At 58.1% G+C, this 57,671-nt stretch carries 47 protein-coding genes (2 of these 47 only partly in view); 13 read left to right on the forward strand and 34 right to left on the reverse strand.

From position 1 onward, the window contains the following. Together BLV81_RS03930 and ppsA are read right to left on the reverse strand one after the other, a co-directional pair. On the reverse strand, positions 1 to 610 hold the 5' portion of the coding sequence (locus BLV81_RS03930) for a hypothetical protein (protein ID WP_092352630.1). 278 nt of this gene lie to the left of the window's left edge; 610 of the gene's 888 nt are visible here — the first part of the coding sequence; its start codon is at positions 608 to 610; its stop codon lies beyond the left edge, outside the window. A gap of 192 nt (positions 611 to 802) precedes the next feature. After that, a complete protein-coding gene (ppsA, locus tag BLV81_RS03935) occupies positions 803 to 3,160 on the reverse strand; it encodes a phosphoenolpyruvate synthase (protein WP_255364953.1) in 2,358 nt (785 codons plus the stop codon). 370 nt (positions 3,161 to 3,530) lie between these two features. Here ppsA and BLV81_RS03940 point away from each other — a divergent pair, with 370 nt between their 5' ends. Continuing rightward, complete coding sequence (locus tag BLV81_RS03940; protein WP_092352634.1) at positions 3,531 to 4,379, forward strand: posphoenolpyruvate synthetase regulatory kinase/phosphorylase PpsR; 849 nt, start codon at positions 3,531 to 3,533, stop codon at positions 4,377 to 4,379. Between the two features lie 100 nt (positions 4,380 to 4,479). Here the strand turns inward: BLV81_RS03940 and BLV81_RS03945 are convergent, their stop codons facing one another. The 16 genes from BLV81_RS03945 to rpsB all read right to left on the reverse strand — a co-directional run bounded on the left by BLV81_RS03945 (position 4,480) and on the right by rpsB (position 20,289). Further along, positions 4,480 to 5,268, reverse strand: coding sequence for a TrmH family RNA methyltransferase (locus BLV81_RS03945; protein ID WP_092352636.1), 789 nt, complete (start codon positions 5,266 to 5,268; stop codon positions 4,480 to 4,482). Continuing rightward, positions 5,265 to 5,888 (reverse strand): ribonuclease HII, encoded by a 624-nt coding sequence (gene rnhB, locus BLV81_RS03950; RefSeq protein WP_092352638.1) that lies wholly within the window; start codon positions 5,886 to 5,888, stop codon positions 5,265 to 5,267. Before rnhB ends, BLV81_RS03945 begins: the two co-directional genes overlap by 4 nt. 43 nt (positions 5,889 to 5,931) lie before the next feature. Next, the gene (lpxB, locus tag BLV81_RS03955; RefSeq protein WP_092352640.1) at positions 5,932 to 7,110 is read right to left on the reverse strand and encodes a lipid-A-disaccharide synthase; all 1,179 of its coding nucleotides are present in this window, start codon (positions 7,108 to 7,110) and stop codon (positions 5,932 to 5,934) included. Between the two features lies 1 nt (position 7,111). Continuing rightward, the gene (gene lpxA / locus BLV81_RS03960; protein ID WP_092352901.1) at positions 7,112 to 7,900 is read right to left on the reverse strand and encodes an acyl-ACP--UDP-N-acetylglucosamine O-acyltransferase; all 789 of its coding nucleotides are present in this window, start codon (positions 7,898 to 7,900) and stop codon (positions 7,112 to 7,114) included. Positions 7,901 to 7,904: 4 nt separating this feature from the next. After that, the gene (fabZ, locus tag BLV81_RS03965) at positions 7,905 to 8,408 is read right to left on the reverse strand and encodes a 3-hydroxyacyl-ACP dehydratase FabZ (RefSeq protein ID WP_092352642.1); all 504 of its coding nucleotides are present in this window, start codon (positions 8,406 to 8,408) and stop codon (positions 7,905 to 7,907) included. Further along, on the reverse strand, positions 8,401 to 9,468 hold the full coding sequence (gene lpxD / locus BLV81_RS03970) for a UDP-3-O-(3-hydroxymyristoyl)glucosamine N-acyltransferase (protein ID WP_092352644.1): 1,068 nt from the start codon (positions 9,466 to 9,468) through the stop codon (positions 8,401 to 8,403). The genes fabZ and lpxD overlap by 8 nt, the downstream gene beginning before the upstream one ends. A gap of 52 nt (positions 9,469 to 9,520) precedes the next feature. Then, positions 9,521 to 9,991 carry an OmpH/Skp family outer membrane protein gene (locus BLV81_RS03975; RefSeq protein WP_092352903.1) on the reverse strand — a complete coding sequence of 157 codons (471 nt, stop codon included), beginning with the start codon at positions 9,989 to 9,991 and terminating at the stop codon, positions 9,521 to 9,523. A 138-nt stretch (positions 9,992 to 10,129) separates the two neighbouring features. Then, a complete protein-coding gene (bamA, locus tag BLV81_RS03980; protein WP_092352646.1) occupies positions 10,130 to 12,508 on the reverse strand; it encodes an outer membrane protein assembly factor BamA in 2,379 nt (792 codons plus the stop codon). A gap of 60 nt (positions 12,509 to 12,568) precedes the next feature. Beyond that, complete coding sequence (rseP, locus tag BLV81_RS03985) at positions 12,569 to 13,951, reverse strand: RIP metalloprotease RseP (RefSeq protein ID WP_092352648.1); 1,383 nt, start codon at positions 13,949 to 13,951, stop codon at positions 12,569 to 12,571. Between the two features lie 13 nt (positions 13,952 to 13,964). After that, on the reverse strand, positions 13,965 to 15,134 hold the full coding sequence (ispC, locus tag BLV81_RS03990; RefSeq protein WP_092352650.1) for a 1-deoxy-D-xylulose-5-phosphate reductoisomerase: 1,170 nt from the start codon (positions 15,132 to 15,134) through the stop codon (positions 13,965 to 13,967). Positions 15,135 to 15,140: 6 nt separating this feature from the next. Further along, on the reverse strand, positions 15,141 to 15,965 hold the full coding sequence (locus tag BLV81_RS03995; protein WP_092352652.1) for a phosphatidate cytidylyltransferase: 825 nt from the start codon (positions 15,963 to 15,965) through the stop codon (positions 15,141 to 15,143). Further along, positions 15,965 to 16,747 carry a polyprenyl diphosphate synthase gene (gene uppS, locus BLV81_RS04000; RefSeq protein ID WP_092352654.1) on the reverse strand — a complete coding sequence of 261 codons (783 nt, stop codon included), beginning with the start codon at positions 16,745 to 16,747 and terminating at the stop codon, positions 15,965 to 15,967. Before uppS ends, BLV81_RS03995 begins: the two co-directional genes overlap by 1 nt. A 56-nt stretch (positions 16,748 to 16,803) precedes the next feature. Then, positions 16,804 to 17,364, reverse strand: coding sequence for a ribosome recycling factor (gene frr / locus BLV81_RS04005; protein WP_092352656.1), 561 nt, complete (start codon positions 17,362 to 17,364; stop codon positions 16,804 to 16,806). Positions 17,365 to 17,489: 125 nt separating this feature from the next. Continuing rightward, complete coding sequence (pyrH, locus tag BLV81_RS04010) at positions 17,490 to 18,206, reverse strand: UMP kinase (RefSeq protein ID WP_092352658.1); 717 nt, start codon at positions 18,204 to 18,206, stop codon at positions 17,490 to 17,492. 251 nt (positions 18,207 to 18,457) lie between these two features. Beyond that, positions 18,458 to 19,339 carry a translation elongation factor Ts gene (tsf, locus tag BLV81_RS04015; RefSeq protein ID WP_092352660.1) on the reverse strand — a complete coding sequence of 294 codons (882 nt, stop codon included), beginning with the start codon at positions 19,337 to 19,339 and terminating at the stop codon, positions 18,458 to 18,460. Between the two features lie 194 nt (positions 19,340 to 19,533). Continuing rightward, positions 19,534 to 20,289, reverse strand: coding sequence for a 30S ribosomal protein S2 (rpsB, locus tag BLV81_RS04020; RefSeq protein ID WP_092352662.1), 756 nt, complete (start codon positions 20,287 to 20,289; stop codon positions 19,534 to 19,536). 330 nt (positions 20,290 to 20,619) lie between these two features. On the opposite strand from rpsB, the gene map reads away from it, so the two are divergent. The 3 genes from map to BLV81_RS04035 are packed head-to-tail and all read left to right on the forward strand — an operon-like array spanning position 20,620 to position 24,802. Beyond that, entirely contained in the window at positions 20,620 to 21,438 is an 819-nt protein-coding gene (gene map / locus BLV81_RS04025) for a type I methionyl aminopeptidase (protein WP_092352664.1), read from the forward strand. A 12-nt stretch (positions 21,439 to 21,450) separates the two neighbouring features. After that, the gene (locus BLV81_RS04030; protein ID WP_092352666.1) at positions 21,451 to 24,003 is read left to right on the forward strand and encodes a [protein-PII] uridylyltransferase; all 2,553 of its coding nucleotides are present in this window, start codon (positions 21,451 to 21,453) and stop codon (positions 24,001 to 24,003) included. Positions 24,004 to 24,055: 52 nt separating this feature from the next. After that, the gene (locus BLV81_RS04035) at positions 24,056 to 24,802 is read left to right on the forward strand and encodes a pseudouridine synthase (protein WP_092352667.1); all 747 of its coding nucleotides are present in this window, start codon (positions 24,056 to 24,058) and stop codon (positions 24,800 to 24,802) included. Between the two features lie 41 nt (positions 24,803 to 24,843). On the opposite strand, the gene BLV81_RS04040 is transcribed toward BLV81_RS04035, so the two are convergent. Further along, entirely contained in the window at positions 24,844 to 25,314 is a 471-nt protein-coding gene (locus BLV81_RS04040) for a cyanophycin metabolism-associated DUF1854 family protein (protein ID WP_092352669.1), read from the reverse strand. After that, positions 25,311 to 27,623: a cyanophycin metabolism-associated ABC transporter gene (locus tag BLV81_RS04045; protein WP_092352671.1), complete on the reverse strand. Its 2,313-nt coding sequence runs from the start codon at positions 27,621 to 27,623 to the stop codon at positions 25,311 to 25,313. Before BLV81_RS04045 ends, BLV81_RS04040 begins: the two co-directional genes overlap by 4 nt. 337 nt (positions 27,624 to 27,960) lie before the next feature. Between BLV81_RS04045 and cphA (BLV81_RS04050) the strand changes: the two genes are divergently transcribed. Together cphA (BLV81_RS04050) and cphA (BLV81_RS04055) are read left to right on the forward strand one after the other, a co-directional pair. Further along, positions 27,961 to 30,117, forward strand: coding sequence for a cyanophycin synthetase (gene cphA / locus BLV81_RS04050; RefSeq protein ID WP_092352673.1), 2,157 nt, complete (start codon positions 27,961 to 27,963; stop codon positions 30,115 to 30,117). Positions 30,118 to 30,196: 79 nt separating this feature from the next. Next, positions 30,197 to 32,767, forward strand: a complete 2,571-nt coding sequence (gene cphA, locus BLV81_RS04055; protein WP_092352675.1) for a cyanophycin synthetase — start codon at positions 30,197 to 30,199, stop codon at positions 32,765 to 32,767. A 48-nt stretch (positions 32,768 to 32,815) separates the two neighbouring features. On the opposite strand, the gene BLV81_RS04060 is transcribed toward cphA (BLV81_RS04055), so the two are convergent. Then, positions 32,816 to 34,489: an extracellular solute-binding protein gene (locus BLV81_RS04060; RefSeq protein WP_092352677.1), complete on the reverse strand. Its 1,674-nt coding sequence runs from the start codon at positions 34,487 to 34,489 to the stop codon at positions 32,816 to 32,818. Between the two features lie 199 nt (positions 34,490 to 34,688). Here BLV81_RS04060 and BLV81_RS04065 point away from each other — a divergent pair, with 199 nt between their 5' ends. From BLV81_RS04065 to BLV81_RS04075, 3 genes are all read left to right on the forward strand, one after another. Further along, complete coding sequence (locus BLV81_RS04065; RefSeq protein ID WP_092352679.1) at positions 34,689 to 35,708, forward strand: sugar ABC transporter substrate-binding protein; 1,020 nt, start codon at positions 34,689 to 34,691, stop codon at positions 35,706 to 35,708. A gap of 103 nt (positions 35,709 to 35,811) precedes the next feature. Continuing rightward, positions 35,812 to 36,609, forward strand: a complete 798-nt coding sequence (locus BLV81_RS04070; protein WP_092352681.1) for a TIM barrel protein — start codon at positions 35,812 to 35,814, stop codon at positions 36,607 to 36,609. A 58-nt stretch (positions 36,610 to 36,667) separates the two neighbouring features. Beyond that, entirely contained in the window at positions 36,668 to 37,693 is a 1,026-nt protein-coding gene (locus BLV81_RS04075) for a Gfo/Idh/MocA family oxidoreductase (protein ID WP_092352683.1), read from the forward strand. A 46-nt stretch (positions 37,694 to 37,739) separates the two neighbouring features. Here BLV81_RS04075 and BLV81_RS04080 read toward each other — a convergent pair whose 3' ends face one another. The 10 genes from BLV81_RS04080 to kdpF form a co-directional block, all read right to left on the reverse strand. Further along, positions 37,740 to 39,128, reverse strand: coding sequence for an MFS transporter (locus BLV81_RS04080; RefSeq protein WP_176992738.1), 1,389 nt, complete (start codon positions 39,126 to 39,128; stop codon positions 37,740 to 37,742). A gap of 136 nt (positions 39,129 to 39,264) precedes the next feature. Further along, a complete protein-coding gene (locus tag BLV81_RS04085) occupies positions 39,265 to 39,633 on the reverse strand; it encodes a nuclear transport factor 2 family protein (protein ID WP_143036271.1) in 369 nt (122 codons plus the stop codon). A 62-nt stretch (positions 39,634 to 39,695) separates the two neighbouring features. After that, positions 39,696 to 40,208, reverse strand: coding sequence for a cupin domain-containing protein (locus BLV81_RS04090; protein ID WP_092352689.1), 513 nt, complete (start codon positions 40,206 to 40,208; stop codon positions 39,696 to 39,698). Positions 40,209 to 40,232: 24 nt separating this feature from the next. Further along, on the reverse strand, positions 40,233 to 40,928 hold the full coding sequence (gene kdpE / locus BLV81_RS04095; RefSeq protein WP_092352905.1) for a two-component system response regulator KdpE: 696 nt from the start codon (positions 40,926 to 40,928) through the stop codon (positions 40,233 to 40,235). Between the two features lie 2 nt (positions 40,929 to 40,930). Then, positions 40,931 to 43,693: a two-component system sensor histidine kinase KdpD gene (gene kdpD, locus BLV81_RS04100; protein WP_092352691.1), complete on the reverse strand. Its 2,763-nt coding sequence runs from the start codon at positions 43,691 to 43,693 to the stop codon at positions 40,931 to 40,933. Positions 43,694 to 43,894: 201 nt separating this feature from the next. Continuing rightward, positions 43,895 to 44,641, reverse strand: coding sequence for a TorF family putative porin (locus tag BLV81_RS04105; RefSeq protein WP_092352693.1), 747 nt, complete (start codon positions 44,639 to 44,641; stop codon positions 43,895 to 43,897). A 148-nt stretch (positions 44,642 to 44,789) separates the two neighbouring features. Beyond that, positions 44,790 to 45,437 (reverse strand): potassium-transporting ATPase subunit KdpC, encoded by a 648-nt coding sequence (kdpC, locus tag BLV81_RS04110; protein ID WP_092352695.1) that lies wholly within the window; start codon positions 45,435 to 45,437, stop codon positions 44,790 to 44,792. 14 nt (positions 45,438 to 45,451) lie between these two features. Beyond that, positions 45,452 to 47,530: a potassium-transporting ATPase subunit KdpB gene (kdpB, locus tag BLV81_RS04115; RefSeq protein ID WP_092352697.1), complete on the reverse strand. Its 2,079-nt coding sequence runs from the start codon at positions 47,528 to 47,530 to the stop codon at positions 45,452 to 45,454. A 78-nt stretch (positions 47,531 to 47,608) separates the two neighbouring features. Further along, positions 47,609 to 49,426, reverse strand: a complete 1,818-nt coding sequence (gene kdpA / locus BLV81_RS04120; RefSeq protein ID WP_092352699.1) for a potassium-transporting ATPase subunit KdpA — start codon at positions 49,424 to 49,426, stop codon at positions 47,609 to 47,611. Position 49,427: 1 nt separating this feature from the next. Continuing rightward, positions 49,428 to 49,517, reverse strand: a complete 90-nt coding sequence (gene kdpF, locus BLV81_RS04125; RefSeq protein WP_061534000.1) for a K(+)-transporting ATPase subunit F — start codon at positions 49,515 to 49,517, stop codon at positions 49,428 to 49,430. 339 nt (positions 49,518 to 49,856) lie between these two features. Between kdpF and BLV81_RS04130 the strand changes: the two genes are divergently transcribed. Both BLV81_RS04130 and BLV81_RS04135 read left to right on the forward strand, forming a co-directional pair. Next, entirely contained in the window at positions 49,857 to 52,028 is a 2,172-nt protein-coding gene (locus tag BLV81_RS04130) for an FUSC family membrane protein (RefSeq protein ID WP_092352703.1), read from the forward strand. A 167-nt stretch (positions 52,029 to 52,195) separates the two neighbouring features. Continuing rightward, positions 52,196 to 52,585 carry a type 1 fimbrial protein gene (locus tag BLV81_RS04135; protein WP_092352705.1) on the forward strand — a complete coding sequence of 130 codons (390 nt, stop codon included), beginning with the start codon at positions 52,196 to 52,198 and terminating at the stop codon, positions 52,583 to 52,585. A gap of 71 nt (positions 52,586 to 52,656) precedes the next feature. On the opposite strand, the gene BLV81_RS04140 is transcribed toward BLV81_RS04135, so the two are convergent. Together BLV81_RS04140 and BLV81_RS04145 are read right to left on the reverse strand one after the other, a co-directional pair. Next, positions 52,657 to 53,559, reverse strand: coding sequence for an SMP-30/gluconolactonase/LRE family protein (locus tag BLV81_RS04140; RefSeq protein WP_092352707.1), 903 nt, complete (start codon positions 53,557 to 53,559; stop codon positions 52,657 to 52,659). A 99-nt stretch (positions 53,560 to 53,658) separates the two neighbouring features. Further along, positions 53,659 to 54,750: a porin gene (locus BLV81_RS04145; RefSeq protein WP_092352709.1), complete on the reverse strand. Its 1,092-nt coding sequence runs from the start codon at positions 54,748 to 54,750 to the stop codon at positions 53,659 to 53,661. Between the two features lie 292 nt (positions 54,751 to 55,042). Between BLV81_RS04145 and BLV81_RS04150 the strand changes: the two genes are divergently transcribed. Together BLV81_RS04150 and BLV81_RS04155 are read left to right on the forward strand one after the other, a co-directional pair. Continuing rightward, positions 55,043 to 55,984 carry a LysR family transcriptional regulator gene (locus BLV81_RS04150; RefSeq protein WP_092352711.1) on the forward strand — a complete coding sequence of 314 codons (942 nt, stop codon included), beginning with the start codon at positions 55,043 to 55,045 and terminating at the stop codon, positions 55,982 to 55,984. Between the two features lie 248 nt (positions 55,985 to 56,232). Then, positions 56,233 to 56,895, forward strand: coding sequence for a c-type cytochrome (locus tag BLV81_RS04155; RefSeq protein ID WP_255364936.1), 663 nt, complete (start codon positions 56,233 to 56,235; stop codon positions 56,893 to 56,895). A 14-nt stretch (positions 56,896 to 56,909) separates the two neighbouring features. Here BLV81_RS04155 and BLV81_RS04160 read toward each other — a convergent pair whose 3' ends face one another. After that, a protein-coding gene (locus BLV81_RS04160) for an SDR family NAD(P)-dependent oxidoreductase (protein WP_255364937.1) crosses the window boundary here: on the reverse strand, positions 56,910 to 57,671 show its 3' portion. 30 nt of this gene lie beyond the right edge of the window; the window shows 762 of its 792 coding nt (coding positions 31-792); its start codon lies beyond the right edge, outside the window — the gene reads right to left on this strand; the stop codon is at positions 56,910 to 56,912.

A 57,671-nucleotide genomic window follows, 5' to 3' on the forward strand; every position in this document is an offset into this window, starting at 1 on the left:
GCAAGTACGACAGGCTGTATTGCAGCGTCATGCCCCAGTTCATGGCATTCGAAACGCTGCTGTCGCTCGCGTATTGCTGGCCAACCGTGCCGGTAACCGCGAACGGCTTGAGCCAGCCCAACGCATCTGGCAGATCGCCAAAGCCTTTGCCTGCGTAGACCGTCGGTGCATAGGTCGAATAGCTGCTGCCGATGGCCTTGCTGCCGCTGCCGCCGATGGCGCCGTTGACGCCGACCGATAGCATGAATTCGTGTATGGGATTAACGTACACCAGATACTTGACGCCGAGTCCGACATTATCGAGGCCCTTGACAGCGGGACTACCGCTGACGCGCTGGGTGGCGTAATTGTCGCCGACGCTGAACGCCAGGTTCGGCGTGATGGTTTTGGAATAGTTGGCCGACCAGGTATTCACATGGGCAATGCTGCCGTCGTCGTTGGCTGTCCTGATGTGGCCGAACTGAACATCCAGTTCGTCGCCGACGCCAGGATCGTCGACTGCCAGAGTGGCAGGAAAGATACGATTGCCTGCTATGGCATGTGTGTGGCCAAGCGGGGTCACGCTTGCAATTGCAAGTCCGAACGCCGCGCGAACGAGTACGTTTCGCATATTTCAGATTCCAATCTGGTACTGGGTGATGCCGGGCATGCGCTTGAGCTTGAGCTTGAGCTTGAGCTTGAGCTTAAGCTGCCACACATAAAATAATAAATTCGCGGCGAGCAGGTCCTACGCCTCAAATAAAAAATCCTCCCCCTGGCGACAAGCGGGGGGAGGATTTTTGAGTACCGTAGAAGCGGCAGATTATTGCGCAGCCGCCAGCTTCTGCCAGGTATCGATCACCGAATCAGGATTCAGTGAAATCGACTCGATGCCTTGCTTCATCAGCCATTCGGCAAAGTCAGGATGGTCCGATGGCCCCTGGCCGCAAATACCGACATACTTGCCCTTGGCGATACAAGTTGCAATGACCTTCTCCAGCAGGGCCAGGATCGCCGGATCGCGCTCGTCGAAATCGGCGGCCAGCAACTCCATGCCGGAGTCGCGGTCCAGGCCCAGGGTCAGCTGGGTCAGATCGTTGGAGCCGATCGAGAAGCCGTCGAAGTGTTCCAGGAACTGCTCGGCCAGGATGGCGTTCGATGGCACTTCGCACATCATGATGACGCGCAAATCGTTCTCGCCGCGTACCAGGCCGTTCTTGCCGAGCAGGCCGATGACCTTCTCTGCCTGGCCCAGGGTCCGCACGAAAGGCACCATGATCTCGACGTTGGTCAAGCCCATGTCGTTACGCACGCGCTTCATCGCCTGGCATTCCATTTCGAATGCTTCGGCAAAGTCGCTCGCCAGATAACGGGCAGCGCCACGGAAGCCCAGCATCGGATTTTCTTCATCCGGCTCGTAGCGCGAACCGCCGATCAGCTTCTTGTACTCGTTCGACTTGAAGTCGGACAAGCGCACGATCACCTTTTTCGGCCAGAATGCGGCGGCGATGGTGGCGATCCCTTCGGCCAGCTTGTCGACATAGAAAGCCTTTGGCGACGCATGGCCACGGGCCACCGACTCCACCGCCTTCTTCAGGTCGGCATCGATGTTCGGGTATTCCAGAATCGCGCGCGGGTGCACGCCGATGTTGTTGTTGATGATGAATTCCAGGCGCGCCAGACCGACGCCGCTATTTGGAATCGACTGGAAATCGAATGCCAGTTGCGGATTGCCGACGTTCATCATGATCTTCAACGGCAGCTTAGGCAGTTCGCCGCGCGCCACTTCGGTGACTTCGGTTTCCAGCAGTCCGTCGTAAATCTTGCCTTCGTCGCCTTCGGCGCAGGATACAGTCACCAGCGTGCCGTCTTTCAGCACATCGGTAGCATCGCCGCAACCGACCACCGCCGGCACCCCAAGTTCACGCGCAATGATCGCGGCGTGGCAGGTACGGCCGCCACGGTTGGTAACGATCGCCGAAGCACGCTTCATCACCGGCTCCCAGTTAGGATCGGTCATGTCGGCTACCAGCACGTCGCCCGGCTGCACTCTTTCCATTTCGGACGCGTCATGAATCACGCGTACCCGGCCGGCGCCGATTTTCTGGCCGATGGCGCGGCCCTGGGTCAACACATTGCCGATGCCCTTGAGTTTGAAACGCTGCTGAGCGTCAGTCAATTTTTCCTGCGACTTAACCGTTTCCGGACGCGCTTGCAAAATATATAACTTACCGTCGCGGCCGTCTTTACCCCACTCGATATCCATCGGGCGCTCGTAGTGCTTCTCGATGATGGTGGCGTATTTGGCCAGTTCGACGATTTCGGCATCGTTGAGCGAATAGCGATTGCGCAGCTCGATAGGGACGTCGACAGTCCTGACCGAACGGCCAGCCTTGGCTTCGCCGGTGAATTCCATCTTGATCAGCTTGGAGCCGATATTGCGGCGGATGATAGGCAGCTTGCCTTGTTCCAGCATCGGCTTGTGGACATAGAATTCGTCAGGATTGACCGCGCCCTGCACCACCGTTTCGCCCAGGCCGTAGCTGGACGTGATGAAGACCACATCCTTGAAGCCGGATTCGGTATCCAGGGTGAACATGACGCCGGCGGCGCCGACATCGGAACGGACCATGCGCTGGACGCCGGCCGACAATGCCACTTCGGCGTGCGTAAAGCCCTTGTGCACGCGATAAGAGATGGCGCGATCGTTATACAGCGACGCGAACACGTGCTTCATGGCTTCCAGCACGTTGTCGATGCCGACCACGTTGAGGAAGGTTTCCTGCTGGCCGGCGAATGACGCATCCGGCAAATCTTCAGCCGTCGCCGAGGAACGCACGGCGAACGACATCTCGCTGGAAGAATCTTCCACCAGGCGTTTGTAGAAGGCGTGGATTTCCTGCTCCAGACGCGGCTGGAACGGCGTTTCCACTATCCATTGACGGATCTCGGCGCCGGCTTGCGCCAATGCCCGTACATCTTCAACGTTCAGGGTTGCCAGACGTTCGGCAATCCGGTCGGCCAGGGCCGGGCCGCCATCGGTGCTGTGCGACAGGAAATCGCGAAACGCCTGCGCAGTGGTAGCAAAGCCACCCGGCACCCGTACTCCGGCGCCGGCCAGCTGGCTGATCATTTCACCCAGTGATGCATTTTTGCCGCCGACGGACTCGACATCCGTCATCCGCAGATTTTCAAAGGAGATGACGTAAGCCGCCCCCTGGGTAGCACCCATCTGTATTGCATTGGACATAACAACCTCTAGTTTGATGATAAGAAATCTTCACAATTGCCTTCGCCGCCCTTGGCTTTTTGTTATTCTTCGTCAGGTAGCTTTAAATATTCAGTTGGCTGCCATTTTATGCCAATTTGGCGTCAAAAGGCGTATAAGGCAACAAGCGGGCAGCAAGCGATATTCTTTGCTAGAGTCGGCACACTGTTAAAAGTTTCTGCCCTGCTATCGGCGCCTGCGTGCTTCTTGTGGAGTGCCACGAGGCCTGTACGCATTTTTGCTCCTATTTTTTGCTTCTATTATTTTATTTTTTAACAACACTATGCTAGATGCTGCTCCTACCCCGCTGGTCCCTGCCAATCGCACGGTATTCTTTGTTTCCGACGGCACCGGCATTACCGCCGAGACTTTCGGCCACTCGGTGCTGACCCAGTTCGAGTTGCGCTTCAAGCAGGTGCGCCTGCCCTTTGTCGATACCCTGGACAAGGCGTACGACGCAACCCGCAAGATCAACGAAGCTTTTGCGGCGGACGGCAAATTGCCCATCGTTTTTTCGACGCTGGTTAAAGCCGACTTGTCAAAAGTCATCCAGCACGCCAAGGCGATGCACATGGATCTGATCCAGACGTTTGTCGAACCGCTGGAAAATGAACTGGGGGTGAAATCCACCCACACCATCGGCCGCAGCCATAACACCGCCAACACCGACGAATACAAGAACCGGATCGAAGCCATCAATTTTTCACTGGCGCATGACGATGGCCAGTCGCACAAGAACCTGGCCGATGCCGACGTCATCCTGGTTGGCGTGTCGCGTTCGGGCAAGACCCCGACCAGTCTTTACCTGGCGATGCAGTTCGGGGTCAAAGCCGCCAACTACCCCCTGATTCCGGAGGATTTCGAGCGCGACAAATTGCCAAGCGGCCTGTTGCCGTTCAAGCAAAAGATTTTCGGGCTGACGATCGCTGCCGACCGCCTGTCGGAAATCCGCAATGAACGTCGTCCGGGCAGTAAATATGCGGCGCTGGCAAATTGCCGTTATGAAGTGAATGAAGCGGAAAAGATCATGCGGCGCGAAGGGATACGCTGGATGTCGTCGACTACCAAATCGATTGAAGAAATCGCTGCAACGATTTTGCAGGACATCAAGCCGGATATGCGGACTTTCTGAAGCATTGCGGGACAGAGTTTAAGAGTCGCCAAGGCTAACCTTGCGACGAATTCCACTCCCCGTGCGGCTCTGTCCCCAACTGACTAAGACACGCGTGAACTTATTTAGCCAGCGACTGGCGCAGCTGCTCAAAAATACATACAGCCGCCGCAGCGGCAGCATTCAATGACTCCATCTGTCCGCGATGCGGAATCACGACTTGCTGGCTAGCCAGCCGCAGCAAGTCTTCCGCCACGCCTTGCCCCTCATGGCCGAACAGCCACGCCAGCGATCCGCTCAAGTCGGCCTGATAGATGCTCTGCGTTGCATAGGAACTGGTGGCTAGCACCGGGATCTGTGTCGTCGCCATCAGCGCAGCCAGATCGACACCTTCAAAAATATCCAGTATGAAATGGGCGCCCATCCCTGCCCGCAGTACTTTAGGCGACCACGCCGATGCGCTACCTTCCGAGCAATAGATCTGCTTGATGCCGGCAGCGGCGGCGCTGCGCAAGATGGAACCGAGATTTCCAGGATCCTGCAAGTTGTCGAGCAGCACGGCGGACTGCGTCAACGCCGACGGCGCCGCCGTTTTCGGCGTTTCAATCACAAACATCAGACCGACACCATGTTCAACCTGGCTCAGCGCGTGATATTGGCCATCCGGCAGCACGATGCATTGCACCGCATCGGCCTGGCATTGACGGATCACTATGGCAGCCTCGGCATGCGTCAGCGCAGTTTCGCTGGCGACGCACAACGCCGGCTTGCCGCCATGCTGCAAATACGCTTCGGTCAGATGAATCCCGTCCAGCAAGGTGCGGCCGGCCTTGCGCCGCGCATGCGCGCTGGTCGCAAGATGCTTCAATTCCTTGTACAAAGGATTGGCTGACGAGGTGATGCTTTTCATGTTGCGGCTCCGTCGCCGCTCGCCGCCAGCAAAGCCCGCACCGGCGCATACGACTTGCGGTGCACCGGCGACACGCCATGCAGGCGCAGCCGTTCCATGTGCAATGCGGTCGGATAGCCTTTGTGCTGATCGAATGCGTAATGAGGATATTGTGCGTGCAGTACTTGCAGCGCAGCGTCACGCGCCGTCTTGGCGAGAATCGACGCCGCCGAAATGGCTTGCACCTTGTCGTCGCCCTTGATGATGGCTTCGGAACGGATGCTGAGCTGCGGACAACGGTTGCCGTCAATCAGCGCCAGCGTCGGCAACATGGCCAAGCCTTCCACCGCGCGCCGCATCGCCAGCATGGTTGCCTGCAAAATATTCAGTGTGTCGATTTCTGCTTCGGAACATTCGGCGATGGCCCATGCCAGCGCATTGGCTTTAATTTGCTCGGCCAGCGCTTCGCGCCGTTCGGCCGTCAGCTTCTTGGAATCGCGCAAGCCGCTGACCGGTTTTTCCGGATCGAGTATCACGGCTGCCGCAAATACCGGGCCCGCCAATGGACCGCGGCCGGCTTCATCGACGCCGCAGATAATTTCGCCGTCGTAGTTGAAAAGAGAAAAATTGGAATCAGACATGGTCACGGCTGCTGGGAAAATGGGAGGCACGATAAGCTGGCAATCAGCGCTGATGTTGTGAGCGATGTTGTTCGATGACTTGCAATACCGCTTGCGCGCTTTCGCCGGCGGTGTCGCGCAGCAAAGCATGGTGCATCTCGGTAAAGCGCTGCCGCAGCATAGCCTGGCGGACGGGATCTTCCAGTTGCGTCCAGAGCGCATCCGCCAGCGCTTGCGGTGTTGCATTGTGCTGTAACAGCTCCGGCACCAGGAATTCACGCGCCAGGATATTCGGCAAGCCTATCCACGGCTGGTAACTCATGTGGCGCATGATTTCCCAGCTGGCGCGCATCATCTTGTAGGCGATCACCATCGGTTTCTTGTACAGCGCGACTTCCAGCGATGCGGTGCCGGAGGCAACCAGTACGCCATCGGCGGCCGCCATGGCGGTGTGCGACTGGCCGTTCAGCAGCTGGATCGGCAGATCCTGCAAACCGGCCTGGCTCACCAGCTCGCTAAAGAACTTGCTCTGTTTCTCGCCTGCCATCGGCGCCACGAAACGCATGCCGGGATCGCGCTGCGCCAATATCTTTGCCGCTTGCACAAAGGCGATCGTGTTGTGCTTCAGTTCACCCATGCGGCTGCCGGGCAAGATCGCCACCACCCTGCCGGTAGCAGGCAAACCAAGCGTGCTACGCGCCGCGGCGACATCCGGCACCATCGGGATCACTTGCGCCAGCGGATGGCCGACATAAGTCACCGGAATCCCGGCTTTGCGATAGATTTCTTCTTCAAACGGGAAGATGACCAGCATGTGCGATGCCGCGCGCGCGATCTTCTTGATACGGCCGCCGCGCCAGGCCCAGATTGACGGCCCGATAAAATGGACGGTCGGAATCCCGGCCTCGCGCAACTGCGCTTCCAGGCCGAAATTGAAATCAGGAGCGTCGACGCCGATAAACACACTCGGCTTGTCAGCCAGCAGCCGATCACGCAGCGCAATCTGGATGCCTTTGATCTCGCGATAGTGGGCAAGCGCTTCGAAGAAGCCGTGGACCGACAATTTTTCCATCGGCCAGCCGCTGACAAAACCGTACTCAGCCATCTTGGCGCCGCCGATGCCGTACATGCGCGCATCCGGCAGCTGCGGCCGCAAGCCGGACAGCAGGCGGCTGGCCAGCAGGTCGCCGGAGCTTTCTCCGGCCACCATGGCAATTGCTATATTGGAATCAGTGTCCGCCATGTCAGCGGATGATGCCACGCGTCGACGATGCGATGAAATCGCGCATCAGCTTCAGATGGGCTGCAGATTCAGGTGTTTTCAGTTCTTCCAGCGCCAACGCGGCCATGGCGTCTTCCAGCGCCAGCCCGGAACGATAAATGATCCGGTAAGCACGCTTGATCGCCATGATCTGCTCGCTGCTGTAACCACGGCGCCGGAGGCCTTCGCTATTGATCCCTGCGGGTTCGGCACGGTTGCCGGCGGCAGTCACGAACGGTGGAACATCCTGGCTGACCGCGGCGGTGAATGCCGTCATCGCGTGGGCGCCGATACGGCAAAACTGGTGCACGGTGGTAAAGCCGCCCAGCAGCACCCAGTCGCCTATATGGACATGACCGGCCAGCGTTGCGTTATTGGCGATGGTGGTGTTGCTGCCGATTTGGCAATCATGCGCCACGTGGACGTAGGCCATCACCCAGTTATCGTCGCCGATGCGGGTGACGCCGCCATCCTGCACGGTGCCAAGATTGAGAGTGACAAACTCGCGGATGGTATTGCGGTCGCCAATCTCTAGCCGGGTTGGTTCGCCCGCATATTTCTTGTCTTGCGGAGCGGCGCCAATCGAACCGAACTGGAAAATCGCATTATCGCGTCCGATCGTGGTGTGGCCTTCGATCACGGCGTGCGGACCGATCTTGCTGCCGGCGCCGATGGCGACATGCGGGCCGATCACTGCATAAGCGCCGACTTCCACGGAACTGTCGAGGGCCGCCTTAGGATCGATGACGGCGGTAGGATGAATGCGCGTCATCGGATCACGCTGACGGGGCGGCATCCACGACAGACGGTGCTGCGCCAGGGCTGACAGCACTACGCATGGTGCACATGAATTCGGCTTCCACCGCCATTTCGCCGTCGACGCTGGCGACCGCCTTGTATTTCCAGATGCCGCGTACTACGCGCACGATCTCGACCTGCAGCTTGATCTGGTCGCCAGGTTCAACCGGGCGGCGGAAACGGGCTTTGTCGATGCCGAGGAAATACACCACGGTATTTTCATCCGGCTTGCGGCCTTCAGTCAGAAACGACAGCAAAGCGGCGGTTTGCGCCAACGCCTCGATGGTCAGGACGCCGGGCATCACCGGTTTGTTGGGGAAATGGCCGTTGAAAAATTCTTCATTGATAGTGACATTCTTGATCGCGGTGATCGACTTGCCACTTTCCCAATTCAATACGCGATCAACCAGCAACAGCGGATAACGATGCGGCAGGTAGGTTTTGATCTGATTGATATCTAGCGTTTGGTTTGGACTATTCATTATCTTTTTGGGTAAGCTGTTGCGACAATTGTTTGACGGATTTTTCCAGAGACCGGATTTTCTCACGCATTGTATTCAGGTTGCGCACCAAAGCGGCAGATTTTTCCCAATCGCCATGTTTGGCAATCGGATAAAAACCGGTGTATTGGCCCGGTTCGGAGATCGAGCGCAACGCCAGCGTACCCGCTGACACATGCACATGATCGACGATGGTAATGTGGCCATGGATCATGGCAGCCCCGCCTATCGAGCAATATTTGCCGATCCTGGCGCTGCCGGCAATGCCGGCGCACGCCGCAATCGCAGTATGCGCGCCGATATGGCAGTTATGGGCGATCTGGATCTGATTGTCCAGCTTGACGCCCTCTTCAATCACTGTATCGGCCAAAGCGCCACGGTCGATGGTGGTATTGGCGCCGATTTCGACGTCGTCGCCGATCAGCACCCGGCCGGTCTGAGGAATTTTGACCCAGGTTCCGCCGTCATTGGCAAAACCGAAGCCGTCGGCGCCAATCACTACGCCCGAGTGAATGACGGCGCGCCGGCCAATCTGACAAGCATCATAAATGGTGACATTGGCATGCAGATAACTTTCTGCAGCAATGCTGACATCGCGGCCGATCACGCACCCGGCGCCTATCCGGACACTTTCGCCTATCGAGGCGCCTGCACCGATTACCGCATTGGCGCCGATATGGGCGGTCGCTGCAATTTCGGCGGCAGGATCGACATGGGCTGCGGGATGAATGCCGGGAGTGACAGGAAGCGCATTTCTTGCGGCAAACAACTGCGCCGCCCGCGCAAAATACGCATAGGGATTGGCGGCGACAATCCGTGCGCCGTGAAAGCCGGCGCCGACCACGGCGTCATCCGCCGCAGACAAAATGATAGCTGCCGCCTGCGTTTGCGACACCTGGGGGCGAAACTTGGGATTGGACAGGAAGGTGATCTGTGATGCGCTGGCGTCGCTTAACGGCGCGATGCCGGATACCTGGGTATCCGCATCACCGATCAATTGGCCACCCAAGCTTTCGACCAGTTCCTTTAGCCGAATGGTCATATAGTGGCCTTAATGAACTAAATGGACTGAATGGATTGAATTCAGAACGAATTTATTTATTGAGGATTTTCAATACTTTATCGGTGATATCGATACGCGGGCTGACATACACTCCGCCTTCCTGAAACACCATATCGTATTTCTCGGCTTCAGCAATCTGTTTGATCGCCTTGGTCGAGCGTTCCAGAACAATCGCCAGTTCTTCGTTGCGACGCTGGTTCAGATCTTCGCGGAACTCACGTTGCTTGCGTTGAAAATCCTTGTCCAGATCGCTCAACTCGCGTTGACGCTTGATCCGCTCGGATTCCGAAATCACGGCCGAATCCTTGTCGAGTTTGTCTGCCATGTTTTTCAGGCGGGTAGCCTGGTCTTGCAGATCCTTGTCGCGCTTGGAAAACTCGGCTTCGATCTTGGTTTGTGCGGTCTTGGCTGGAATCGCTTCGCGCAAAATGCGCTCGCTGCTGACGAAGGCGATTTTCGAACCCTCGTCTGCGTGCACCGGTGCCGCCGACAATAAGCACATCGCCAGCAAACCGGCCGATGGCAACAACTTAAATGGTTTTATTAGAGATTTCAACACTATTCTCCGCAATTCAAATGATGCAACTTGTGCATTATGCCACGCTTGCCGGGATCTGCAATTGTGCAGCATCCCGACGATTTAAAAGCCCGTGCCTAACTGGAATTGGAACGATTGCTGCTTGTCGGTCGGCTTCGCGTTCAAAGGCTTGCCGTAACTGATCTTCAAAGGACCGATAGGCGACACCCAGCTCAAACCGATACCGGTAGAATAACGCAACTCGCTCAACTGCATCGGGGCCTTGTCGGCATACACCTGGCCGCCATCGAGGAAGGTGAACCAGCGCAAGGTGCGGTCGGTGCCGGAACCAGGGAACGGGAATTGCGCTTCCAGGTTACCGAATACCCGCGAGGCGCCGCCCATCGAATCGCCGTATTGGTCGCGGTTAGTGCCGACGCCCAGTGTCGAACCCTCAAATCCGCGCACGGTGCCGATACCGCCGGCATAGTAGTTCTTGAACACCGGGTAAGGCTTGCCGCCCATACCGCGGCCATAATCGATCTCGCCGTTCATGGCCAATGTCACAGCGTTGCTGAACAGCGGCTGGAAGTACTGGTGCTGATAGCTTGCACGGTAATAGCGCAAGGTGCCGACTGCGGAAAGTTCGAGAGAGGCGCGCTGGTAACGTCCCGTGGTCGGCACCAGTGCACTATCGCGGCTATCGCGCTGCCAGGCCGCCGTCAGCGGGAAACTGTTGGTCGATGCAGACGCCGGGTTGGCGAGCACGTTATAACCCAAGCCGCTGGGGATCAACTGTCCGTTACCGAAGTCCGTGACATATTGCTGATACAGCAGAGGACTGGTCGCGTCAGCCTTTACATTGGTGTTTTCTATGCCGACGCCAAAGAATACCGTATCCAGTTCCGAGAACGGCACGCCGAATTTGATATCGCTACCGATGGTCCGCACCTTGTAGTCACCGGTCGTGTACTGCGATGGACGCACGGTACGGTAGTAGAGGTCGTAGGTACGGCTGATGCCGTCATCGGTAAAGTAGGGATTGGTTTGCGACAGCGCAATCACCCGCGAGTAGCTGCTGGTATTGACGTCGAGACCAATCGTATTGCCGCTGCCGAAAGCATTCTGCTGCTGGATCGAACCTGTCAAGCTCAACTTATCTGTCTGTGAGAAGCCGGCGCCGACCTGGATATTACCAGTCGGCTTTTCAGTAACCGCCATGTTGATGTCGACCTGGTCGGAAGTGTTTGGCACTTCCGGCGTTTCAATCGCCACATCCTTGAAGTAGCCCAGGCGGTCAACCCGGTCGCGCGACAGCTTGATCTTCGAGCCGTCGTACCAGGAATCTTCAAACTGACGGAATTCGCGGCGCACCACTTCGTCACGCGTCTTGGTGTTACCCGTCACGTTGACATGGCGGACATACACGCGCTTGCCGGGGTCAACCAGAATGGTAAACGCCACTTCCTTCTTTTCGCGGTTCAATTCCGGATTGGCGTTGACGTTGGCGAATGCGTAACCGAAATTACCCAGGCGCTCCGACATCTTCTTGGTGCTGTTGTTGAGTTTTTCGCCATTGAAGGTGTCGCCCTTTTTCAGCAGAAGCAGCGACCGGAGTTCATCCTCGCGGCCAAACATCTCGCCTTCCAGCTTGATGTCCGAAACCGTGTATTTCTCACCTTCATTGATATTGACGGTGATGTAGATATCTTTCTTGTCCGGCGTAATCGAGACCTGGGTCGACTCCACCTGCATCTCGATGTAACCGCGGTTCAGGTAGTACGAACGCAGGGTTTCGATATCGCCCGACAATTTTTCTTTGGCATACTGGTCGGCCTTGGTGTACCAGGTAAACCAGCCTGGCGAACGCAATTTTATCTGGTCGCGCAGGGTGCCGTCGGAAAATGCCTTGTTGCCGACGAAACGGATTTCCTTGATGCGCGATACTTCGCCTTCATCCACCGCAAACGTCACATTGACCCGGTTACGCTCGATAGGCGTGACGGTAGTGGTCACCTTCATGCCATACAGTCCGCGTGACAGGTATTGTTTCTTCAATTCCTGCTCGGCGCGATCGACTTGCGCCTTATCGAAAATGCGCGATTCGCCAACGCCGATTTCTTTCAGGGCCTTGGTCAGCTGGTCCTTATCGAATTCCTTGATGCCGGAAAACTCGACGCCGGCAATCGACGGCCGCTCTTCCACCATGACCACCAGCACGTCGCCTTCAGACTCGACCCGGACATCCTTGAAGAAGCCGGTTGCATACAGAGCCTTGATCGCGGCGGTACCCTTTTCGTCGGTGAAGGTTTCACCGACGCGCACCGGCAGATAGCTGAAAACGGTACCGGCCTCGGTACGTTGAATACCTTCAATGCGGATATCCTTGACCACAAACGGCTGCACCGCGAGCGCCTGGCCGGAACACACGGCAAAGGCTGCAGCAGCAATCAAACGACGGGGAAGAATCGACAAAGGGAAGTGCTCAGAATGTAATTTCATTAGCGATCGTTTTTTATCAATGTCCTTGTCTGCCACGATTGTCAGACAAGAGAGCGGAACTTAAAATATGAGCCGAACGATGTCGTTAAACATGGCGACTATCATCAACGTCATCAAAATACCGATGCCCGCGCGCTGTGCAATTGCACCAACCCGCTCGGGAATGGGACGTCCAGTCAAAACTTCCAGCGAATAATACAGCAAATGGCCACCGTCTAGAACCGGAATGGGCAGCAAATTCATGACGCCCAGACTGATACTGATGAAGGCAATAAAACTCAGATAGCTGAATGCACCGATACGCGCAGTCTGGCCGGCGTAGTCGGCGATGGTAATAGGACCGGTGATATTTTTCCAGGAAACCTCGCCGACCACCATTTTACCCAGCATCTTGAGGGTCAAGATACTGCTATCCCAGGTCTTCGTTGCGCCCTTGGCAAGCGCTTGCAGCGGCGGGCTGCTGGCCAGGATCATTTCCGGCATCATAGGCATTTCGACCTTGATCAGGCCGATTTGTCCATCTTTGTCTGCTTGCGCCTGCGGCGTCACGCTCAGAGTGAAGCTTTTGCCGTTGCGCAAACCCGTCAGGCTCAGGGCCTTGCCCGGCGATGCCTTCACCTTATCGATGAAAGCGACGCCATCGGCAACCGGCTCGCCATTGACGCTGGTGATCAGGTCGCCTTCATGCAAACCGGCCTTCATGGCAGGGCCATCCGCCATGATTTTGCCCAAAATCGGCTTGGCGCGCGCCAGCTTGATGCCTAGCTTGCCGAGAAAATCGCCTTCAAGATCTTGCGCCGCCATAGCCTCTATCGGCAAACTGACCGTATCGAGCAGTTCGCCGCCCGGCAAATTACCGCCTGCAGGACCAGGATTTGACCTGCGGATGTCGAGTTTGACCGGCGTCTTGTCGATCACCCCCTGCAACACCTTCCAGCGCAGATCGGACCAGGTCTGGATCGCTACGCCGTTCACGGCGGTAATCAATTCGCCGCCGCGCAAACCGGCCTGATAGGCCGCGGTCTGCTCGGCAACGGCGCGTACTCTTGGCGTCGGCTCCATTTCGCCGTACATGTACAAACCGGCAAATAACAAAATGGCAAGCGCGAAATTGGCCAAAGGACCGGCCGCCACGATCGCCATGCGCCGCCATACCGACTGATTGGTAAATTCGCGCTTCAGTTCTTGCTGCGACAAGCCGGTTAGGTCTTGCTCGCGAGCATCGAGCATCTTTACATAACCGCCCAAAGGCAGGATGGAAACGGCCCACTCGGTTTGATCCGGACCGAAACGGCGCGAGAAAACGATCTTTCCCATGCCCACCGAAAAACGCAGCACCTTGACCCCGCACAAACGCGCGACCCAGTAGTGGCCCAGCTCATGGACGATGACCAGAGAGCCAAGTGCGACAACAAATGCGAGGAGTGTTTGCAGGAAGGCCATTATTACTATGCAATCAGGAAATCAGGGAATGTACCGTTTGGCGTGCAAGACGATCCTGTTCAAGCAATAAATCAATATCACTTACAGCACAGAGCGGCACCGCATCCATGGTGCGCGCTATCAGTTGATCGATCATGCGGAAGCCGATTTTTCCATCCAGAAAAGCTTGGACAGCTACTTCATTCGCCGCGTTCAATATTGTTGCGGCAGAACCGCCGGCTTGCAATGCATCATACGCGAGTTTCAGGCAAGGAAAACGCTGCAGGTCGGGACGGGAAAATTGTAACTGCCCGATCACCGTCAGATCGAGCGGACTGACGCCGGACGCCATCCGTTCCGGATAGGCCAGCGCATAGGCAATCGGCGTGCGCATATCGGGGTTGCCCAATTGCGCCAGGACCGAGCCGTCAATATAAGAAACCATGGAGTGAATCACGCTTTGCGGATGGATCACCACCTCGATCTGGCTGGCGGTGGCGCCGAACAGCCAATGCGCTTCGATGACTTCCAGGCCCTTGTTCATCATGGTGGCCGAATCGACTGAAATCTTGCGCCCCATGACCCAGTTCGGATGAGCAATCGCTTCTGCCGGCGTGACTGATCCCAGGGTCGCCACTGCCCGGTTCAAAAACGGGCCGCCGGATGCGGTCAGCAGGATTTTCTCGACGCCAAGTGCCGCCGGCTGGCGCTGATAGCCATGCGGCAGACACTGGAATATCGCATTGTGTTCACTATCGATAGGCAACAGCAAGGCGCCGCTCTGCGTCACCGCATCGATGAACAACTGGCCGGACATGACCAAGGCTTCCTTGTTTGCCAACAGGATTTTTTTCCCGGCCCGGGCAGCAGCCAAGGTCGGCGCCAGGCCTGCAGCGCCGACAATAGCGGCCATCACAGAATGACAAGCCGCGGCGCTGGCAACCTGGCATAACGCGGCGGCGCCATACAGCACTTCGATCGCAGGAGCTTTTGTGCGCAGCAAGGCGCTCAGCTGCTGGGCCGCCGCCGCGCTGCCGACCACCGCCACCTGCGGTTTGAACTGCAGGCACTGCTCCGCCAGCTGCTCAACCCGGCTGTGTGCAGTCAGGGCATACACCGAATAGCGTTCGGGATGACGCGCGAGCACGTCCAGCGTCGACATGCCGATCGATCCGGTGGAGCCGAGAATAGTAATATTTTGCATACCGACCTAAAACCAAAAACTCAATAACGCGGCCAACGGCAGCACCGGGATCAGTGCATCGACGCGATCCAGCACGCCGCCGTGGCCAGGCAACAGATTGCTGCTGTCCTTGATGCCGGCCCGCCGCTTCAGCAGCGATTCGAATAAATCGCCGGCCACACTGGCAGCCACCAGCACGGTCATCGCCGCCAGCAATCCGGCCCAGCCCCAGGCTGCCAGCAAACGCATCGGAAAAGTTTCGGCCAGCGCCGGCGCCAGGCTGAATCCGAACGCCATGAGCAACACCAGAATCCAGCCGCCGAGCGCCCCTTCCCAGGACTTGCCGGGAGAAATGGAAGGCGCCAGTTTATGGCGGCCGAAGGCTTTGCCGGAGAAATAGGCGCCGATATCAGCCACCCAGACAATTACCAGGACCGACAATAAATACATGGGAGAGTGATGAAACAGCACCACAATCGCCAGGAAACAGCCGAAAATCGCGATGGCGTAACTACCCGCAACCAGCCGGTTGCCCAGGCTGGCCAGGGGCGGCAGGCCCAGCCCAAGTGACGGCACAAAGCGCAAGCACCAGATTGCCACGCACAGTACAAACAATAAACGAATGTTGGGGCCGCTGCCGTAGACCATGATAGCCGTGAACAGGAGCCCGCCAGCCAGTCCCCAGGCGCGAGCCGCTTGGCCGGAAGCGCCAAAGATCCTGGCGCTTTCCCAGATCGCCGCTGCAAAAAAGAGCGTCGAGACGACGGCGAATGCCGGGAAATAATTGAAGTACAAAATCGGCAGCAAAACTGCCAGCAAGAGCAAGGCCGTGATGACACGCGTACGCAACATCAGGAAGCCTGTTCCAGCAATTGCGCGCTGGTGCGCCCGAAGCGACGCTCCCGTTGCTGATAAGAGGCAATTGCCTGGTCCAGCTCGTCGGCGCCGAAATCCGGCCAATAGGTATCGGTAAAATATAGCTCGCTATACGCCAGCTGCCACAGCAGGAAATTGGAAATACGCTGCTCGCCGCCGGTACGGATAAACAGATCCGGCTCCGGTGCATAGGCCATGGCCAGATGCTGCGCCAGCTCTTCCTCGGAAAATTCCCCGGTATCCTGCCCTGCACTGGCGGCAGCGCCTGCTGCGCGGCGCGCCGCCAGCATTTTTTTGACCGCCTGCATCACATCCCAACGGCCGCCGTAGTTGGCGCAGACGGTGACAGTCATTGCGGTGTTGCCGGCGGTTTTACGTTCGGCGTTGTCGATCATTTCCTGCAGCTTGGCATCGAAACGGCTTAAATCGCCGACTACTTTCAGGCGAATGCCGTTGGCGTGCATCTTGCCGACTTCGCGCTCCAGCGCCACCATGAACAAACGCATCAGCAGCGACACTTCATCGGCGGGCCGGCGCCAGTTTTCAGAACTGAAAGCGAACAGCGTCAGGTATTCGACGCCGCGCACGGCACAAGCTTCGACCACCGCGCGCACTGCCTCTACGCCCTTGCCGTGACCGGCAACGCGCGGCAAAAAGCGACTGGTCGCCCAGCGGCCGTTGCCGTCCATGATAATGGCAACGTGCCGTGGCACTGTCGGGCTGGCTGGCAGCGCTTGCGTGGAACTTGTATGGGCCATAAATAATGAAATAAGAAAAATGGAGACCGGCGTGGAGACCGGCAGACCGGCGCTAACTACACCGTCAGGATCTCTTTTTCTTTATCGATCACTTGCTTGTCAATTTCAGCCACGGCCTTGTCCGTCAGTTTCTGGATTTCGTCCTGTGCACGACGCTCGTCGTCTTCCGAACATTCCTTATCCTTGACCAGCTTCTTCAAGCCTTCGTTGGCATCGCGCCGGATATTGCGAATTGCAATTTTTGCATCTTCCGCTTCACCCTTGACCAATTTCACCATTTCCTTGCGGCGTTCTTCTGTCAGCGGCGGCGTCGGCACCCGTATCATCTCGCCTTGGGTGGATGGGTTAAGGCCCAGATCGGATTCACGGATGGCCTTCTCGACCACTGCGATCATTTTCTTTTCAAATGGCTGCACGCCAATGGTGCGCGCATCGATCAGCGTCACATTGGCAACCTGGCTCAGATTGGTCGGGCTGCCGTAGTATTCCACCATGATGTGATCGAGAATCCCGGTGTGGGCGCGACCGGTACGTACTTTCGCCAGATCGGCACGCAAAGTCTCAAGCGACTTTTGCATTCTCAGTTCAGTATTCTTTTTAACTTCAGCAATGCTCATGCTGCTCTCCTATTCGAAAACTTTAAAACGAAAACTTTAAAAATTAATTACGTATTTGTGTAACTCATTTGCGCAATTTATTTGCGTAACTTATTTACGCAAACATTGCAAATTACACAAATAATTTAAACGTGCACCAAAGTACCTTCATCCTCACCAATGATGACCCGCCTCAGCGCGCCCGGCTTGACGATGGAGAATACCTTGATCGGCAGTTTCTGGTCACGGCACAGGGCAAACGCGGTGGCATCCATGACTTGCAGATGCTTGGTGATCGCCTCATCGAAAGTGATGTGCGAATAGCGCGTTGCCGCCGGATCTTTATTTGGATCCGCGCTATAGACGCCGTCAACCTTGGTCGCCTTCAGGACGATTTCCGCGCCGATTTCCGAACCGCGCAGCGCCGCTGCAGTATCGGTGGTAAAAAACGGATTACCGGTACCCGCTGCAAAGATGACAATTTTCCCTTCTTCCAGATATTGCAGGGCTTTAGGCCGCACATAAGGCTCGACTACCTGTTCGATACTGATTGCCGACATGACACGGGCCGTGAGGCCTTTTTGCCGCATGGCGTCTGCCAATGCCAGCGAATTCATTACTGTTGCCAGCATGCCCATATAGTCGGCGGTGGCGCGATCCATACCCTGGGCGCCCGGCGCTACGCCGCGGAAAATATTACCGCCGCCGATCACGATCGCCAGTTCAACGCCTAACTCGGCCACTTCGGCGACATCGGCAACCATGCGATCGATCGTCGCACGATTGATGCCATAGGCGTCATCGCCCATCAGGGCCTCACCGGAGAGTTTCAGGAGAACACGCTTATAAGCTGGTTTTGTCATGGTCTGGGCCCCTTGTGGCTTTCCGATTGATTCACATTTGTATTGGTCAATGCCTGGACTGCAGCGCCATTGTCAGGCCAAACCGCAGCAAAATCCACTATCAGCGCGATTTAGAACAATCAGCGCCGATTCCTGCGACTTTCCCCACCCCTGGATATGGGGCGGGATTCAGCAAGGCATTCCTTAGTCTTCGGCTTGGGAAGAAAATTCCTCAGAGCCAAAAAAACGGGCCTTTCGGCCCGTATTCTTGCTTACGCCTGCTTGGCCGCAGCAACCGTCGCTGCAACTTCCGCAGCGAAGTCATCTTGTTTCTTCTCGATGCCTTCACCGACCACAAACATGGTGAACGATTTAACGCTGGCGTTAGCTGCCTTCAGCATTTGTTCAACAGTTTGCTTGTCGTTCTTGACGAAAGTCTGGTTCAGCAGGGAAACTTCCTTCAGGAATTTCTGTATCGAACCGTCAATCATCTTGGCCGCGATGTCGGCCGGCTTGCCGGATTCAGCCGCCTTCAAGGTTGCTACCGAACGCTCTTTTTCGATCAGCTCAGCTGGCACCTGGTCCGACGACAGCGAGACCGGCTTCATCGCAGCGATGTGCATGGCCACGTCTTTACCGACTTGTTCGTCAGCGCCGTCGAATTCAACCATCACGCCGATACGTGTGCCGTGCAGGTACGAAACCAGCTTGGCGGCAGTATCAAAGCGTGTGAAACGACGAATCGACATGTTTTCGCCGATACGGCCGATCAGGGCAGCGCGAGTTGCCTCAACAGTGCTGCCGTCGAGTGGCAGAGCCGACAAGGCAGCCACGTCAGCCGGATTGTTTTCTGCGACCAGCTTGGCGCAAGCATTTGCCAGGCCCAGGAAATCGTCGTTCTTGGTGACGAAGTCGGTTTCGCAGTTAACTTCCACCAGGGCGCCAACGCCGCCGGCGATATAAGCTGCGACTACGCCTTCAGCTGTGACACGGGAAGCAGCCTTGGAAGCCTTGCCACCCAGTTTGACGCGCAGGATTTCTTCCGCCTTGTCCATGTCGCCGCCAGCTTCGGTCAACGCTTTTTTGCATTCCATCATAGGCGCATCAGTCTTTGCGCGCAGTTCGCCTACCAGTGCTGCTGTAATTGCCGCCATACTATTCTCCTAGCTCAGTTGATGCTGTTTTTGCTGATCTGCCGAACGGCCACCGCTGTGCAGTGCGCCCGATCATCAGTTTTTCCAGCATCATCATTCAAAATATATTCGGGTAAAAAATAAGCAAGTGATACAAAAAAAGGGGCAACTACGGCCCCTTTTTATTCTGAAGCATAAGACCTCAGATTCAGGGATTAAGCCTGATCGTTAACTTCAACGAATTCGTCGCCCGCCGCGCCTTTGATAGCTTCGACCACGTCGTTGACTGCATTGGCACGACCTTCCAGGATCGCATCGGCAACACCGCGAGCGTACAGGGCGATTGCCTTGGACGAGTCATCGTTACCAGGGATAACGTAAGTCACGCCGTCTGGCGAGTGGTTGGTATCAACCACGCCGATAACCGGGATGCCCAGCTTGGCAGCTTCAGTGATTGCGCCCTTGTGGTAGCCGACGTCGATCACGAAAATTGCGTCAGGAATGCCGCCCATGTCCTTGATGCCGCCGATAGCTTTTTGCAGCTTGACCAGCTCACGCTGGAACATCAGGCCTTCTTTTTTGCTCAGCTTCTCAACCGAACCGTCTTCAATCGAAGCTTCCATTTCTTTCAGGCGCTTGATCGATGTCTTGATGGTCTTGAAGTTGGTCAGCATGCCGCCCAGCCAGCGCTGGTCAACGAAAGGCGAACCCGAACGCGCTGCTTCGGCAGCAACGATTTCGCGCGCCTGGCGCTTGGTGCCGACAAACAGGATGTTGCCGCGGTTGGATGACAATTGGCGGATGTACTTCATCGCCTCTTGGTACATGCCAAGGGTCTTTTCCAGGTTGACGATATGAATTTTGTTGCGGTGACCGAAGATGAACGGCGCCATCTTTGGGTTCCAGAAACGAGTTTGGTGACCGAAATGGACACCGGCTTCCAGCATTTCACGCATTGTTACTGACGACATAATTTTCTCCAGGGTTAGGTCTGGAACCCGCTCAGTCACCGCAGTTGCCCTAGACTTGCCAGACAAAAACAGCACCCTTTTCGAGCGGATTCGCGCTTTTAAAACCAGTTTCAAACACGAAACAAACAAGGTATAGCCCAATAACTATTCGAGCTAACCCAAGATTGTACCGCAAAACCCCCGACTTCTTCAAGCACCGCGAGGCATATCTTTAAGCGCATCTGGTTGGCGTCGTTTATAATCGTCTCCTGACTGAATCCAGGCGCTTTTGCAGCTTTTGCCGCGCCTTTTGCTAAAGAATCCACCGATTTTTCTCGATTTTCCTATCTTATGACCTCTATCTCCATCAAAACCGCCGAAGATATTGCCGGCATGCGCGTTGCCGGCAGGCTTGCTTCGGAAGTGCTCGATTACATCACGCCCTTTGTCAAAGCCGGCGTCACCACCGGCGAGCTGGATCGCCTGTGCCACGAATACATGACGAATGTGCAAGACACCATCCCTGCTCCGCTGAATTATTGCCCGCCCGGCTATACGCCTTATCCGAAAGCCATCTGCACCTCGGTCAATGACGTCATCTGCCACGGCATCCCGGGCGACAAGGTGCTGAAAAGCGGCGATGTCGTGAATCTCGACATCACCGTGATCAAGAACGGCTATCACGGCGACACCAGCCGCATGTTTTATGTCGGCGAACCGTCGATCATGGCCAAACGCCTGGGCGACATCACCTATGAGTGCATGTGGCTGGGCATTGCCAAGATCAAACCGGGCGCGCATCTGGGCGATATCGGCCATGTGATTCAGCAGCACGCTGAAAAAGCCGGCTACAGCGTAGTCCGCGAATTTTGCGGCCACGGCATCGGCAAGGTATTCCACGAAGAGCCGCAGGTATTGCATTATGGCCGCCCCGGCACGCTGGAACGACTTGAGGCCGGCATGATTTTCACGGTCGAGCCGATGATCAACGCCGGCCGCCGCGACATTCGCGAAATGGGCGACGGCTGGACCATCAAGACCAAGGATCGCAGCCTGTCGGCACAATGGGAACATACCGTGCTGGTTACCGAAACCGGTTACGAAATACTGACCGTATCCGCGGGTACGCCGCCGCCGCCTGCCTTTATCCAGCAAGCAAGCGCCGCCTGAGCCCAAGAAAACATGACGACCCTTGCCGCGACTCTCAAAAAACAGCTTAGGACCGAGCGGCAAACCATCATCTCTACCTTCCTGGCAGACGGCAAACCGGGTGAGCTGCTAACGGCGTTACGGCGCAGTGTCGACATCGCCCTGACGCAAGCCTGGAAAATGCTGGAAATGCCGCCCGGCGCGGCTCTGGTAGCGGTTGGCGGTTATGGCCGCGGCGAATTATTTCCGCATTCCGACGTTGACGTCCTGATACTGCTGGATGCCAGCCCCGACGCCGAATTACGCGCCAGGCTGGAACAACTGGTGCAGCTGTTCTGGGATATCGGCCTGGAAATCGGCCACAGCATCCGCACCGTAGACGAATGCCTGAGCGAATCCGCTATCGACATCACGGTCCAGACCAGCTTGCTGGAAGCCCGGCTGGTAAGCGGCAATCAGCCGCTGTTCCTGCAACTTCAGGAACGCTGCAACGCAGCCATGGATGCCTGCGCCTTTTTCCAGGAAAAAATCCTGGAAATGCGCCAGCGCCACGTCAAGTATGAAGATACGCCGTACAGCCTGGAACCGAACTGCAAGGAAAGCCCGGGCGGCTTGCGCGACCTGCAAGTAATCCTGTGGGTAGCGAAGGCTGCCGGCCTTGGCGAATCGTGGCCCAAGCTGGCCCAGCGCGGCTTGATCACCGCCGCCGAAGCACGGCAGCTGTCGCGCCAGGAACGCGCTTTCAAGGATATCCGGATTCGCCTCCACATCTACACCAATCGCCGCGAAGATCGCCTGGTGTTCGATGTCCAGACGCCGATCGCCGAAGCGTTGGGTTTCCAGACCACGGAAACCCGGCGCGCCAGCGAGTACCTGATGCAGCGTTATTACTGGGCTGCCAAGGCAGTTACCCAGCTCAACACCATCCTGCTGCAGAACATCGAAGTACAGCTGTTCCCGCAACCGATGGTGCCGCAACGCGTCAACGACCGCTTCAACCAGCTTAACGGCCTGATCGACATGGCCCACGACAACCTGTTTAAAACCACGCCGTCGGCGATGCTGGAAGTGTTCCTGTTGCTGTCCCAGCATAGCGAGCTGAAAGACATGACCGCGCGCACCCGGCGCGCGCTGTGGCATGCGCGCGTCAAGATCGACAACAGTTTTCGTCGCGATCCGGTGAATCGCTCGCTGTTCATCCAGATCATCCAGGCGCCGCAAGGAATTACCCACGCGCTGCGCGGCATGAATGACACCAGTATCCTGGGCCGTTACCTGCCGAATTTCCGGCGCATCGTCGGCCAGATGCAGCACGATCTGTTTCATGTCTACACGGTTGACCAGCATATCCTGATGGTGGTGCGCAATGTGCGGCGCTTCACGATGAGCGAACATGCCCATGAATACCCGTTTTGCAGCCAGCTGATCGCCAATTTCCCGCGTTCCTGGCTGTTGTATGTGGCCGCCTTGTTCCACGACATCGCCAAGGGCCGCGGCGGCGATCACTCCAAATTGGGCATGACCGATGCCTTGCATTTCTGCCAGCAGCATGGCTTATCGGCGGAGGATACCGCGCTGGTGGTGTTCCTGGTCGAGCATCATCTGACCATGTCGCAAGTAGCGCAAAAGCAGGATTTATCGGATCCCGAGGTCATCCTCAACTTTGCCCATGCCGTCAAGGACGAACGGCACCTGACCGCGCTGTATTTGCTGACCGTGGCCGATATACGCGGCACCAGTCCGAAGGTGTGGAACGCCTGGAAAGGCAAGCTGCTGGAAGATTTGTACCGCATGACCTTGCGGGTACTCGGCGGCGAAGCGCCGTCGGCCGATCGCGAATTGAAGAATCGCCAGGAAGAAGCTTTGAAAACCCTGCGCCTGTATGGTTTGGCGCAGGACGCCCACGAACATTTGTGGCGGCAACTCGACGTCGCCTACTTCTTGCGCCACGACGCCTCCGACATTGCCTGGCAAACCCGCTCCTTCTACAACCAGACCGACAGCGCCGTGCCGATCGTCAAGTGCCGCCTGGCGCCGATCGGCGAAGGTTTGCAGGTTGCGGTCTACACCAAGGACCGGAGCGACCTGTTCATCCGCATCTGCAGCTATTTCGACAGCAAGAATTTCAGCATCCTCGACGCCAAGATCCAGACTACCCGGCATGGCTACGCACTCGATTCCTTCCTGATCAGCGCACCGCTGTTTGCCAAGCATTATCGCGACATCATCAATCTGATCGAGCATGAACTGACCCTGTTGCTGCAAACCGACGCGCCACTGCCGGCGCCATCCAAAGGCCGCCTGTCGCGCCTGTCGCGCGCCTTCCCGGTGACGCCCACGGTCGACCTGCGTCCGGACGAGCGCGGCCAGTATTACCTGCTGTCGATTACTGCCAACGACCGCACCGGGCTGCTGTTTGCGGTTGCCAGCGTGCTCGCCAAGCACAAGATCAATTTGCACACCGCCAAGATCATGACGCTCGGCGAGCGGGTCGAAGACGTGTTCCTGGTCGACGGCAATGCGCTCAGCCATGCGCGCCTGCAGATCCAGCTTGAAACCGATTTGCTGGATGCATTGCATATCTAGCTAGCCTGCCTAGCAGTTTTGTTTTTTTATTCTTCTTATTTTTTTGCACTCCATGACCGAACCATTACGCCTTTCCAAACGCATGTCAGAACTCGGGCTATGCTCGCGCCGCGAAGCCGATGAGTGGATAGCCCGCGGCTGGGTCCGGGTTGACGGCATCGTCGTATCGGAACTCGGCAGCAAAGTGCTGCCCAGCCAGCGCATCAGCGTAGAACGCCAGGCCGCGGCCGAGCAATCGAAACGCGTCACCATCCTGATCAACAAGCCGGTCGGCTACGTCAGCGGCCAGGCTGAAGATGGTTACCAACCGGCGGTAGCGCTGATCAAGGAAGCCAATCGCTGGAGCGAAGACCGCTCGCCGACCTTGTTCCATCCAACCCAGCTGCGCAGCCTGGTGCCGGCCGGCCGGCTCGACATCGATTCAGTCGGTTTGCTGGTGCTGACCCAGGATGGCCGCATCGCCAAGCATCTGATCGGCGAAGAAACCAGCGTCGACAAGGAATACCTGGTGCGGGTGCGCTATACCAAAGGCGACAAGCTGCCCGACGCTGAGTTGCGTCGCCTCAATCACGGCCTGACGCTGGACGGCAAACGGCTCAAGCCGGCCATCGTCAAATGGCAAAACGAAGACCAGCTGAGTTTTACTTTGCGCGAAGGCAAAAAGCGCCAGATCCGCCGCATGTGCGATATGGTCGGGCTTAAGGTGCTGGGCTTGAAACGGGTGCGGATTGGCGGCGTGAAACTGGGGAATCTGCCGGAAGGGCAATGGCGTTACCTGGGTGCGGACGAGCAGTTTTGAACTATAGCGTGGGCAAATTTTTCTGCCCACGCCTGACCGCGCTACAAGAAGCGATCCAAAATCTTGCGGCTGGCTTTATCCAGCGCTTGCGTATCGCGTATCAAAAACTGCACGCCGTGGCTGTCGGCGATCAATAAGCTGGTCGCCACGATACGGCGAATATCCTCTTCGCCTTTCAGCGTAAAAGAAGCATCGCCGCGATTGGTTTCCACGTACCAGGTGCTGGGTGCGGTGAAACTCGACACCCGTTGAATGCGCCGGATTTCCGGCATGAATTCGCGGCTCGCCAATTCCTTTTCGACCATCGCCCGGGTTGCATCCGGCAATGCCGTCAGGCGTGAAATCCAGGCCAGCTCCTGGCCATCGGCGCTCACCAGGGAAATGCCGTCGTCCGGCGCGCCGATAGGAAAAGCGCGTACCGGCACCACGCCTTCGTGCACCTCGCCATTCGCACCGGTAAATACCAGGCGGCCAAAGGTGTTGCGGCTTAGTTTGAAATCATGTGTTGTCATGCGACGCTTTCATCACTGTCTGCACTCTCTTCATCGACCAAGGTCGGCTCGGCGTCGACATTGCGCAACTGCGCCTGATAGAGGCGATAATAGGCGCCTTCGCGCAGCATCAGCTCGTCATGGCTGCCGACTTCGACAATCTGGCCGCGATCCAGCACCACCAGCCGGTCGGCCTTGCGCAAGGTCGACAAACGATGGGCGATCGCAATCGTGGTACGGCCTTGCACCAGGTTGTCGAGCGCTTTCTGGATCTCTTTTTCCGTGGTGGTATCGACCGAAGAGGTGGCTTCATCCATGATCAGGATGCGCGGATCGATCAGCAAGGCGCGGGCAATCGAAATACGCTGGCGTTCGCCGCCGGACAGCGCCTGGCCGCGTTCGCCGACCAGCGAGTCGTAACCTTGCGGCAAGCGCAAAATGAATTCGTGGGCATGGGCGGCGCGCGCGGCGGCAACGATTTCTTCACGTGTGGCCTCCGGTTTGCCGTAGCAGATATTTTCCGCAATCGTGCCGAAAAACAGGAATGGCTCTTGCAGCACCAGGCCGATATTGCGGCGATACTCCGAGATCGGCATCGAGCGGATATCGACGCCGTCGATCCGTATCGCTCCTTCCGACACATCATAAAAACGGCAAATCAGATTGACCAGCGTGCTCTTGCCGGAACCGCTATGTCCTACCAGGCCGATCATCTCGCCCGGTGCAATCGTCAGGTTGACGTCGCGCATCACGGCCCGGTTACCGTAACGGAAACCGATGTTGCGCAATTCGATGGCGCCTTTCACATGCTCCAGATGAACCGGGTTGGCGGGCTCCGGCACACTTGATACATGATCCAGGATTTCGAAGATGCGTTTGGCGCCGACTGCGGCTTTTTGCGTTACCGAGACGATCCGGCTCATCGAATCGAGACGGGTATAGAAGCGGCTGATGTAAGCCAGGAACGAGGCCAGCACACCGACCGTGATTTCATTTTTCGAGACTTGCCAGATACCGAAGATCCAGACCACCAGCAGCCCTACTTCGGTCAGCAAGGTCACCGTCGGCGAGAACAAGGACCAGATTTTATTGACCCGGTCGTTGACCAGCAGGTTGTGCTGGTTGGCGTCGCGGAAACGCGTGGCTTCCCGCTTTTCCTGGGCAAACGCCTTGACCACGCGAATCCCCGGAATGGTGTCGGCCAGGACATTGGTTACCTCCGCCCAGATGCGGTCGATCTTTTCAAAACCGTGCTTCAGCCTGTCTCTTACCAGATGGATCATCCAGGCGATGAAGGGCAACGGCACCAGCGTCACCAGCGCCAGCCAGGGATTGATCGAAAACAGGATCACCGCGGTCATGACGATCATCAGCACGTCAATCGCGAAATCCAGCAGATGCAAGGACAGGAAGACGCAGATACGATCGCTTTCGGAACCGATGCGGGCCATCAGGTCGCCGGTGCGTTTGCCGCCGAAATACTCTTGCGACAGGCGCAGCAGATGTTCATACGTGGTGGTGCGCAAATTGGCGCCGATGCGCTCGCTCACCAACGCCAGGATGTAGGTACGGGCCCAACCCAGGCTCCAGGCCACCAGGGCAGAAGCCAGCAGGCCGGACAGGTAGAGCTTGACCAGGTCATGATTGATCGGCCTGCCGTTTTGATAAGGAATCAGCACGTTGTCCATCAAGGGGCCCATCAGGTAAGGCGGCACCAGGGTGGCAGCGGTAGAAATCAGCATCAGGATAAAACCCAGCGCCAGCATGCCCTTGTATGGCGTGGCAAAACGCGCCAGCCGGAACAGGGCCCAGGTCGACGATGGCGCTTCGCCTTTTTCGGGGCAAATCAGGCATTCATCGCTATCCGGCGGCAACGGCGCCTTGCATTGCGGACAAGCAGCTTGCTCCTCGCGCAACGCAGCACGTCCTGCCAGATGATCGTCGCGCTGCTGCTCGAAGATTTTAATCAGGCGCAGCGCTTCCAGGTTGAGACCGAGCGTGTAGCGCCAGCAAGCCAGTTGCTGTTGTTCATCGTGCAACTCCAGACTGCCGACGCCGGCATGGTCATGATGACCCAGCGTCAAACCCGGCCGGTAGGCCCAGTCGCTCCAGCCCTTGTCTTGGTCCATTTTTGCCAGCACGCGGCGATTGGTGATCAACACCACGCCGTGCGCAAAATGCAGTGAAGCATTGAGGTCGACTTCCAGCGACGCCAGCACTTCCTCTGCAGGGGCGAGCAAGGTTGTCACTTCGGCACGCAGGGACGCGGTCAAGATATGGGACAAATAAATACCGGTGGTAGGCACAGGGGATAAGGGGTTGCTTTTCATCTAAACGGCATGGTGTGGCCCGCATATTTACGCGGACCGGATGGAATTTTGTGTGAAATCGCCTTAATTGGCGCACATCGTCTGCCGCAAGTATTATATCCTATCGTGTTTTCAGAAATGTTACTTTTCGTTACCAATTAAACATATCTTTTCTGTATTTGGTAACTCTCTGTAAACCAATTCACGGTTTAGCGCGTTACAGCAAGGAGCCGGTCACCCAAGTCCGACAGGCTCCTAGCTACGGGGTGTCGAATACAAGAATATTAAAACTGGCCCACGCAAAAAAATTCAGCATTCACGCTTCATAAGCCATATTGCATAGTCTCATTGCTCACTCATGAAAAACATTGAAATTCTCCGTATCATGTCGCTGCGCGGTCCAAATATCTGGACGTATCGATCAACCCTTGAAGCGTGGATCGACATCGGCGAACTGGAAGATTTCCCGTCCAATACCCTGCCCGGCTTTAACCAGCGCCTGACCAGCTGGCTGCCGTCCCTGATTGAGCATCGCTGCAGCTACGGCGAACGCGGCGGTTTTGTCCAGCGGCTGCAAGACGGCACCTGGCCCGGCCACATCCTGGAACACGTCACGCTGGAACTGCAAAACCTGGCTGGCATGCCAGGCGGTTTCGGCAAGGCGCGCAGCACCTCGGCTCGCGGCGTCTACAAAGTGGCGGTCCGCGCGCGCCATGAACAGGTGACCCGCGCCGCCCTGCACGCGGCGCGCGATCTGGTGATGGCCGCAATTGAAGACAAGCCATTCGACGTCCACGCCACCATCACTGAACTGCGCAGCATGGTGGATTCGCGCTGCCTTGGGCCAAGCACGGCTTGCATCGTCGAAGCTGCGGACGAACGACGCATCCCCTCATTCCGCCTGACTGAAGGCAATCTGGTCCAGCTCGGCCATGGCATTCGCCAGCGCCGTATCTGGACCGCGGAAACCGATCAAACCAGCGCCATCGCCGAAAGCATCTCGAGCGACAAAGACTTGACCAAGACCTTGCTGCAAGCCTGCGGCGTGCCGATCCCGGAAGGGCAGCTCGTGGAAAGCGCTGCCGAAGCCTGGGAAGCAGCCGAAGATATCGGCTTGCCGGTGGTCGTCAAGCCTTCTGACGCTAATCACGGCCGCGGCGTATTCATCGATCTGAAGACCCGCGCCGAAATCGAAACCGCTTACGGGCTCGCACTGCAAGAAGGCAGCAGCGTGATCGTCGAACGCTTCATTCGCGGCAATGAACACCGGCTGCTGATTGTCGGTGGCCGGCTGGCGGCAGCTGCGCGCGGCGAGCCGCTATCGGTCACCGCTAACGGCACTTCGACAATTCGGCAACTCATCGACGACCAGATCAATTCCGACCCGCGCCGTGGCGAACTTGAAGAGTGCCCGCTCAGCCTGGTGTTGCTGGACGAAGAACCTGTGGTACGGGTCGAGCTCGAACGGCAAGGCTTTACCGGCGAATCGATTCCTGCAGCCGGCCTGCAAGTCTTAATACAACGTAACGGCAATGTCTCTATCGACGTCACCGATCTGGTACATCCGAGCGTCGCCGCGGCAGCTTCGCTGGCGGCACGCGTGGTGGGCCTGGATATTGCCGGGGTCGACCTGGTGGCGGAAGATATTTCCCGGCCGCTGGAAGAACAGCGCGGCGCCATCGTCGAAGTCAATGCCGGCCCTGGCCTGCTGATGCATCTCAAACCGGCGCAAGGCAGAGCGCGCCCGGTCGGCAGAGCCATCATCGAGCACTTGTTTGCGGCGGCCGACAATGGCCGCATCCCGATTGTCGGCGTCACCGGCACGCATGGTAAAACCACTGTCTCGCGCCTGATTGCCTGGCAACTCCATTTGAGCGGCAACCATGTCGGCCTGGCTTGCGGCGACGGTTTGTATTTCGCCCAACGGCAAGTTGAAAAAGGCGACCGCGCCAACTGGGAATCGGCGCAGCGCGTGCTGATCAACCGTGCGGTCGAAGCGGCAGTGTTCGAAAACAGCCACGACACCATTTTGTCGGAAGGCCTGGTCTACGACCGCTGCCAGGTTGGCGTCGTCACCAACATCGCGGCCGACGACAGCTCGCCGCAGTATTACATCACCGATGCCGAGGAAATGGTGAAAGTCACGCGTACCCAGGTCGATGTCGTCTTGCCGAGCGGCGTCGCGGTGCTGAACGCCGCCGATCCGCTGGTGGCCGCCATGGCGCCGCTGTGCGACGGCGAAGTGATTTTCTTTGGCATCGACGCTACCCTGCCGGTGATGGCGGAGCAGCTTGAACAAGGCAGGCGCGCAGTCTTTATCCACAATGACCAGATCATGCTGGCGATCGGCAAAAGCGAAATGCTGCTAGCCGACATCACCACCGTGCCGTTGATTGCACGCAGTAAAGATAGCTTCCAGATTGAAAATGTGCTGGCCGCAGTTGCCGCCGCATGGGCGCTGGATATCTCTCACGACCTGATACGTGCAGGGATAGAGACTTTCGAAATGGTTTAAAAAATTATGCAGGGCCGGCAAGGTTTTGCCACCCTGCTTTTTGACTAGTATTAGCAAGAAAAAATAGGAAAACTTGTTGATGGACGTATCACGTATCCGAGTACTTCGCGGCCCCAATCTGTGGAGTCGACATACCGCTATCGAAGCCATCGTGTCTTGCACCGATGCCGAACGCGCCATTGCAGGCATTACCGGTTTTGAGGCCAAGCTGCGCGAACGCTTTCCACAGATGGGTTTTTTGCAAACCAGCGGCAAGAACGAGGTCGTGTCGATGGCGCATGCGCTGGAAATTGCTGCGCTCGGACTGCAATCGGAAGCCGGATGTCCGGTGACCTTCAGCCGCACCGTGCCGACCCTGGAAGCAGGCGTCTATCAGGTGATCGTCGAATACTCCGAAGAAGAAGTCGGCAAGATGGCGTTCCAGCTGGCGCAGGAATTATGCCTGGCTGCGCTGCAAGACCAGCTCTTCGATCTCGCCAGCGCCTTGGCCAACCTGAAGGAAATGGACGAAGACATTCGCCTCGGCCCAAGCACCGGTTCCATCGTGCAAGCGGCCGTGATGCGCGGAATTCCGTTCCGGCGCCTGACCGGCGGCAGCATGGTGCAGTTCGGCTGGGGCAGCCGGCAGCGTCGCATCCAGGCAGCCGAAACCAACCATACCAGCGCGATCGCCGAATCGATCGCCCAGGATAAAGACCTGACTAAAAAATTGCTGAATGCAGCCGGTGTGCCGGTGCCTATGGGACGGGTTGTCTGCAGCGCCGAAGAAGCCTGGGCTGCAGCGCAGGAAATCGCCGGCGCGGTGGTACTCAAGCCGCGCGACGGCAATCAGGGCAAGGGAGTGGCAGTCAATATCACCGCCCGTGAGCAAGTCATGGCAGCCTTTGAAGTCGCCGCCAAAATCTGCTCGGAAGTGATCGTCGAACGCTATCTGCCGGGTCACGATTTCCGCCTGCTGGTGGTCGGCGACCAGCTGGTGGCCGCCGCCCGCCGCGATCCGCCGCAAGTCATCGGCGACGGCGTGCACACCATCGGCCAGCTGGTAGAACAGGTCAACAGCGACCCGCTGCGCGGCGACGGCCATGCTACCTCGCTGACCAAGATCCGCTTCGATGCGATCGCCCTGGCGACCTTGGCCAAGCAACATTACACAGCCGATTCGATCCCGCAACAAGGTGTGCGCGTAGTCTTGCGCAACAACGCCAACCTGAGCACCGGCGGCACGGCAACCGACGTCACCGAGGATGTCCATCCTGAAATGGCGGCGCGTGCAGTGGCTGCGGCGCAAATGGTGGGACTGGATATCTGCGGCGTCGACGTCGTCTGCAACAACGTCCATCAACCGCTGGAGGAACAAGAAGGCGGCGTGGTGGAAGTCAACGCCGCACCTGGTTTGCGCATGCACATCAGCCCTTCCTACGGCAAGGGCCGCGCGGTCGGCGCTGCGATCATGTCGACCATGTTCGCCAGCGGCGATAACGGCCGCATCCCGCTGGTGGCGGTAGCGGGTACCAACGGTAAAACTACAACCGTACGCCTGATCGCCCACCTGCTGGGACGCAAGGGATTACGCGTCGGCATGACCAATTCCGACGGCGTATACATCGAACAGCAACGCATCGACACCGGCGACTGCAGCGGCCCGCGCAGCGCTCGCAATGTCTTGATGCATCCTGACGTCGATGCCGCCGTATTTGAAACCGCACGCGGCGGCATCTTGCGTGAAGGCCTGGGCTTCGATCGCTGCGATGTCGCCGTGGTCACCAACATCGGCATGGGCGATCACCTTGGCCTGAGCTATATCAGCACGGTCGAAGATTTGAGCGTGGTAAAACGCGTGATCGTCGAAAACGTCGCCCCCGGCGGCCACGCGGTCTTGAATGCAGCCGATCCTATGGTCGCCAGCATGGCCAAATCCTGCCCTGGCTCGGTCACCTTTTTCGCCCACGATTTCCATCACCCGCTGATGACTACCCATCGCGCGCAGGGGCATCGGGTGGTGTACCAGGATGGCAATGCCATCGTCGCCGCCAAGGGCAAGCAGGAACATCGGATAGCGCTGCAAGAGATCCCGTTGACCCGTAACGGCACCATCGGCTTCCAGACCGAAAACGCCATGGCTGCCATCGCCGCCGCCTGGGCCCTGGACCTGGATTGGGACGTGATTCGCGCCGGCCTCGCCACCTTCATCAACGATGCTGCCACCGCACCAGGCCGCTTCAACGTATTCGACTATCGCGGCGCGACCCTGATTGCCGACTACGGCCACAATCCCGATGCAATCCAGGCGCTGGTAAAGGCCATCGACAGCATGCCCGCCAAACGCCGCTCGGTAGTCATCAGCGGCGCCGGCGACCGGCGCGACATCGATATCCGTCACCAGACAGAAATCCTGGGCGATGCTTTCGACCAGGTGATCCTGTATCAAGACCAGTGCCAGCGCGGCCGCGCCGATGGCGAAGTGCTCGGCCTGTTGCGCGAGGGCTTGCAACACGCCCGCCGCACCACGTCGACCGAAGAAATCAATGGCGAATTTGTCGCTATTGATACTGCGCTGTCGCATCTGTCGCCGGGAGATCTTTGCCTGATCCTGGTGGACCAGGTGGAAGAAGCGCTGGCGCATATTGCCAAGCGTATTGCTGACGCTTAAATATAGAGACAGCCGCCGGCCAAGCCAAAAACTGCGCTAGCGGCTTACTCAGATCCGACGATTCGCCACCGCCTTGGCGGCTGCCCGATGAGCGCGGATCAACGCCGTTTGCAGTCTGCCAAGGCCGGCCGCCACATCCGTCCCGGCGTCGAACAGCAACGCTTCAAGGTGATCGCTCAGTATCCGTATCACTGCGTGATAGTGAGGTAGCGCCGGCGCAGGAAATGCCTGAATCTGCTGCGCCTCTGCCAGTTGCCCGATCACGCCGATGACGCGATTGCGCTGCAATACGTAACGGTCCTCGGCCACCGAATAGCGCGCATTGCCTGCTGCGCCGTGCAGCACAAAGTATTTCATCAGTTCCGGCGAAGTCAGCGTCTCGATCGCCTTCCACGCGCGCTGCGCGGCGCTGTCGTGGCTGCTGGACGGTATCGCCAGCAAGGCGCCGCCGAGCGGCGAAACCGGCGTCATGCCGGGCGCAAACGTCGGATGCAACTGCAGACCGATGCGGCCGCCTTTTTGCAATAGCGCATGACTGTCCAGCATGCCGTGGCGATTCGACCAGCCGTAGCACATCGCGGCTTGCCCGCGCCCGAATATCTGTGCGCTGCGCACCCAGTCGGCACGGCGCAGATGAGCTGGCGAATACGGAACCAGCGCGCGCAAATATTCGCAGACCCGCCTACCCGCCTCGGTATCGACCGTCAGCAGGCCGGCGTCGGCAGCAAGCGCGCCCTGCGCCCCAAGAATCTGCAAAAACGTCTCGGCCAGCGGCAGACCCGGCGCGGCGCTCCACGCAATTCCGGCGCGCACCCGACTGGGCCGGTGCAACACGCGAGCGCATTCGATGACGTCTTCGAAGCAACGCGGCGCCGATAGCCCCTCGGCATCGAACAGGTCTTGCCGGTACCAGAGAAAGTCGAGCGTCGGCTGGATCGGCATGCCGTACAGATGTCCCTGGCACCAGCCGGCACGCCATACGGCATCGTAGAAATCGGCGCCGGATACCTGACCGCCCGCTTCCAGCGCTTGCAGATCGAGCAGCCGCTCGCCGCGACACGATTCCGCCAGCCACGGAAACGGAATAGCGACCAGCAGAGGCGCGGCCGGGTCACGGTTCGTCGACGGCGCCAGGGCGGCGTCGAGCATCGGCCGATACGTGTCCTGCGGATAGGTCAGAATGCGCAGCCGCATGCCCAGGAAACGCTCAATATCGGCGCGATTCTGCTTGACGATTTCAAAGACCGGATCGGCATACGCGACCAGCGTCAATTCGACCGCGGCATCAAAACCCGCTGCGGCGGGACGCGGCCATGCGATATCGGCGGCAGGGTTCAGGCTGGCGGCATTGAAACGGTCCAACGACTGCCGGTCGACAGCATCCACCAGCAGCTGGATGGTTTTCCCGGTGATGCTGTCGAGGCGTTCCAGCAGCAACGCCGAAGGCGTGACCTGGGCCCGATTGCTGTGCGCCGACATCGGCGGCAGCTGCAGCCATCCTTGCGCCTTCAATCCAAAGATGATCCGGCGCGCGCTGCTGCGCGGCAGGCCGGAGAGATCGGCGAGCGCGGTGACGGTGAGGTGACGGCCGCTCAGAAAATTCCGCAGCAGCGCGCTGAGAACCGGCCAGGCGTCTTCAACCGCTGCGCCGAGTTCGGAACGCAGTATGTCCAGCAGTTTGTCAACGACGCTGATTGCCGCATAGCGGTCAAGTGCATGCATGGCCGCGCCCCCTCAGATGGATGACTTCAGTGCTGCGGATCGGCCCCGTATGCCACCGCAAAAAACACCATAACAGATTGATTTTACTTGAAATAACCAGAATGGTTATTTTCGGATGCCGGCTTGCGGATGCTGCTGCCGTAACATGGCTACGCAACAAAGCGCTCATCAAACCAACGAAATCTTCAGGAGACAAAACATGAGACGAGTAGCCATCCGGGTTGCGGCCTTCGCTGCCTTTGCGTTCAGCGCGCATGCATTCGCCGCGGAAACCCAGTTTGTATTGATCACGCACGCCCCCGATTCGGACCCGTTCTGGAACGTGGTCAAGAATGCGATCAAAGATGCCGGACAGGACTTCGGCGTCACAGTGAGTTACCGTAATCCGCCGAACGGAGACCTGGCCGATATGACGCGCATCCTGGAGCAGGTCGCGGCGCGCAACTACGATGGCGTCATCACCACCATTCCCGACTTCGACATCGTGCAAGCGCCGATCCGCAAGATCGCCGCGAAACACATTCCGTTCATCACCTTCAATTCTGGCACCGAGCGGCAAAGCGAGGCGCTGGGCGCCTTGCTGCACGTCGGACAACGCGAATACGACGCCGGCATGGCGGCCGGCGAACTGGCGAAAGCCGCCGGCGTCAAGCGCTTCCTGTGCGTCAACAACAATGTCACCAATCCCGAATCGTTCGAGCGTTGCCGCGGCTTCGGCGATGCGATCGGCGCCGATTTCAAGCAGTCGACGCTCGACTCCGGCAACGATCCCACCGAGGTCGAGAACCGCGTGTTCGGAACCTTGAGCAAACGCCCGGATGTCCAAGCCATCCTCGCGCTCGGCCCGACCTCCGCAGTGCCGTCGCTGCGGGCGGTGCAGCAGCGCCGCCTGACCGGCAAGATCTATTTCGCCACCTTCGATATGACGCCTGAGATCAACCGCGCCATTGCAAAAGGCACGGTAGCGTTCGCGGTCGACCAACAGCCCTATCTGCAAGGATATATCCCGGTAGCCATGCTGGCCATCATGAAACGCGACAAGACCCAGGATATCGATCAGACGCGCAAGACGCTGCTGGCGGACGCCAACTTCCAGCGGCGCCTGAAACTGTATGGGCTGGTCCCGCAATTCGGTCCGCGCCACGTCAGCACCGGCCCCAGCTTCATCACCCGCGACAACGTCGAGCTGGTCGAGAAATACGCGGGCCAGTATCGTTGATTCATCGCTGATTCCCTCCTACCTGGGCTGCGCTGACTGCACGCCGCCATTGCGGCGCGCAGCCACGCGACATCGTTGCCGTGATTTAACTTGGAGATCCATCATGTTTCAATTAGCGATATGCGCCGAAATGGTCTTTCGGGATTTGCCGTTCGTCGATCGGGTTCGAAAAATCCATGACTTAGGCTTTCAAGTCGAAATCTGGGACTGGACCCGGCACGACATCGACGCTCTGGCGCGCAGCGGCGCCTGCTTTTCGTCGATGACCGGTTATATCGAAGGCGATCTGATCACCGGCGCAGGCGCGGATGCATTGCTGCGCACAGCCGCACAATCGATCGAAGTCGCCCGCCGGCTCGGCTGCCCGCGCCTCAATTTGCACGGCACCGGCCTCGACGCCGAGGGATTGCCTGTCCGGCCGGCGGCAATAGTGTCCGGCCCCATGTGGCTGGCGGCGCAACGCACGCTGACACGCATCGCCGAGCTGGGGCAACGCGCAGGCCTGGTGTTCTGCCTCGAAAACCTGAACACCGAGGTCGATCATCCGGGAGTGCCGTTCGCCCGCGCAGCGGACACGCTGGCGCTGGTCAGCGCGGTCGACAGCCCGCATCTGCGGCTCAATCTCGACCTTTATCACGCCCAGATCGGCGAAGGCAATCTGATCGAACTGCTGCGGCGCGCACTGCCGTATATCGGCGAGATTCAAGTGGCCGACGTCCCTGGACGATGCGAACCAGGCACCGGCGAGATCAACTTTCCGGCCATCGCCCGGGTGCTGGCGAGCGCCGGCTATCGCGGCACTGTCGGCCTTGAGGCGTGGGCCAGCGGCGGCAGCGAACTGGCGTTGCAGCGCTTTCGTGACGCCTTCACCGTTAACGCCGCCGCAGTGGCAGCGCGCTAACCGGCAAGCGCTCATCCCGCACTATCAATTTCAACCAGCTTCACCACAGGAAATTAAAATGAATCCAGATAAAACAGTCAAGATCGGCCTGATCGGCGCCGGCGCTATCGGTTCTTTCCACGGCGAGAGTATCGCACGCCGGGTGCATGGCGCGCAGCTCGCCGCGATCGCCGATCCGGCGGCGGAGGCTGCCCAGCGTCTTGCGGAGCGCCTGCATTGCGCCAGTGCGACCACGGATGCCCGCCAGATCATTGCCGATCCCGCGATCGACGCCGTCATCATCGCCACCCCGGCGCGGTTTCACAGCGAGCTCATCGTCATGGCGGCAGAGGCCGGCAAAGCCGTGTTCTGCGAAAAGCCGATGGCGCTCACGATCGCAGAAGCCGATCGGGCGATCGCCGCTGCGCGCGCAGCCAAGGTGCCGTTGCAGGTCGGCTTCAATCGCCGCTACGACAAAGCCTGGTCCGAAGCGCAGCGCAGCGTCGCCGCCGGCGCGCTGGGAACGCCGCAATTGCTGCGCTCGCTGACGCGCGACCCCGGACTGGCCGATCCAGCGCGCGTGCCGCCATGGGCAATCTTTCTGGAAACGCTGATTCACGATTTCGATACGCTGCGCTTCTTCAACCCCGGCTCAGAGGTGGTCGAAGTCTACGCCATCGCCGACGCACTGGTGCGGCCTGACTTCAAATCGCGCGGCCTGCTCGATACCGCTCTGGTCAGCCTGCGCTTCGACAACGGCGCAATGGCCTGCGCCGAGGCGAACTTCCAGGCGGCCTACGGCTACGATGTCCGCGGCGAGGTGTTCGGCTCAGGGGGCATGATAAAGATGGGGGACGTGCGCTGCTCGAATGCAACGCACTTTGGTGCAAACGGGATAAACAGCCCCACCACGCGGCTCAACACTGATCTGTTTCACGATGCCTACACGGCCCAACTGGCCGAATTCGTCGAAACGATCCACTCGGGCCAAGTGCGCGGGCCAACGGGCGAGGCTGCGCGGGCCGCACTCGCCATCGCGCTTGCGTGCATTCGCTCGGTCGCTGAAGCGCGACCGGTCCGGCTGACGGAGGTATTGCCCGCTTGACGGCGACAGTACCTTTGCTGACCCCGCGCAGGCGTTGTGAGCAACGCTAAGCCGGCTTATGCCCGGTCAATGCCGCGCCGGCATTCAAAGGCAAGCGCCGGGTCACTGGAATCGAGGCCATCGAAAACAGGCCGATGACGATGAAGGCCGGCCAGAAATCTCCGGCTACAATGGTCACATGGCCTTGCAGGCGGCTCGACAGATGTACCGCCAGACCGCCGATGGTCACTCCCAAACCCAAAGAAATCTGCTGCACCACGCTGGCCAGGCTGGTGGCGCGGCTGACGTCGGCGCTATCCAGGTCGGCATAAGCCATGGTGTTGAGGCAAGTGAACTGCATGGAAGGGAAAAATCCGCCCAGCAGTACCACCGCCATCATCACCAGATAGGGCGTGGCCGGTGTGAATAAACCATAGGACGCCAGCGCCAGTCCGGCCAGCAGCGCGTTCCAGATCAGCACCGAGCGGAAGCCGTAACGGCGCAGGACCGAAGTACCGATGGCTTTCATGAAGATCGCACCAAAGGCCGAGGCGCAAGTGATGGTGCCGGCGTGAAAGGCATTCATGCCAAAGCCGACCTGCAAAGTCAGCGGCAACAGGAACGGCACCGCTCCCAGCCCGATACGGAACAGTGAACCGCCCAGTACGCTGGCGCGGAAAGTCGGTATCCGCAGCAGGCGCAGATCCAGCAGCGGGAACGGTTCGCGCCGCGCATGCAGCAAATAGGCGTATAAGGTCAAGCCGCCCAGCACACACATGGCGAATGCCCATTCCGACGCCAGCAGCTCGCCATCGATCATCGACAAACCCAGCATCAGCAGCGTGCTGCCGACTGCCGACAGGACAAAACCCTTCATGTCCAGCGGCTGCAAATCGTCGGAGCGGTAGTTCTCGATATAGCGGCTGGCCAGGTACATGCCGAGAATGCTGATAGGGACATTAATCAGGAAAATCCAGCGCCAATGGAAATAAGTCGTGATGAAACCGCCCAGCGGCGGACCGATCACCGGCCCCAGTTGCGAGGGAATGGTCAGATAACTGATGGCTTTGACCAGTTCGGTACGCGGTACCGCGCGAAAAATCACGATACGCCCGACCGGCACCATCATGGCGCCGCCTATGCCTTGCAAAAAGCGCGCAGCGACAAATGCCGCCAGCGAGCTCGATGCTGCGCACATCAGCGAACCCGCCAGGAACACCATGATGGCGGAACGGAATACGGTACGCGCACCGAAGCGGTCGGCGACCCAGCCGCTGATCGGGATGAACACGCCGAGTCCGACCACGTATGAAGTCAACGCCAGCTTAAGAGTAAGGGGATCTTGTCCGAGGTCGCGCGCCAGTACTGGCAGCGAGGTAGCAATCACCGTCGCGTCCATGTTTTCCATGAACAACGCACAAGCGACAATAAGCGGAATGAGAAGAGTACGTTGCACTGCCGACGACCGTAAGGTAAACAAAAAGACAGATGCACGCAGTGTTGCATCTGTCTGCCCGACAGTTTACACCTAATCCTGAAATCTGGCAGGACGTACGCTAGCCACCGGTTCAGCACACTGAAATTGTGCGGCTTCAGGCCAGTTTGCGTTGCCCCGGGTCGTAGTAAAACTGCTCCTCAACAATTTTGTCGCCATGCCAAAGCTGCCAGGCAATTTCGTCTTGCCGGAAACTGCGGCCATCATGGGCCACAATTTCAAACAACCAGTTGATGGCAACCCGATCGCCGTCGATCAGGAAAGATTTTGCTGCCAGGGTGCGGATTTCCTTGAAAGCCGCCAGCGCTTTTTCCTCGCCCGCCACCAGCGACTGCATTCCTTTGCGCGCTGGCTCCTGGTTTTCCTGCATGGATGCATCTTCAGTATAGAATTCCCGGATCGCTTCTACATACTTGCCTTGCACAACCAGCGCGATGAAGCTCTCAACATGTTCTCGACTTGGCATGGAATGGTCCTGTAGTGAAATAGATAGGAATTAAACTATACCCCGCAAAACCATACCTCGCTTCAGAACGGCCCGTTGGACTTGCGCAATTTATCCGGCAATCCGTCATGCGGGCCGAGCGGCTGCTTCGGCGCGTCCAGCCAAAGCTGCTCGCCAATCTGTGCATTGCGCTCCGCATGCAGGGCGTAATAAACCTGGTTGTCGGCGCGGAAGCGGTCGCCCACCACCAGCAGACGTACATCGGTTTCGGTATTGTTGATGAAGGTATGCGCGAGGCCGGTGCCGGGCGCAAAGCCGACGCCGTCGCCGGGCGCCAGCCGGTGCAGATGGCCATCCAGCCACACATCCGGCGTACCATCAATGACGTAGACGAATTCCTCTTCCGTCTTCTCCGCATGCGGCCAGGAAGTGCGGCGCCCGGGAGGCAACAGCTCGTGATGGATGCCAAGCCGAGTCAGGCCGAATACGCGGCCGAACGGCGAACCTATCGCCATCAGCTCGGCGCTGCCGGGATAGCTGGAGTTATCCGCACCCTGAATCTCCTGCCAGTGTTTGATGCATTCCGGTCTGTTCATTACCGCCCTCTAACTAGCTTGTCTTTAATGTGAAAGCAGGATCCGATAGCCGACCGCGGTTTCGGTCAGCAAATATTTGGGCTGGGCCGGATCGTCTTCCAGTTTCTGCCGCAAGTGTCCCATATAAATCCGCAGATAGTGGCCGCTCTCGGAATGGGATGGGCCCCATACCTCCTTCAGCAATTGCGGATTGGTTACCACCCGTCCGGCGTTGGCTACCAGCACGGATAGCAAGCGATACTCGGTCGGCGTCAGATGCACCTGCTGCTGCGCCTTGGTGACCAGCCGTGCTTGCAGGTCGAGCGTGACATCGCCGAAACGGATCAGGCCATCATCGCCGGCCAGCGGCTGGTGTTGGCGCCGCAGCGTGGCGCGTACCCGCGCCAGCAGTTCGCCGACGCCAAACGGCTTGCTCAGATAGTCGTCGGCGCCGGCATCCAGCGCTTTGATCTTGTCTGTCTCGTTGACCCGTGCCGATAACACGATGATAGGCACACGCGACCATTTCCTGACATCCTTGATGAAATCGACGCCGTCGCCGTCCGGCAGCCCGAGATCGAGAATCACCAGGTTCGGCTTGCGTGTGCCGCAATCGATCAGGCCACGCTGCATGGTCTCTGCTTCAAACACCTGCCAGCTTTCGCTCTCCAGGGCGGTGCGCACAAAACGCCGGATCTGCGGTTCGTCTTCAACCAGCAGTGCTATGGGTGTCGGTTGCATCGTCATGCTTTCTCTGCGTCGTCGCCGACCTTCGGTTCGTGTTCTTCCGGGTCGGGCATGCTGGGAGGCGTCCCGAGCGGAATGGTGAAGATGAATTCAGCGCCGTGATGGCCGCTGCGGGCGTGGATGGTGCCGCCGTGGGCCTCGACAATCGCACGGCAAATCGCCAGCCCGAGTCCGACGCCGGGCTGGGCCGATTCGCGCTCGCCGCGTGTGAATTTTTCGAATATCGCATCTTCCATGCCGACCGGCAGACCTGGCCCGTCATCGGTCACGGTGACCGCCAGAAAACGGCCATTGACCACAGCGGCCAATACGATATGGGAACCGGCTGGCGTGTACTTGGCGGCATTCTCCAGTAAATTGCACAGCACGCGTTCAATCAATATCGCATCGAAACGGATCAGCGGCAGCTCGTGCGCAACCCGAATTTCCACTTGATGTCCGAGCAACGCGGAGCCGCTGGCGCGCATTGCACTGCCGACCACTTCCTCAAACGGCTGCCACTGTAAATTCAATTTAACCTCGCCGCTCTGGATTCTCGCCATATCCAGCAGATTGGTCACCAATGCGCTCATGCGCAGCATTTCACTGTGCAGCGCGGCGGCCAGTACTTGCTGGTTCTGCTGCAATGGCGGCTTGGATAGCACCAGCGACTCGGACAAACCGATCAAGGCAGTCAGGGGCGTACGCAAATCGTGCGACAGCGCGGACAACAGGGAATTGCGCAAGCGCTCCGATTCCATGCGCACCAAAGCGTCTTGCGCCACTTCGACATAGTGCACGCGCTCCAGCGCAATCGCGGTCAAGGTGGCGAACGTGTACAGCTGTTGCTGCTGTTCCGGGATCAGAATCCAGCGCCGGCTGTGCGGCAAGATCACCAGCACGCCTCGGGTGCGCATCGGCGCCACCAGGGGCAGATACAGATAGCTGCTGGCCGGCAGCGTATCGGTGCCGATACCGGCGCTGCTGGCATTGTCGAAAGCCCACTGGGCAATGCCCATGTCGAGTGCGCTGGCGACATTCGCCACCTCATCCGGTATCACCGCCGGCATTTGCAATCTGCCGGCGTCATCCGGTATCAGCAGCAAGGTCTTGGCCTGGAAACTATGCTGCAGGAACAGCCGGCTGGTTTCAAATATCTGCTCGGTCTGCAGTACGCCCGACAAGGCCCGGGCAAATTCGAACAAAGCGCGCGAGCGTGCTTCACGGTCTGAGGCGATGCGCGCCTGATAGCGCAATCCGGTGGTCAAATGGGTAATCGTCAGGCCTACCGCCAGCATCACGCCGAAGGTCAGCAAGTACTGGAAATCGCTGACGGCAAACGAAAAGCGCGGCGGCACGAAAAAGAAATCGAAAGAAGCGATGCTCAGCAAGGCGACAAAGATTGCAGGTCCGCGGCCGAAACGGATGGCGATCAATACCTCTGCCAACAGATACAGCATGACGATGTTGGCCAGGTCGAAAAACGGCAATATCGGCGTCGCCAGCAAGGTTACCAGCACACATGCCGCAAGCGCCCAGAGGTAACCCCACCACTCGATGCGGCTCTGCATCGGCACATGGCGCTGCAGGATTTTTCCGGCAGCATCCTCCTGCTTTTCCGCCGCGCTGGTTGGGGGCACGCCGATTTCGATCAGGTCGACGTCGCTCGCGAGAGCCGCGATACGCGCGGAATGGCTGGTTTGCCAGGGAAACCTGCGCTCACTGCGGCCGACGATGATCTTGGAAAAATTGTGGCTGCGGGCATAGGCCGCCATGACGGCGGCTACCTCGTTGCCGGCCAATACAGCGGTAGTCGCACCCAGATCCTGCGCCAGCTTGAGCGTCTTCAGGATGCGCTCGCGTTTGGCCGACGGCAAACGCTGCAACTTCGGCGTCTCGACATAGACCGCATGCCATTCCGCATTGAGCTGGGTCGCCAGCCGTGCAGTGCTGCGGATGACATGTTCCGCATTGGGCGAAGGGCCGACGCAGGCCAGCAAGGCGGCATCGGTCTGCCACACCGCGCCTATCGATTTTTCAATCCGGTAGGCCTGGACATCGCCCTGCAAGCGATCCGCAGTGCGGCGCAAAGCCAGCTCGCGCAGCGCGATCAGGTTACCTTTGCGGAAAAAATTGCGTGAGGCGCGTTCGGCTTGCGGCAACTTGTAGACTTTACCGAGTTTGAGCCGGTTCAGCAATTCATCGGCCGGCAAATCCACCAGCACCACTTCGTCGGCGGCATCGAATACGGTATCCGGCAAGGTTTCTGCAACCCGGATGCCGGTAATGCCGCCTACCACATCGTTCAGGCTTTCCAGATGCTGGACATTCAGCGTGGTGAAGACATCGATCCCCGCATTCAACAACTCTTCAACGTCTTGCCAGCGCTTCGGATGGCGCGAGCCGGAGGCGTTGGAATGCGCCAGTTCATCGATCAGTATCAGCGAAGGCTTGCGCTGCAAGGCAGCGTCCAGATCGAATTCCGGCAGCTGCTTGTCGCGATACGCGACCTGTTTCATGGGCAGCAATTCCAGGCCATTCAACAGCGCGGCGGTTTCGGCACGGCCATGGCTCTCGATGACACCCGCCAATACCTCACGGCCTTCGCTATGCAATTTATGCGCAGCGCCGAGCATCGCGTAGGTTTTTCCGACACCTGCCGAGGCGCCGAAATAGATCCGCAATTTTCCCCGTCCGGCCAGACTCTCCTGTACCTGCAGCTGCGCCAGGAGAGCGTCCGGATCGGGGCGTAGATTGTCGTTTGAGTAAGGTGAGGACACAGATTGCCTTGTGAAAGCTATCGATTAGACGGTTATACAAAATCCAGCGTTAATTGTAGATTGAATCGTGGATGCAATCGAGCTGCCGCTACGATACCCTGAAAGCACTATAAATTCCCTGCTCGCGAAAAACAAAGGCGAACAGGCCGGGAGACTGCAAGTTTCCCGGCCAATGCTGATGAAGCAGTTTATGAGCAACTCTTAAAATGTCTTTGTCGCCGATACCACCAGTGCAGTCTTACCCAGGTTTTTGCGATCGGGCGACGGTCCTACATAATTTTTGGTATCGGTGCCGATCACCGCAACGCTGCCAGACAAAAAACCGAAATCCTTGGTCAAACCGACTTTCCAGTCGTTATAGCTGGATGCCGAATTGTTTTTCACAGTTTGATGGCCGGCGTGCAGATTGACCGTATAGCCGTTGGTGACGTCAATATTGGCGCCGATATCCAGATAACCGCTGTTCTTGCTATCCGCAAAACCGAACAGATTGGTCACTGCATGCGAATATTTAATATACGCAGGACCGTAGCCGAGCTGACCGTAGATTTCCGTCGTATCGGCACTCGGATGCAGATCGTTGGATGGGTACACATACGACAGTATACCGAAGTCGTAGCTCAGGTCTTGCGTGAAATTACCTTTCTTGCCGGCGTAGATATCCCACTCGATATTGCCGTTGCCGCCGCTGTCCTTGATCCATTTAAGCGTCGACAGCCAGGTGCCGACATACAAGCCGGTTGGATTATTGCTGTAGTCTGCGCCACCCTGCAGAGCCGGCGTCAGACGCGTCTGGGAGATGCCGCGGAAACGATAGTCGGAGACGACGCTGGCATTGAAAGTCAAGGAATTATCGGGGACAGCCTCTTCCGCCTGCGAACAGTTTGCAGTGAAGGCAGTAACGCCGATGACGGTAACCAGACCAGCAAAATAGATAATTTTCTTCATAAATTCCAAGTGAGACAAAAATGAGACAAAAGTAAGGTGGTGGTTGATCTCAAATCAGAGGAAATAAGGGCGTGTGGAAGCTGACCGTACGCCGTACGGCCAGTTCTGCCAGCACTGCTGCCTCCAAGATGAAATGGGTGGGGAAAACTTAGTTTGACGCCGGATGCTGCCGGTCCAACGCCAGGTTCAATGCCATGACGTTGACGCGCGGCTCGCCCAGGAAACCGAGGCTGCGCTCCAGCTTCAAGCTATCGATGAGGCTATGCACGGTATCGACGTTCAACTTGCGTTCACGCGCAATGCGTCCCGCCTGGTAGTAGGCTGCGGCAAGGCTGATTTCCGGATCCAGGCCGCTGCCGGAAGCAGTCACCAGATCTACCGGAATCGGCAGCGTGTTGCCCGGATCGGCGGCTTTCAAGGCATCGACCCTTCCCTTCACAGCGTCTATCAGCGCCGGATTGCTCGGCCCGAAGTTAGAGCCGCCGGAAGCTTGCGGGTTGTATGGCATCGGCGAGGTGGCAGACAAACGGCCCCAGAAATAATTAGGAGCGGAAAACTCCTGGCCGATCAGGCGCGAGCCGATCAGTTTGCCATTCTGCACAATCAGGCTGCCGGACGCCTGATCGGGAAAAGCCACTTTGCCGATCCCGGTTACGGCCAGCGGATAGATCACCCCGCACAGCAAGGTGAGTCCGGCAAACAGTACCAGCGCCGGCCGCAATACGCCATGCGATGCGATGTTTGTCGTAGTCGCCGACGGTGCTGTAGACGGCGTTGTTGTAGATGCGGATTTCATTTCCAGACTCCTGATTAGACCAGATGCATTACCGACAGAATCATGTCGATCAGTTTGATGCCGATAAAGGGCAATATGATGCCGCCCAGGCCGTAGATCAGCAGGTTACGGCGCAACAGCGCAGCGGCGCCGACAGCGCGATACCTGACCCCCTTCAATGCCAGTGGAATCAACACCACGATGATCAAGGCGTTGAAGATAACCGCAGACATGATGGCCGATGACGGACTGGCCAGATGCATCACGTTCAGCGCTGCCAGCTGCGGATAAGTGGTGATGAAAGCCGCCGGGATGATCGCGAAATACTTGGCGATATCGTTGGCAATCGAAAAGGTCGACAAGGCGCCGCGCGTCATCAGCATCTGCTTGCCGATCTCGACGATTTCCAGCAGCTTGGTCGGATTCGAATCGAGGTCGACCATATTGCCGGCCTCTTTCGCCGCTTGCGTGCCGCTGTTCATCGCCACCGCAACGTCAGCCTGGGCCAGCGCCGGCGCATCGTTGGTGCCGTCGCCGGTCATCGCTACCAGCCGGCCTTCCGACTGATAGCTGCGGATCAGCTTGAGCTTGTCCTCCGGCGTCGCTTCGGCCAGGAAGTCGTCAACCCCTGCTTCGGCAGCAATCGATGCGGCAGTGAGGCGATTGTCACCAGTGATCATGACAGTCTTGATCCCCATCCGGCGCAACTCGGCAAAGCGTTCCTTGATGCCGCCCTTGACGATATCCTTCAGCTCGACCACGCCCATCACCACGCCGTCGTCCACCACCACCAGCGGCGTGCTGCCGCGACGGGCGACGTCGTCGACGTTGTGCGCCACTTCGGCCGGGAACGGTTGTCCCAGTTCTTGCAGATAGTTCTTGAGTGCCTCCGACGAACCTTTACGGATCACACGGTTGCCGATGTCGACGCCGCTCATCCGGGTCTGCGCGGTGAACGGCACGAAGACGGCATGCAGCACATTCATCTCGCGTTCACGAATATTGAAGCGCTGTTTGGCCAGCACCACGATACTGCGGCCTTCCGGCGTTTCATCCGCCAGCGACGCCAGTTGCGCGACATCCGCCAGTTGCTGCTCGGTGACGCCGGGCGCAGGAATGAACGCCGAAGCTTGACGGTTGCCAAGCGTGATGGTGCCGGTCTTGTCCAGCAACAGCACGTCAACGTCGCCGGCAGCTTCCACCGCACGGCCGGAAGTGGCAATCACATTGGCTTGCATCATGCGGCTCATGCCGGCCACGCCGATGGCGGACAGCAAGGCGCCGATGGTGGTCGGGATCAGGCACACCAGCAAGGCGACCAATACCGTGATCGTGATTGGCGCACCGCTTTTGGCGGCAGATACGCTAAACAAGGAGAACGGCAGCAAGGTCACCGTCACCAGCAGAAACACGATGGTCAGCGCCACCAGCAAGATAGTCAGGGCGATTTCGTTCGGCGTCTTTTGGCGCTTGGCGCTTTCCACCATCGAAATCATGCGGTCGAGGAAGGCTTCGCCCGGGTTGACAGTAACGCGTACCACCAGCCAGTCGGACAGCACCCGGGTGCCGCCGGTGACCGCGGAAAAATCGCCGCCGGATTCGCGGATCACCGGCGCCGATTCGCCGGTGATCGCACTTTCGTCGACCGAGGCAACGCCTTCGATGACTTCACCGTCGACCGGGATCACATCCCCCGCTTCGACCAGCACGACATCACCCTTGCGCAAATTGCTGGCCGGGGTTGCCGACCAGTTGCTGAGCTCGCCCTTGGGCTTGCTGTCGCGCTCCAGCTTTTTGGCTGAAACGGTTTGCTTCAAGGCGCGCAGCGATTCTGCTTGCGCCTTGCTGCGCCCTTCCGCCAGAGCTTCGGCAAAATTGGCGAACAGGACGGTAAACCAGAGCCAGACCGAAATCGCCAGGATGAAAGCCGGATTGGCTTCGCCTTTGCCGGTCAAGGCTTGGAAATACAACAGCGTGGTCAGGATACTGCCGATATAAACCACAAACATGACCGGGTTGCGCAATTGCGTTTGCGGCGCCAGTTTTTTGAACGATGCGACGATGGCCGGGCCCATGAGCGCGGAATCGAAGAGCGTCAGATTAGTGCGAGACATGATGATCCTTCTTCTTGATTAGTTGAGGACAGAGTAATTCGCCACGCGGCGGCTCTTAAACTCTGTCCCGCAATTCTGTTACTTTGCAAACATTTGCAGATGTTCAACCACAGGGCCAAGCGCCAGAGCCGGTACGTAATTCAATACACCCACCAGCACCACGACTCCTATCAGCAACACGATAAACAGCGGACCATGGGTCGGCATCGTGCCGGAGTTCGGTTCCAGCCGTTTTTTAGCGGCAAGCGAACCAGCCATGGCCAGGATCGTGACGATGATGATGAAACGTCCGAACCACATCGCTATCGCCAGCATGGCGTTATAGAACGGCGTGTTGGCTGACAGGCCGCCGAAGGCGCTGCCGTTGTTGTTGGCGGCGGAAGAGAACGCATACAGAATCTCACTGAAGCCGTGGGCGCCGGGGTTAAGGATGCCCGCCACGCCGGCCGCCGCCATCACGGCAATCGCCGTGCCGCCCAACACCAGCATCGGTGTCGCCAGGATCGCGATCGATGTCATTTTCATTTCGAACGACTGGATTTTCTTGCCCAGATATTCCGGAGTGCGGCCGATCATCAAACCGGCGATGAATACCGCCATGATGGCAAACACCAGCATGCCGTACAGGCCGGAGCCGACGCCGCCGAACACCACTTCGCCCATTTGTATCAAGGCCATCGGCACCATGCCGCCCAATGCTGTAAAGGAATCGTGCATGGCGTTCACCGCACCGCAAGACGCAGCTGTGGTGATCGCTGCAAACAGAGCAGAAGCGCTGATGCCGAAACGGCTTTCCTTGCCTTCCATATTGCCGCCCGATTGCAGCAGGCTATGCGCCTGGTCGATACCCAAGGCGCTAAGGCCGGGATGCGATTGCTGCTCGGCGTACATCACCACTGACGTCATGATCACGAAAATGACCGTCATCGCCGCCAGTACCGCCCAGCCTTGGCGAATGTCGCCGACCATGAAGCCGAAGGTGAAGCACAGCGCCGCCGGGATCAGGAAAATGGCCAGCATCTGCATGAAATTCGACAGCGGCGTCGGATTTTCATACGGGTGAGCCGAGTTGGCATTGAAGAAGCCGCCGCCATTGGTGCCGATCATCTTGATCGCTTCCTGCGACGCCACCGGACCCATGGCCAGGGTTTGCACCTTGGTGTTCATGGTTTCCAGCACCGGCTTGCCCGCGGCATCATTGACCGGCTGGCCGTCGGCGCCGACTTTAGGCTGCTGATAGGTCAGCGGCTGCACAATGTTGGCGTCTTTATACGAGTCGAAATTCTGGATCACGCCCTGGCTGATCAGGAATACCGAGAAAATCACCGACAATGGCAACAGCAGGTACACGGTAGAACGGGTGACGTCGGTCCAGAAATTACCGATCGACTGCGCTGAATGACGCGAGAAGCCGCGGATCAGGGCAAAGGCAACCGCAAGGCCGGTAGCTGCGGAAAAGAAGTTCTGCACCGCCAGCACCAGCATCTGGGTCAGGTAGCTCATCGCGCTTTCGCCCGAATAACCTTGCCAGTTGGTGTTGGTGACAAAGCTGACCGCAGTATTAAATGCGGAATCTGAACTGAGATTGGCAAAATGCTGAGGATTCAGCGGCAGCCAGAGTTGGAAACGCTGCAAGGCGAAGGTAGCCAGCGCGCCGATAGTATTAAACAGCAGCAGCGCCAGCGCATAGGTCTTCCAGTTCATATCGGACTTGGCCTTGATGCCGGCGCAACGATACAGCCATTGCTCAACCCGGCTGAACCAGCCGAAACCGGTTACCGGCGCATGATCTGAAGAGCCGGCGGCGACTTGCACGATAAACTTGCCGAGCGGATAACTCAGCACAAGCAGCACCGCCAGGAAAGCGATCAACAACATGGTGGATTGGGAGGTCATCTCAGAAGTCCTCCGCTTTGATCAGGGCCACGACCAGATACACCAGCAGCGCAACGGTCACCACCGCGCCAAGTACATAAAACGGGTTCATTGCCTGTCCTCCAGCTTTTTGCATCCCACCGCCAGCGCCCAGGTGACGACAAACATCGCCACGATTGCGCCAACATAAATTCCGTCCAGTACCAAGTCCATCATTACCCTCATTACAGATTAGTTGCGGTACCGACAGGCTATAGAGAAGCTTCTAAAAATGTTGTAAAGAGTCTTCATGGGGGTGTAAACAAAGTGTAAAAAACCGTAAAAACCGCGAGGGAAAGCCGGGCATCTGACGGACAAATCGCTTCCATGCCTTTTTTGCACCATCCGGCTCAGTTTTTGCTGGCAAACGCGGTACACTTTCAGCCTCGCCAGCTAACGCCATGACACCTACATGCACTACGCTCTAGATCTGCGCACCTTTATTTTCAGTCACTATTTCTATACTGGTTTGCGGATCGCCACAGGCGTGGTGGGGCTGACCTTGCTGGTGCTGCAGTTCAGCGACCTGCCGACCGCGATGACGGTTTGTATCGGCGCCTTGTCGACCAGCCTGATGGATTTGCCGAGCACGCTGCGCCACAAGTTCAACGAAATGCTGTCGAGCGTGCTGTTATGCACCGTGGTCACCCTCATCATCAGCTTAAGCGCGCCGTTTCACTGGCTGCTGAGCTTCATGCTGGTGGCAGTGACTTTCCTCGCCAGCATGATGGTGGTGTATGGCAAAAAAGCCATGCCCTTGCAATTTGCCGCCTTGTTCGTGATGACTTTATCGATGGAAAACGCCATGAACGTGGAACAGGCGTTTTTCCATACCGGCTTGTTCCTGGCCGGCGGCCTGTCTTACCTGGCGTACTCGATGACGGTGTCCTGGTTCTTGCGCAGCCGCATCAAGCAGCAGGTGCTGGCCGAAGCCTTGTTTGAACTGGCGCGCTATATCAATATCAAGGCCGATTTCTACGATATGCATGTCGACCTCAACAGCCAGTTCAATACGCTGGTGCGCCAGCAGATCGTGCTGGCGGAAAAACAGCAGGCATCGCGCGACCTGATCCTGCGCGATCCCAGGAACCAGGAAGATGCGATCCTGGTGCAAGTCCATTTCGGCATGTTCGACCTGTATGAGCACATACTCTCGACCCATACCGACTACGCCATCCTGCGCCAGCATCTGGCCGACGCCGAAGTCCTGACTTATCTGCGCGACCTGGTCAACAAGGCGGCCAAGGATATCGAAACGATCGCCTACGCCGTCACCCGCAAGCGCGCCTCGTTCGCCAGCATCAGCTACAAGGCAGAGCAGCGCTCGATCGACAGCGAACTGCAACAATTGCAGCAGGACAGCCTGGCCGGCAAGGTATCCGAGGAAGCGCTGGACATCTTGCGCGCCGCCTACGGCAAAATTTGCGATGCGATCGACATGATCGGCCAGCTGCACCACGCCACGCAAAGCGTGCAAGGACCGTTGCCGGTGCTGCTGGGCAAAGACATGACGCCGTTCCTGACGCAGCAAAAATACCAGTTGGGCGTGCTGGTCGCCAATCTGCGCTGGCACTCGCCGACCTTCCGTTTTGCGGTGCGCGCCGCGCTGGCGATTTCCTGCGGCCTGCTGGCGGCCGATGCCCTGCCCTACGCCGGCCACGGCTACTGGATCGTGCTGACGATTGCCATCATTTTGAAGCCCAGCTTCAGCCAGACCAAACAGCGCCGCAGCGACCGTCTGATCGGCACCCTGATAGGCTGCGTGGCGACCGCGCTGATCTTGCGTTTCGTGCACGAGCCGATTGCATTGCTCGGCTTTTTGTTCATGGCCACCGTGGCGGCGCCGGCATTCATCTACGTCAAGTATCGCTACACGGCGATCGCCGCCAGTATGCAGATTCTGCTGCAAATCAATCTGGTGATCCCGAGTAGCGGCCATGTCATCGGCGAACGCCTGATCGACACCTTGATCGGCGCGGCCATCGCTACCGCATTCAGCTTCGTCTTGCCGAGCTGGGAATATCGCACGCTGCCACAGTTGATCCGGAATGTCTTGAAAAGCAACCAGCGCTTTCTGGAAGCCAGCAACAATCTCATGCAAGGCAAGGTGCGCGACGACTTCATCTACCGTATCTGCCGCAAGCGTTTTCTCGACAGTATTTCCGAACTGGTGTCGACGCTGGTGCGCATGCTCGACGAGCCGGTCAGCAAGCAGCGCGCAGTGGAAAACCTGAATCAGTTTATTGTTCACAATTATCTGGTCATGGCGCACGTGGCCGCCCTGCGCATGCTGCTGCGCCGCAACGCTGAAGGGATGCCGCATGGCGCAGTCAATGTCGAACTGGATGCGGCGACTGCGCGTGTCAGCAAGACCTTGGGGCTGGCGGAACTGGTCCTCAATCCGGACGCGCCCTTGCCGCCCTCCGATGGCGTGCCGATCGCGTCGCAGGAGATCGATGCCAGCGCCCAGGCGGAAAAATGGTCAGCCTGGCATCCGTTGCAGCAGCGGGTGGAGTTGCTGTATCAGGATAGCGAAAGAATCGCCGTCAACAGTGCAGCGATCGGGCGCATTCTGGCCACATGATGGAATACATCCCAGACGCAACATTTTTTGAGCAAAATATTTTTAAGAAAAAACTTATTGTTTTCTCCTGATTAAGACGAGTTAAACACTCGCAATTAAAATTTCCATGCAGTACTATTTCCACATGGAAACGCATTTGCGAGTTTTACTATCTTAAAGGAGCAACAATGAAAATCGTCCTGTTAAAACTCACGGTCTTATCCGCCCTGCTATCCCTGGCTTCAGGCGCCATGGCCAGCGCCAACGGCGGCACCATCCATTTCACCGGCAGTATTGTCGAACCGCCTTGCAGCACCGGCAGCTTCAATGCCGGCCAGCTGGACCTCCAATGCGACAAGCTTAGTGCCTTCGCCGTTTCGTTTCAACGCACCGGCAGCGAAGCCAATTCAGCCGCCACGACAATAACATTGACGCGCGACGGCAAACCGCTGGGAACCCAGGAAGCGGCCGCTTTCCAGATGACCCTGCGGGGACATACCCAACTGGGTCTGTCTGCCAAGACGCCGGCTGCAGGCGCCGCTCTTAGCCCGGTCGTCATGACCGTCAGCTATCTATAAACAACGTAATTCAGCGCAATGAATTGATGCAGGAATCCAGCCGCAGCGTTTTCGCCACGCCTGCGACTGGGTCAGCCTCGGAACCGGGCTTCCGGCAAACCGTGCACGTCCGGCAGGCGTAACTGGAACACTCCCCCCGCTGCCGGCTCAGCCAGCAAGGCAGCATCCGATAGCGATTCACGCGCGCTGCTGATGTACAAGGTATCCAAAGCCTCCCCGCCGAACGCCACGCAACTAGGCTGCGCCACCGGCACATGGACAATGCGGTCAATGCTGCCGTCCGGCGCATAGCGCAGCACACGATGACCGCCCCACTGGGCGTTCCACAGGTAACCTGCGCTGTCGATGGCCGAGCCATCCGGTTCGCCCGGCTGCTCCTGCAAGCTGGCGAACAGGCGATCGTTGCCGATCGTGCCGGCACCGGTGTCGTAGTCGCAACAGCGAATCGTCTTGCTGGGCGAATCGCAGTAATACATGGTGCGACCATCCGGACTGAAGCAGATGCTGTTGCTGATTGCTACCGCCGGCAATGCCAGACGCTCCAGCGTCAGATCGGTATTGAGCCGATAGAAACTGCAGCAGCGCGCCAGGCCCGGCGCATCGTTCTTGGTGCCGAAGACAAAACGCCCGAAGCGATCGCAACGGCCATCGTTCAAGCGGGTATGCGGCAGCTCCGCCTCGACCGTGCAAATCGGCGTCACCTCCTTACTGGAAAAACTGAACCACGCAAGTTGCGACGCCAGCCCCAGCAGCAACCGGTCGTCGTCCTCGGTCAGGGCAAAAGTCGCCAGCGGCTCCGGCATCGGCCAGCTGCGGGTCGCGCCCGTAGCCGGTGTATGGCACCACAGGGCGGCGCCAAGAATATCGGTCCAGAACAAACGTTGAGTACGCTGGCACCACAACACGCCTTCTCCTAGCAAATGCTTGCCGTCAAACAGCAGATCCGCGGTGGCGCTGGTTGTCGCAGTCGTCATGTCTCCATCTTTCTTGAAATGCCAACGAGGTCTGTGCGACCTCGTTGTTGTATTACGCTACGTATTTCCGTGACTGACAGCTTACCTCAAAGCCACCATTTAGAAAGAATGGCTGATCCCGGCATAACCGCCGTTTTGCGCGTGGCCTGGCAACGGACTATCGAATTCCGTTCCAAAGTCGGCGTTACCCTTGTTGCGCATCGTGCCGACAGCCGCATACAGCAAAGTCCGTTTCGACAGATTGTAGTTGGCGCCGACCATGAACAGGCTGGCGCTTCCCGCATCGTGGTTCAACTTGGCATGGAACGCCGCACCGATCAATGCCAATGCCGGTGTCACCGCGTAGTTGGCGCCGATCCAGTAGTGATTGATCTTGTCCGGATCGGTAGCCGCGGCAGTATCCGGGGCCGAGACATTCTCGTATCCGGCGAACAGTTTCAACTGGTCCGCTGTGTAAGTTCCGCCCACAATCAGATCCTTCGATGCGGTGTAGACGTCGGTATAGCGGCCGTTGGCATCGCGGATCACGTCATAGATAGCACGCAGTTCGAGTCCACCGGTGGTGTACAGCAGCGAAATGCCGTCTTTACGGCCATTTTTGGTGGAACCGGCCTGTTCACCCAAACTGGTTTGCACCGTGGCGTTAAAGCCGCCCCAGGTTGGTGTTTGATATTCGATCACGTTGTTAGCCCCTGGCCAGTTGCGGCCCTTGACCAAATTCTGCGTACTCATGAATTGCTGACCGGTAGGATCGAGATTCCAGACGTCATTGACGATAAACAGGTTTTTGCCGAACTTGATCGAGCCGGCGCTGCCGTTCAAGCCGACATAAGAACGCCGATTGAACAAGGCGCTGCCGTTGGTGCTGCCGTTGGTGGCGTCAAAACCGGATTCCAACAAGAAGAAGGCGCTCAGTCCGCCACCCAGGTCTTCGCTACCCTTGAAACCAATCATGCTGGTGCCCCACTGATTACCGGATGCCGCCAGCTTGCTGCCAGTTTGGCCGGTGGGATTGCCGCTGGCGTCTTTCAGCGCAACATTGGTTTGAAAGTCGACGCCGGCGTCAACCCGGCCATAGATAGTGACATTGGTCTGTGCTTGTGCAGCGCCGGCGGCCAGGCCGAACAGACCGATTACGGCGATAGCTGCCAGCGCCCGGGATGGCGCGCCGAGAGTTTGGGAAAGAATCATGCTTACGTCTCCTTGAATTTATTATGAATTCATCCACTGCGAGACTGCCTCCCTTAGCTAAGCAAGCTTGACGGCGCCAGACCAGCGTGAATGTGGACTCATAGTAAGGATTGCAGTGATATCGATCCAATGAATTTTTACGCCACATCAATACTGTATTTGGTATCATTTTGAGAGCTTCGCCGCGGCGACAAAATCGGTGGGGCGAAGTGGATCAAAAAGGGATCCAGTAAATTGGTCCACTAAGTTGGACCCGACAAGAAATATAAAAAAATCAACTAATGAGACGACAATGGCTATCAACGACACCAACTGGTTTCTGCGCGCGCGCCTGAAAACCCGTCAGCTGCTCTTGCTGATAGCACTGGATGAGGAGCGCAATATCCATCGGGCGGCGGAAGCGCTCAACATGACGCAGCCGGCCGCCTCCAAGCAACTCAAGGATCTGGAAGACATGCTGGATGTGCAGCTGTTCGAGCGGCTGCCGCGCGGCATGCGGCCGACCATCTATGGCGAAGCCATGATCCGCCATTCGCGCATGGCGCTGACCAGTTTGTCGCATGCGCACGACGACATCACGGCGCTGAAATCCGGCCTGTCGGGGCAAGTCAATGTCGGTGCGATCTTGTCGCCCGGCATGGCGCTGCTGCCGCCGGCGATTGCGCGGCTCAAGCAGCAGGCGCCGATGCTGCGGATCGGGGTCGAGGTCGAGAGCAGCAATATCTTGCTGGAACGGTTGCAGCGCGGCTCGCTGGATTTCCTGGTGGCGCGCATCATGGATCAGGATGACAACCGCAATCTCGAATATGAAGAGTTATCGGACGAACCGGTATGCGCAGTGGCGCGGGTCGACCACCCCTTGCGCCATGTCACGAACCTGCAATTGAAGGATATCGCCGATGCCGGCTGGATCCTGCCGCCCAAGGGCAGCATCTTGCGCCATCGGGTCGACATGATGTTTCACAAGGACGGCCTGGCGCCGCCTGCCAACGTGGTAGATACTACTGCGATCCTGGTCATCAGCAGCCTGCTGCAGCAGACCGATTTCCTGCACGTGATGCCGGCCGAAGTGGCGCGCTTTTATGCCCAGGTGAATGTGCTGGCGATACTGCCGATCGAATTGCCTTGCAAGATGGATGGCTTCGGCATCATCACCCGGCGTTTGCAGATACTTTCCCCGGGCGCGAAAATCCTGCAGCAAACGATACGGGATGTCGCGGCGCAAATCTACTAGAGTACAGACGTCAACCATGATGGCGGCGGCAAACATCGTAATTCGGTAGCAGCGATAAAAAATCAGAAAAAAGGGGATGGTCGATGTTAACTAAATTAGAAAAATACCGATTTCAGGCTTTTGTCGCAGCCGCTTTCTTTGTATGCGACGCGGGCGCGCAGGCAGTAGTGTCTGAGGTGCGGGCACCATCGGAATCAAGCATTCCGGCCGGCCCCAGAGGCGTCGCGATTCAGGAGGGCCGGCAACTGATGAACGAGACCCGTCAGCGCCTGCCCAAAAATGTCGGGAACGGCCTCAATTGCAGCAATTGTCATTTGGCTGGCGGCGCCACGGCGTATGCCTCGCCTTGGGTCGGCATCTGGGGAGTTTTCCCGGAATACCGCGCGCGCAGCGGCAAGCTGATCTCCTTGCAGGAACGGATCAACGATTGCTTCGAACGCTCGATGAATGGCAAGCCGCTGCCATATACGTCAACGGAAATGACGAATATCCTGGCTTACATGCAGTGGCTGTCAACCGGAGTGCCGACTGGCGTAAGCGTGACGGGAAGAGGTTTCGGAGCGATCGACCAGAAGCTCAAGGCGGATGCCAACCATGGCAAGCAGGTGTATGCGGACAAATGCGCCAGCTGTCATGGTGCGGATGGATCTGGCATGAAAGGCGGCGAACACGGCTATACCTTCCCGCCGCTATGGGGAGCCGACTCCTTCAACGACGGCGCCGGCATGGCCCGCACCTACACCGCAGCGGCGTTCGTCAAACACAATATGCCGCTGGGCCAAGGCGGCACCCTGACAGATCAGGAGGCGGTGGATGTATCGGAATTTTTCACCCATCAGCCGCGACCGGTCTATCCCGGAAAATCACATGACTGGCCGCTAGGCGACAAGCCTAAAGATGCGCGCAGCTAGGCACTAGTGCCCATTCAGGCCCAACCTGCATCGACGATGAATTCCTGCGCAGTGCACATCGCACTGTCATCCGCGGCCAGGAACAAGACCATGCGCGCCAGATGCCACGGCTGCAGTTTTCCGGGCAGGCACTGGTTGCGCTTGATGTCTTCTTCGCCTGCGGCATCCAGCCATAAGGCGATCTGTCTTTCGGTCATCACCCATCCCGGCGATACGGTATTGACGCGGATGTTGTGCGGGCCCAAGTCGCGCGCCAGGCCGCGCGTCAGGCCGACCACAGCTGCCTTGGCCGTGGTGTACACCGGATAGCCGCCATTCGACAGATGCCAGCTGATCGAGCTGAGATTGATGATCGATCCGCCGCCCTTTTTTTGCATGCCCGGCGCAATCGCCTGGCAGGTAAAGAACATCGGGCGCTGATTGATGGCAATCCGGTCGTCCCAATAATCGACGGTCACTTCCGCCAGCTGATGGCGCTGGTCGTTGGCGGCATTGTTGACCAGCACATCGAAGGTACCCAACTCTTGCGCCAATCCCTGTATGGTCGCCTGCAATGCGGCAATGTCGCGGATGTCGCAATGGCGAAATAGCGGCTTGACCAGGCCTGCTGCTGCCAGGCTTTCACACAAAGCCGCGCTGGCTTCGGTTTCGATATCGACGAAAGCCACGCGCGCGCCCTGCTCCGCAAATGCACTGACAATCGCCGCGCCGATACCGCTGCCGCCGCCGGTGATGAATACGTTCTTGTCTTTCAGGCTGGGGAAACGCGCCAGCTG

This window comes from Collimonas sp. OK242 (assembly GCF_900107095.1).
GTDB lineage: Bacteria > Pseudomonadota > Gammaproteobacteria > Burkholderiales > Burkholderiaceae_D > Collimonas.

Excerpts from the sequence above, each read along its gene's own strand:
- kdpC (WP_092352695.1), bottom strand. The coding sequence starts at position 45,437 with ATGAAATCCGCATCTACAACAACGCCGTCTACAGCACCGTCGGCGACT.
- rseP (WP_092352648.1), bottom strand. The coding sequence starts at position 13,951 with ATGGCCTTCCTGCAAACACTCCTCGCATTTGTTGTCGCACTTGGCTCT.
- BLV81_RS04105 (WP_092352693.1), bottom strand. The coding sequence starts at position 44,641 with ATGAAGAAAATTATCTATTTTGCTGGTCTGGTTACCGTCATCGGCGTT.
- map (WP_092352664.1), top strand. The coding sequence starts at position 20,620 with ATGACCTCTATCTCCATCAAAACCGCCGAAGATATTGCCGGCATGCGC.
- BLV81_RS04035 (WP_092352667.1), top strand. The coding sequence starts at position 24,056 with ATGACCGAACCATTACGCCTTTCCAAACGCATGTCAGAACTCGGGCTA.
- kdpB (WP_092352697.1), bottom strand. The coding sequence starts at position 47,530 with ATGTCTCGCACTAATCTGACGCTCTTCGATTCCGCGCTCATGGGCCCG.
- BLV81_RS03945 (WP_092352636.1), bottom strand. The coding sequence starts at position 5,268 with ATGAAAAGCATCACCTCGTCAGCCAATCCTTTGTACAAGGAATTGAAG.
- BLV81_RS04085 (WP_143036271.1), bottom strand. The coding sequence starts at position 39,633 with ATGCCAAGTCGAGAACATGTTGAGAGCTTCATCGCGCTGGTTGTGCAA.
- ispC (WP_092352650.1), bottom strand. The coding sequence starts at position 15,134 with ATGCAAAATATTACTATTCTCGGCTCCACCGGATCGATCGGCATGTCG.
- kdpE (WP_092352905.1), bottom strand. The coding sequence starts at position 40,928 with ATGCAACCGACACCCATAGCACTGCTGGTTGAAGACGAACCGCAGATC.
- rpsB (WP_092352662.1), bottom strand. The coding sequence starts at position 20,289 with ATGTCGTCAGTAACAATGCGTGAAATGCTGGAAGCCGGTGTCCATTTC.
- uppS (WP_092352654.1), bottom strand. The coding sequence starts at position 16,747 with ATGGCCCATACAAGTTCCACGCAAGCGCTGCCAGCCAGCCCGACAGTG.
- BLV81_RS04090 (WP_092352689.1), bottom strand. The coding sequence starts at position 40,208 with ATGAACAGACCGGAATGCATCAAACACTGGCAGGAGATTCAGGGTGCG.
- cphA (WP_092352675.1), top strand. The coding sequence starts at position 30,197 with ATGGACGTATCACGTATCCGAGTACTTCGCGGCCCCAATCTGTGGAGT.
- BLV81_RS04155 (WP_255364936.1), top strand. The coding sequence starts at position 56,233 with ATGAACGAGACCCGTCAGCGCCTGCCCAAAAATGTCGGGAACGGCCTC.
- lpxA (WP_092352901.1), bottom strand. The coding sequence starts at position 7,900 with ATGACGCGCATTCATCCTACCGCCGTCATCGATCCTAAGGCGGCCCTC.
- BLV81_RS04135 (WP_092352705.1), top strand. The coding sequence starts at position 52,196 with ATGAAAATCGTCCTGTTAAAACTCACGGTCTTATCCGCCCTGCTATCC.
- BLV81_RS03975 (WP_092352903.1), bottom strand. The coding sequence starts at position 9,991 with ATGTGCTTATTGTCGGCGGCACCGGTGCACGCAGACGAGGGTTCGAAA.
- BLV81_RS03995 (WP_092352652.1), bottom strand. The coding sequence starts at position 15,965 with ATGTTGCGTACGCGTGTCATCACGGCCTTGCTCTTGCTGGCAGTTTTG.
- fabZ (WP_092352642.1), bottom strand. The coding sequence starts at position 8,408 with ATGAATAGTCCAAACCAAACGCTAGATATCAATCAGATCAAAACCTAC.
- BLV81_RS04140 (WP_092352707.1), bottom strand. The coding sequence starts at position 53,559 with ATGACGACTGCGACAACCAGCGCCACCGCGGATCTGCTGTTTGACGGC.
- lpxB (WP_092352640.1), bottom strand. The coding sequence starts at position 7,110 with ATGGCGGACACTGATTCCAATATAGCAATTGCCATGGTGGCCGGAGAA.
- BLV81_RS04145 (WP_092352709.1), bottom strand. The coding sequence starts at position 54,750 with ATGATTCTTTCCCAAACTCTCGGCGCGCCATCCCGGGCGCTGGCAGCT.
- BLV81_RS04070 (WP_092352681.1), top strand. The coding sequence starts at position 35,812 with ATGTTTCAATTAGCGATATGCGCCGAAATGGTCTTTCGGGATTTGCCG.
- tsf (WP_092352660.1), bottom strand. The coding sequence starts at position 19,339 with ATGGCGGCAATTACAGCAGCACTGGTAGGCGAACTGCGCGCAAAGACT.
- rnhB (WP_092352638.1), bottom strand. The coding sequence starts at position 5,888 with ATGTCTGATTCCAATTTTTCTCTTTTCAACTACGACGGCGAAATTATC.
- frr (WP_092352656.1), bottom strand. The coding sequence starts at position 17,364 with ATGAGCATTGCTGAAGTTAAAAAGAATACTGAACTGAGAATGCAAAAG.
- bamA (WP_092352646.1), bottom strand. The coding sequence starts at position 12,508 with ATGAAATTACATTCTGAGCACTTCCCTTTGTCGATTCTTCCCCGTCGT.
- BLV81_RS04030 (WP_092352666.1), top strand. The coding sequence starts at position 21,451 with ATGACGACCCTTGCCGCGACTCTCAAAAAACAGCTTAGGACCGAGCGG.
- BLV81_RS04075 (WP_092352683.1), top strand. The coding sequence starts at position 36,668 with ATGAATCCAGATAAAACAGTCAAGATCGGCCTGATCGGCGCCGGCGCT.
- kdpA (WP_092352699.1), bottom strand. The coding sequence starts at position 49,426 with ATGACCTCCCAATCCACCATGTTGTTGATCGCTTTCCTGGCGGTGCTG.
- BLV81_RS04045 (WP_092352671.1), bottom strand. The coding sequence starts at position 27,623 with ATGAAAAGCAACCCCTTATCCCCTGTGCCTACCACCGGTATTTATTTG.
- BLV81_RS04130 (WP_092352703.1), top strand. The coding sequence starts at position 49,857 with ATGCACTACGCTCTAGATCTGCGCACCTTTATTTTCAGTCACTATTTC.
- cphA (WP_092352673.1), top strand. The coding sequence starts at position 27,961 with ATGAAAAACATTGAAATTCTCCGTATCATGTCGCTGCGCGGTCCAAAT.
- pyrH (WP_092352658.1), bottom strand. The coding sequence starts at position 18,206 with ATGACAAAACCAGCTTATAAGCGTGTTCTCCTGAAACTCTCCGGTGAG.
- BLV81_RS04150 (WP_092352711.1), top strand. The coding sequence starts at position 55,043 with ATGGCTATCAACGACACCAACTGGTTTCTGCGCGCGCGCCTGAAAACC.
- kdpF (WP_061534000.1), bottom strand. The coding sequence starts at position 49,517 with ATGAACCCGTTTTATGTACTTGGCGCGGTGGTGACCGTTGCGCTGCTG.
- ppsA (WP_255364953.1), bottom strand. The coding sequence starts at position 3,160 with ATGACGGATGTCGAGTCCGTCGGCGGCAAAAATGCATCACTGGGTGAA.
- BLV81_RS03940 (WP_092352634.1), top strand. The coding sequence starts at position 3,531 with ATGCTAGATGCTGCTCCTACCCCGCTGGTCCCTGCCAATCGCACGGTA.
- BLV81_RS04065 (WP_092352679.1), top strand. The coding sequence starts at position 34,689 with ATGAGACGAGTAGCCATCCGGGTTGCGGCCTTCGCTGCCTTTGCGTTC.
- BLV81_RS04040 (WP_092352669.1), bottom strand. The coding sequence starts at position 25,314 with ATGACAACACATGATTTCAAACTAAGCCGCAACACCTTTGGCCGCCTG.
- BLV81_RS04060 (WP_092352677.1), bottom strand. The coding sequence starts at position 34,489 with ATGCATGCACTTGACCGCTATGCGGCAATCAGCGTCGTTGACAAACTG.
- lpxD (WP_092352644.1), bottom strand. The coding sequence starts at position 9,468 with ATGACCATTCGGCTAAAGGAACTGGTCGAAAGCTTGGGTGGCCAATTG.